The following is a 56,414-nucleotide window of genomic DNA, read 5'->3' as shown; positions in this document are numbered from 1 at the left end:
GCGGTTGCACCTCACGGCCGGTCATCTCGCCGACCGCGATCAGGTCACCGGTGGTCTCGGTCATCGCCACCAGGGCCACCACCAGCATGGACAGGATCGCGGAGAGCTGGAACGTGGGCGCCCCGAAGTGGAACGGCGTGCTGATGCCCAGCCAGTCGGCGTCCTTCACCCCGGCGAAGTCCGTGAACCCGAGCGGCACCGCCACCGCGAGCCCCACGACCATGCCGATCAGTACGGCGATCCGGCTGAGGAACGCCGGCGCGAACCGCTGTACGCCCACCACGACGAGCAGCACGAACGCCGCGAGAGCCAGGTTCCTCGGCTCCCCGAAGTCCTCGGCGCCCACACCGCCGGCCGCCCAGTTGCCGGCCACGGGGAGGAGGGAGAGGCCGATGATCAGGATGACGGTGCCCGTGACGAGCGGCGGGAAGAAGCGGAGGAGCCTGCCGAACACCGGGGCGAGCAGCATGATCGCCAGACCGGCCACGATCACCGAGCCGTAGATGGCGGGGAGTCCGCCGCCCTCCGTCCCGATCAGCACCATCGGGGAGACGGCCGCGAAGGTGCAGCCCTGCATGATCGGGAGCCGGACGCCGAAGCGCCAGACGCCGACGCACTGGATCAGGGTCGCGACACCGCACACGAGGAGGTCGGCGGTTATCAGATAGGCCAGGTCGGCGGGTGGCAGGCGCATGGCTCCGCCGACGATCAGGGGGACGGCGACCGCGCCCGCGTACATGGCCAGGACGTGTTGGAGGCCGAAGGCCAGCAGGTGGCGGGTGGGGGGTACTTCGTCCACGGGGTGGGTGGGGGTGAGGGAAGCCATGGGCGAGACCCTAGGGGACTTGAAAAGTTTGTTGATTTCAAGGGTGTTGCCTGTTGTGTTCGGAGCGCGGGCGTGTGTGGGGGGTGATCGCGCGGTTCCCCGCGCCCCTCACGGGGCGTTCCCGTGCGCGGCGGTCAGCAGGGACCGCCAGTCGGGGAGTTTCACCACGCCTCGGCCGAGGGAGGCGCCCAAGGCCGCCTCGGCTCGCTCTATCGCCTGCCAGCCCGGCCACTCGATCGGCGTGCGTCCCTCCGCCCGCAGCGCGCCCACCGGATCGGCCGGCACGCTCCTGGCCGAGAGCGCCGACGCGTCCTCCAGCAGTGACGTCGCCGTCTCCTTCGCGCAGGGGCGGTTGGTGCCGATCACCCCGGTCGGGCCGCGCTTGATCCAGCCGGCCACGTACTCGCCGGGGGAGGGGACACCGTCGCGCAGGACGCGGCCCGCGAGGTGCGGGATCGTGCCGTGGGCCGGGTCGAAGGGGAGGCCGTCCAGGGGGACACCCAGGTAGCCGACCGAGCGCAGGACGAGTTGGGCCTCGATCTCCTCGAAGCGGCCGGTGCCGGTCAGACCGCCGCGGCCGTCGGGTGCGGTGCGCTCCAGGCGTACACCGCGGACCCGGTCGCCGTCGGCGAGGAGTTCGACCGGGCGGAGGAAGAAGCGCAGCCGGATGCGATGGCGTGCGGCCGGTCCGGGCGCGGTGGCCCAGCCGCGCAGCACCTCCACGTTGCGGCGCCGCGCGGCGGGGAGGGACGACGGGTCGACGTAGGCCGGATCGAGTTCCAACTCTTCGTGTTTCACGGTCACTTGGGTGTCCGGGAGGGTGCTCAGCTCACGCAGCTCCTTGGTGGTGAAGCGGGCCTGCGAGGGGCCCCGGCGGCCCACCATGTGGACATGGGTGACCGCGCTGGCGGCGAGGGAGGTCAGGGCGGCCTGGGGCATGTCGGTGGGGCTCAGCTCCGTCGCGCCGCGCGCCAGCATCCGGGTGACGTCCACCGCGACGTTGCCGACGCCGATGACCACGGCGGTCCGCGCCCCGGCGAGGAAGCCGCCCGCCGGCGCGTCCGGGTGCGCGCTGTACCAGGCGACGAACTCGGTCGCCGACCAGCTGCCGCGCAGCTCCTCGCCCGGGATGCCGAGCCGTCTGTCACCGGCGGCGCCCACGCAGTACACCACCGCGTGGTACAGCTCCCGCAGCCGCGCGGTCGGCACCCCGTCCGGGCCCACCCGCACCCCGCCGAGGAACCGCACCCGCTCGTGCTCCAGCACGGCCCGCAGACTGTTCTGCAGCGACTTGATCTTCTCGTGGTCCGGCGCCACCCCGTAGCGCACCAGCCCGTACGGGCAGGGAAGCCGGTCCAGCACGTCGACGAGCACGTCCGGGTCCAGCTGGACGAGGCTCTGGGCGGTGTAGCACCCGCTCGGCCCCGAACCGACGACGGCGACACGCAGCACGGCGGACTCCTTGCGTGAGGAGATCGCTGATGCCTCAAGGATCCCACCGCCGGGCCGACCGGGGGAGGAGTGGGGAGGGGAGGGGTCCGGACGCGGGGGAGGGGCCGTGGGGCGGGGCAGGGGGCGAGGGGTCGGGTGCTGCGCCGTCGGGGTGCCGTGCGCCCTCGGGCTGCGTGGCTGTGCGCAGTGAATGTGATCATGCGCTTACGTTGCGTGTGTGCTGGAAACATCCTCTCTTAATCTTTCCGACCGCCACTGGCAGGACGGCGCGGTGACCGTGCGGCCCGCGTGGGAGGTGCAGGAGCAGGGCGGCGCCACGGCCTGGTTCGACGCGCGGCTCTCCTTCCCGGACGGCGCCGAGGTCGAGGTGCTCGCCGTGGTCCGCGACGGCCGGCTGTCCCTGGAGGACGTCCGCGCCCAGCCGCCGCTGTCCCTGGACGACCTCGCGGAACTGGCCGACTGGATCGAGGTCCCGCTGTTCGAGGCATGCGGCACCACGCCCGAGATCCTTGAGGAGGAACTCCCCGGGTCCCCGTACGGCACCGGTCGCCGGGCCAGGCCCGCGTGGCCGCGCGGCGCGGAGGGGCGGCGACGGGTCGCCGAGGAGTACCTCGCGGCGCAGCGGTCCGGCTACGACCCGGTGCTCGCCGTGATGTGCGCGACCGGCCACAGCCGCCGCAAGTCCCTCCGTCTCATCGCCGGCGCGCGCGACGAGGGCCTCCTCGGCCCCCGCCACGCGCGCCGCTGAACCCGTAAGGACGGGGCGGCCGGCTAGTCCGTCAGATCGCGCATCCGGCTGATCTCGGTCGCCTGCTGGGCGATCACGTCGTCGGCCATCTCCTCGACCAGGATGTTGTTGCCCTGGGCCTTCACATCCGTGGCCATGGTGATCGCCCCCTCGTGATGAGTGATCATCAGCTTGAGGAAGAGGGCGTCGAACTTCTTCCCGTCGAGCGCGGCGAGTTCCTTCAGCTGGGCCTCGGTCGCCAGGCCGGGCATCGCCTCGTGGTCGTGCGAAGTCTCGCGCCCGTTACCGTCGTTGGCCTTCAGCCAGCCCTCCATGGCCGCGATCTCGGGCTTCTGGGCGGCCGAGATGCGCTCGGCGATCCGCTTCACCTGGGTCGACTTCGCGCGGTCGGGGGCGAGTTCGGTCATCTCCAGGGCCTGGGTGTGATGCACGATCATCATGCGGGCGTAGTCGTAGTCCGCGGAATTCGGAGTGTCGTCCTCCGCCCGCTGTTTCTCGACTTCCTGCGGCGGGAGGGTTTGAGCCGCCTCACCGGGTTTTCCGGGGGCGATCACCGCGGGTCCGCTCGACCGGGCGGAACCACCGTCGGGGGCCGCCTCCGACCCCGAGTCGCAGCCCGCGAGGGCGAGCAGAACGGCCGTCAGCGAGGCCGTGACCAGCGACGCGCGGGATGTGCGGCGGACGAGCACAGTGACCTCCTGGGACACGGCAACAGGCTTACACCTCGTGAGTGTTGACGAACGTTCCTAACATGCTTTCGCGCGCCGGTGATCAAGTTTGTTCGTTACAAGTACATTGCCGTCTATTGATCTGTGCATGATGAAGACGATACTTCGTGAGGTGCACGAACCGTTCAACTGCGAACGGCCATACGGGAGGACACAGTGACCCTGTTGAACAACCTAAGGACGCGGCGCAGACGTCTGGGTGTCGCCGCGACCGCGGCCGGACTGCTGGCCGCGCTGCTCACCGCCGGACCGGCGGCAGCGACGCCCGACCCCGGGGACTCGCCCGCCGTGCGGGAGAAGGTCTCCAAGAGCGACGCGGCCGAGGCGCGGGCGGCGATCGCCGCCGGCGAGATACCCGGCCAGGACGAGATCGTCCACTCCGCCAACATCCAGCATCTGACCAACATCCCGAAGGAGGCGCTGCCCGGCACCAACTCGGACCTCGCCTTCCAGGGCAAGTACGCCTACGCCGGAAACTACGACGGCTTCCGGGTCTTCGACATCAGCGACCCGAAGTCCCCGAAGACCGTCGCCCAGGTGCTCTGCCCGGGTTCGCAGAACGACATCTCCGTCTCCGGCGACCTGCTCTTCCTGTCCACGGACTCCTCGCGCAGCGACAACTCCTGCAACAGCACCACGCAGCCCGCGACCGAGAAGTCGTCGTGGGAGGGCATGAAGATCTTCGACATCAGCGACCCGAGGTCCCCGAAGTACGTCGCCGCCGTGGAGACCGCCTGCGGCTCGCACACCCACACGCTGGTGCCCGACGGCAAGAACGTCTACGTCTACGTCTCCTCGTACTCGCCGGCTGCGGCGTTCCCCGACTGCCAGCCCCCGCACGACGGCATCTCGGTCATCAAGGTGTCCCGCAAGCACCCGGAGCGGGCCAAGGTGGTGGGCTTCCCGGTCCTGTTCCCCGGTGAGGGCCCCGACGGCGGCGGCAACCCGGGTTCGCCCACGAACCCCGGTGTCTCCAAGACCACGGGCTGCCACGACATCACGGTGCTGCCGTCCAAGGACCTGGCCGCCGGCGCGTGCATGGGTGACGGCATCCTGTTCTCCATCAAGAACCCGAAGAAGCCGAAGGTCATCGACCGGGTCCAGGACAACGTGAACTTCGCGTTCTGGCACTCGGCCACCTTCAACCAGGACGCCAACAAGGTCGTCTTCACCGACGAGTTGGGCGGCGGCGGCGCGGCCACCTGCAACGCGGCGATCGGGCCGGACCGCGGGGCCGACGGCATCTACGAGATCGTCGGCAAGGGCGACAAGCGCAAGCTCGTCTTCAAGAGCTACTACAAGATCCCCCGCCACCAGGCGGACACCGAGAACTGCGTCGCCCACAACGGCTCGCTGATCCCGGTGGAGGGCAAGGACATCATGGTCCAGGCGTGGTACCAGGGCGGTGTCTCCGTCTGGGACTTCACCGACTCCTCGCAGCCCGAGGAGATCGCCTACTTCGAGCGCGGTCCGATCTCCACCTCCACCCTCGTCGGCGGCGGTTCGTGGTCGGCGTACTACTACAACGGCTACATCTACTCGAACGACCTGGTGAAGGGCTTCGACGTCCTGAAGATCGACGATCCGCGGACGGACCCCGCCAAGCGGGTCCAGCTGGATGAGCTCAACGTGCAGACACAGCCGGACTACTTCGACCGGTAGCAGCACCGCGACCGCTCTCGGTCATCCGTCCCGCCGGGCCCTTCGGGGACCGGCGGGACACCGGCCGCCGCGCTCTGCGTCGACCGGAGCCGTGCGGGGCCATCCTGGCAACTCCCCCTGGACCGGCGGTCGGCGAACTATACTCGGCGCTTCTGGGCGGCGACCTCATGTCCGCCCGCCCGGCCGTTGTTCGTCCCGGGCCGCACGGGGGACGGTCCGGGACGGACGTCCAGCGGTGCCGAACACCCGATCGCCGAACGGCACTCGAACCTCCGGCCGGCCGACCCGCCGCACGAGAGGGCGACCGAAGGCGTCTCGGCCCACCGGTTCCAGCGCTTCCACGGCCCCGTCGGGGCGGTTCGGCGGCCCGGTCCCGCGCCGGTCAAGTGCGTGCCGGGCCGCGCCACTTCTCGTACGTCAGCACCGCCAGCGCGATCGTCAGACCGCCCAGCAGCCAGCCGGCCAGCACATCCGACGCCCAGTGCACGCCCAGCCAGATCCGGGTCAGGCCGACGCCCACGACGGAGACGGCGGCCACCGCCAGCGCCGTCCGCAGGAGGACGCCGCCGACGCCGTACCGGCGCATGAGCCAGATCAGCAGACCCAGGACGACCGTGGCCGTCATGGCGTGGCCCGACGGGTACGCGGCGTAGTGCGCGGAGTCGACGGGGTCGGGCCACGCGGGGCGCTCCCGGCCGACGGCCGCCTTCAGGCCCTGCTGCACGGCCGTGCCCACCGCGCAGGTGATCCCCAGCCAGAGGGCGAGCCACCACTCCCGGTGGCGCCACACCAGCCAGACCGCGGCGCCCGCCGCCAGCAGACGCATCGTCACCGGGTCCCAGACCCAGTCCGTCAGGACGCGGAACACCTGGGTGAGGCCCGGATCGTCGACGGCCCATCTGTGCGTGGTGTTCGCGATGCCCTCGTCCAGGGACATGAGCGGCCCCCAGGAGAGCGCGACCAGGACGAGGAGCAGGACGGAGGGCGCCGCGCAGGCCGCGGCGGCGGGGACGGTGCGGGTGGTCGACGGCCGATGGGGCGGCGTGTCGACGGTGGGGGTGTGCATACAGCGATCCTGGCCGACTCCCGGGGTCCCGGGCCAACGCCGGGGCGTGAGATCACTGTCACGCGCCGCGACCGGAGCAAAGCCGTCCAGTCGTGCGTTGTTCTTGGGCTTCCCTTTGTCTTCCCTTTGCCATATCGCGACTCTCTGCCATGTCATGACCTCCCGAGTGCCCGTAAAGCGGGGACGAAAGCCACCAACACGGGCACCGCCGGTACGAGGGCGGCGCACGCGGTCAGCCGCAGCCGGCGCGCCGGAGTGAGGCGTTCCGGGGGAGCGAGCAGCCGGTGGACCCGCTGCGGCACATGGTCCTCGGGGGTCGGACAGGGCCCGAACACTCCCCGGTCCTCGTTGAGGCCGACGAGCGCGAGGGCGATGGTGAGGCGGCCGTGGCGGCGGGAGGCCGTGTCGTCGGCGGCGAGTTCGACCAGCCGGTGCATCTCGTCGCGGAACGCGGCGAACACCGGCACCCGGGGGAACCCGCCCGCGAGCGCCGCCGCGCAGTGCAGCAGCCAGTGGTGCCGCGCCCGCGCGTGCCCCTGCTCGTGCGCGACCACCGCGTCCACCTGCCGCCCCTTCAGCCGGCGCAACGCGGCCGTGGTGATGACCAGCCGGGGCGTGGGACCGGGCAGCCACCAGGCGTCCGGCCGCTCGCCCTCCACCACCACCAGCCGGTCGCCGTCCGGCTCCTCACCGGGCAACAGCGGGGCGCGCAGCAGCAGTTCCGCGTGCCGCCGACGGTGCTGGCGCCGGGCGCGGACGATCTCGCGGACCAGCATCGCCCCCGTCCACAGCCCACCGCAGGCGAGCGTCACGGCCGTGGCCATGGCCCAGGAGCCCCCGCCGCCCAGCGCGTACGCCTCCACGACCCCGTCGGGCGCCGGCGCGAACACCCGCCCGCGCACCACCGTCCAGGCCGCCGCCGCGCTCAGCGCCATCGACAGCGCACAGCACAGCAGCACGGCCGCCACCACGCACTGCCACACCCACAACGCGACCACCGGTTCACGGTCCGGCCAGTCGGCGCGCGCCAGCAGCCGCGGGGCGACGACGGCGGTCAGGGCGCCGAGCAGCAACAACGCCGCGGGGACCATCATGGGGTGCAGCCTATGAGCGTGCCGGTGCGCGGCGACACGGGCCGCACCACCGAAGTGACACAGACCACGATCGATCGGGTACGGCGGCGCCCGCGCGGCCCTCCGGTCGTCCCCGCCGCTCAGACCGTCAGCAGCATCGCGAACATCCCGATGCCCATGGACAGCCGGCAGGCCCGCGCCAGCTCCGGCCGGTCGCCCCAGCCGACCGCCGGGGCCGCCGCGCCACCCGCCCCCGCCGGTACGGGTATGAGCCGGACGCCCGCCCACAGCACGTACCCGGCGAAGTACAGCAACAGCACCCCCGTCACCAGGGGCGGCCCCGCGCCGCCGTGTCGCCCTCCCGGCGAGGCGACCATCACCGCGGCCATGTAGACCATCGCCAGCGCGCCCACCAGGTGGTGCAGATGGTGCGCGCCCGCGCGCGCCGACCACAGGGCGCGTACGGCCGCGGCCCCGAACACCGCCGCGTACGCGAGCCAGGCCCAGCGCGGCGGAGCCACGGTCGCGGCGGGCACGGCCATCGCGGCCATGCCGAACCCCATCAGCGCCTCCCCGCCCGCGGCGAGACGCTGCTCCTCCACGGCGCTGCGCATCCGCAGCAGGCAGTAGCCCCCGGTCACCGCGCACAGCGCGACCAGCAGCCAGCCGGCCGAAACCGGTCCGTGCACCGCGCACCTCCATCGGATGGCCGGATGGTCGGGTGGTTGGACAGTCGGTCAGGGCATGCCCGGACCCGAAGGCGCGCATACGAGCGCAGGGGTGTACGCGGGGGAGCGCGCGGGAGTGCGGGAGAGTGGAACGGAGACGGGTGCCACAGTGCGGCGATATGGTTCACGGGTAAAACACCCGCTAAGGTTACGGTCATGCCCAGCGTCCGACCTCCCCGTGCCCACCGGCTTCCGCTCGCCGCCGCCCTCCGGCTGAACCGCCCCTCCGAGATCTGGTTCAAGCCCGCACTCAGCGTGGTCGTCGCGACCGCCCCGCCGAACCTGACGCTGCTGGCCCTCGGCCGACTCGACCTGGCGATGTACACGATGGCCGGTTCCCTGTGCGCGCTCTACGCCCACCACCGCCCGTACGCCGCCCGCGCCCGCACCCTCGCCCGGGTGGTGCTCGGCATGCTCGCCGGTCTCGCGGTGGCCCTGGTCACCGCCGCCCTGACCACGAACGCGGTGGTCCTGGTCACCGTCGGCGCGCTGCTGGCCGCCGGACAGAAGGCGCTCTGCGACGCGAGCCGGATCGGGCCGCCCGCCCACGTCATCTTCACCTTCGTCACCTCGGCGGCCCTCTTCCTGCCCCAGACCCCCGCCGAGGTCCCCGGCCATCTCGCCGCCTGCGCCGTCGCGGGCGCCTGGGCGTGGCTCGTCTGCATGGCCCCCGGCCTGCTGCGCCCGTACGGCCCGGAGCGCCGCGCCACCGCGCAGGCGCTGCACGCGGTCGCCGCCCATGTCGAGGCGCCCGAGCGGCCCGGGTCCCGCACGGCCGCCGTGACCGCCGTGCACACCGCCTGGCAGACCCTGCTCACCGCCGGCGCCCGCACCGAGCCCCGGCGCGCCGTCGAAGCGCTCCTGGTCCGCGCCGACGTCGCCCTCGCCGCGCCCGCCGACGCCGACCCGGGCCGACTGCGCGCCCTGGCCCGGGACCTGCGCGGCGCCCGGCCCCTCGCACACGCCGCCGTCCCGGCCGAAAGTGCCGACGCGATGCCCGACGCGAAGCGCGAACCCACGGTCGGGCGAACCCCGTTGTGGAGCAGACTCGGCCCGCTCACCCCCCTCGCCGTCCGCACCGCCGTCGGCTGCGCCCTCGCCGGATACGCCTCCCTCGCGATCGGTGTCGGCCGCCCCTACTGGGCCCTCGTCACCGCAGCCTCCCTCTACCAGGCCAACCTGACCCTCACCTGGAGCCGGGGCGTCCAGCGCGTCGTCGGCAACCTCGCCGGAGTGCTGGCCTTCGCCGCCCTGGTCCCGCTCGCCCACCTCGGCCCGGCCGCGCTCGTCCTGTGCTGTCTCGCCCTGAGCTTCGGAGCCGAGGCACTGATCAGCCGCAACTACTGGCTCGGCACCATCTGCGTCACCCCCATGGCCCTCCTCGTCACCGAGTTCGTCCGCTTCGGGAACGCCGGCGAGCTGATCACCGACCGGCTCCTGGACACCCTCGTCGGCGCCCTGGCCGGCTTCCTCGCGGCGCTCGCGATCACCAACCGGCGGGCCGGGGACCGCGTCGCACACGCCCTCACCGCCGTCGAACGCGCCCGCGCGCACGCGGTCCGCACGGCCGCCGATCCGCACGCCGCGCCCGGCGCGCTCCCCGCCGCCCGCCGCGCCCTCACCGGGGCCCTCGTGGAACTGCGCTCCGTCACCGACACCGCGAGCGGCGAATGGTGGCAACGCGCCTGGCCGTCGGAGCGGGTGACACACGCCGAGCAGGCCGGACACCGTACGCTCGCGGCGACGGTACGACAGCACGGGTTCCAGGCATCGGAGGGCGCACAGGCATGACGGCAGGCAACGGGCGGGCAGCGGGGAGCGGCGCGGCGCTGGGGGACACGGTCGCCAAGGTGGTGCGCCAGTGGCAGACGGTGCACCCCGGTATCGACACCGCTCCGATGGAGATCATCGGCCGGGTCAACCGGTGCGCCGCGCTCCTCCAACAGGCCGAGGACGCGCCCCTGCGCCGCGCCGGTCTCACCCGCCCCGAGTTCGACGTCCTCGGCACCCTGCGCCGTACCGGCCACGAGCTGACCCCCAGCGAGATCGCCCGCGAGACCTTCGCCTCCGGCGCCGCCGTCACCAAACGCCTGAAGCTCCTCACCGAACGCGAACTGGTCGAGCGCCGCGGCGACGACCGGGACCGCCGCGTCGCCCACGTCCGCCTCACCGACGCCGGCCGCGAACTCGTCGACAGCGTCATGCCGGAGCAACTCGCCTACGAGGAGGCCGTCCTCTCCGGCGTCGACACCGACGACCGCCGCGAACTCGCCGTCCTGCTCGGCGAGTTGCTCATCCAACTGGAAGGTCGCCTGGGCCTGCCCCGCGCCTAGGACCTGCCGTCACCTTCCCGTCGTCGCCCGGAGGGCGGCCCCGCGGCGTCGTGGGGGTACCTCCCGGTCGAGCGAAGCCGCGAGTGGGGGAGCGTGCCGGGCGTCGCGGGGCAGACGGGAATGTGACGACAGGCCCTAGCGGGCCGTCCGGCGCGGGTCGCGGATGTCGTCCCAGTGGGGCCCGTACACGTTGCGGCGGATGACGGGCTCGCGCAGGAAGTCGTGCGGGAAGCCCAGCGCGGGCGCGCTCACCTCGTCGAGCCGGGCGACCGCGTCCGCGTCGAGGGTCACGTCCACGCTCGCCAGGTTGTCCGCGAGCTGACGGGGGCCGGTGGCGCCGACGATCGGCACGACGTTGCCGGGGCGACCGAGCAGCCAGGCGAGCGCCACCTGTGCCGGGAGCAGGCCGCTCCGCTCGGCGATCTCCAGCACGGCGTCGATCACGGCGTCCCTGCGGGGGTCCGCGTCCGCGCCGCCCGCCCCGAGCCGCCCCGACTCGCCCCGCCGGTACTTGCCGGTCAGCTTCCCGGCCGCCAGCGGCCCCCACGCGAACACGGCCATCCCGAACCCCCGTGCCTGCGGCAGCAGTTCACGCTCCGGGGTGCGCTCCAGCAGGTTGTAGCGCAGCTGCGAGCCCGCGAACGCCGTCCAACCCCGCAGCTCCGCCAGGGTGTTGGCCTGCGCGATCTCCCAGGCCGGCCAGTCCGACACCCCGACGTACAGCACCTTCCCGGACCGTACGAGGTCGTCGAGCGCCCGCATCACCTCGTCGACCGGGGTGAACTCGTCCCGCGCGTGCACCCACAGCACATCGAGCCGGTCGGTGCGCAACCGCCGCAGACTCGCCTCCACCGATCCGACGAGGTTCTTGCGGTGGTTGCCCGCCGAGTTCACGTCGTCGTCGCGTGTGACACAGGTGTACTTGCTGGCCAGTACGAAGCGGTCGCGGCGGCCGTCGAGGAGTTCGCCGACGATGGTCTCCGAGGCGCCCTCGGAGTAGTTGTTCGCCGTGTCGACGAAGTTCCCGCCCGCGTCGGCATAGGCGTCCAGGAGGGGCCCGCTCGTGTCGAGATCCACGGCCCCCCAGCCGAACGTCATGGCCCCGAAGGCCAGTTCGCTCACCCGCAGACCGGTCCTGCCGAACAGTGTGTAGCGCACGTCGCATTCCCTCCGAGCGGTTGGTGGGGACGACGCTAGGAGTTGGAGGGCACTCCAACGCGAACGCGGGACACGGCACGGGCATCCGCGCGCGGGCCGCCGTCAGCCCCGTCGGTCCACGGCGCCCGCCGAGTACACGCCGAACATGGCCCCTTGGGGGTCCCGCAGCACCGCGATCCGTGGCCCTTCCGCCACCGTGGTGGGCTCCATGAGGAGGCTGCCGCCCGCCCCGGCGGCGACGCGGGCGGAGTCGTCGACGTCCGCCACGGCGAAGTACGGCAGCCAGTGCGAGGGCACCTCGGGCGGGAACTTGTCGTCCATCGTGATCATGCCGCCGAAGTCGGCGCCGCCGAGACCCCACCGCGTGTAGTGCCCGCCGGCGCTCACACTCCAGCCGAACACCGTCGTGTAGAAGGACTTGGCGCGCTCCGGCGCACGGGTCAGCAGCTCGACCCAGCTCAGCGCGCCGGGCGCGTTGAACAGTCCGGCGCCGGGGAAGGACCGCGCCTGCCACAGCTGGAAGGCGGCGCCGCCCGGGTCGAACGCCACCGCGAACCGTCCGATGTCGAAGACGTCCATGGGCTCCAGCACGACGGTCCCGCCCGCCGCCCGTACCGCCTCGGCCGCCGCGTCGGCGTCGGTCACGGCGAACGACACGTTCCAGGCCACCGGCTGCGACTCCTGGTACAGCGGCGCGAGGGCGGCGACCGCCGCGTCACCGAGGTGCGCGACGGTGTAGCCGCCGGCCTCCTGGCGCGGATCGGTCTGCGGACGCCAGCCGAACAGCTCGGTGTAGAACCGCCCGGCCGCCACCGGGTCACTGGTCCCCAGCTCGGTCCAGCAGGGCCCACCGGTCACCGGCTCGTCGAGCTCCATGGCGTTCCTCCCGGGACGGGCAGCCCCCTTCCAGCACGCTATGCCTGCGCCCCGGCCCCGGCCACCGGGGTTCGACGCGCCGGGCGCCCACGGCCGCCGCGAGGAGCCGCCGGGGCCGTCAGATGCCCGGCCGGTAGCGCAGTGGATGGTCCGCCGGGATCTCCACCAGCACGATCTCCGTGCCGTCGGGATCGGCGATCCACATCTCGATCAGCCCCCACGGCTCCCGCACCGGGGGCCGCCGCACCTCCACCCCGGCCGCCACCAACTCCTCGTGCGCCGCCGTCACGTCCGCGACCTGGAGCCAGAGCTTCAGCGCGGGCGACGGCGGTGTCTCCGAGCGGCCCGCGACCTCCAGGAAGCCGCCGCCGAGGAAGTACACGACACCCCGGTGGTCGCCCGTACCGAACTCGCGGTACACGGGGAGCCCGAGTCGCTCGCCGTAGAAGACGCGGGAGCGCTCGGGGTCGGTGGGGCGGAGGAGGGTGCGGCTGCTGAGTACGTGGATCATGCGGTCGAGGGTAGGCGCTGCGCCTGCGGTTACCCTCGTGCGTGTTCCGGCCGACCACGGGCCGACCACGAGCCGTCAGGAGCGCACCCCATGGACACCGCCGCCACCACCGGCCTGACCTTCCGCCATGCCACCGACGCCGATGTGGACGCCCTCGTCGCGCTGATCGAGTCGGCGTACCGCGGGGAGTCCAGCCGGGCCGGGTGGACCACGGAGGCGGACATCCTCGAAGGGCAGCGCACCGACCCCGAGGGCGTCCTCCAGGTCATCAAGTCGCCGGACGGCCGGCTGCTCACCGTCGAGCGGGACGGCGCGGTCGTCGCCTGCTGCCAGCTCGAACACCGCGGCGATCACGCCTACTTCGGGATGTTCGCGGTGAGCCCGGCCCTCCAGGGCGGCGGCCTCGGCAAGGTGATCATCGCCGAGGCGGAGCGGCTCGCGCGCGAGACCTGGGGCGCCACGGAGATGCGCATGACCGTGATCTCCGTACGGGACGACCTCATCGCCTGGTACGAGCGGCGCGGCTACCGCCGTACGGGACGGACGACCCCGTTCCCGTACGGCGACGAGCGCTTCGGCATCCCGCGGCGCGCGGACCTGGAGTTCGAGCTGCTGATCAAGGAACTCGTCTGAGCCCGGTGCCGTGACGCCGTGTCCTAGGCCGTGAAGCGGCCCGTGCGCTTGATGTCCGGGTAGTCGGTGGTCGCGCCGTCCAGCTGGAGGGCGCGGACCAGGCGCAGATGGTCCTGGGTGTTGACCACCCAGCCGATGATCCGCAGGTTGGCCTTGCGGGCCTTCTCCACGACCTCCAGGGTCAGCCGCCGGATGTTGAGCACCAGGGTGGCGGCGCCCACCGCCACCGCGCGGTCCACGACGTCGGGGCCGTAGCGGCTGGCGACCAGCGCGGTGCGTACGCCCGGCACGAGGCGGGCGATCTCGGCGACCGCCTCGTCGTGGAAGGACAGCACCTCGACCCGTGCCACCAGGTCGCGCCGGTGCAGGACCTCGGCGAGGGCGCGGGCCGCCGCCGTGTCCTTGATCTCGGCCTGGAGCGGTGCCCGTACCGCGTCCAGGACCTCCTCGAAGGTGGGGATCCGCTCACCGCGGCCCGCGTCCAGGGCGCGCAGCTCGGCGAGGGTCTTGTCGGCGATCGGGCCCGTGCCGTCCGTCGTCCGGTCCACGTCCGCGTCGTGCATGACGACGAGCGCGCCGTCCTTGCTCAGATGCAGATCGAGTTCGATGACGTCGAGGCCCGCGCGATCGGCGGCCACGAAGGAACGGAGGGTGTTCTCGGGTTCGACACCCATGACTCCGCGATGACCGATGGTGAGGAAGTTCAAGGTTGACTCGCTTCCGTCGACGGCGGCTCGGCCCGCGTGACCGGGGGAGGGGCGGCACGCGGCTGGGGCGCAGCGTAGTCCTCCCGCCGTGCGATGCATCCGCATGTGCACGAGCCCTTTCGGGTCGTGTCACGCCGTGCGGGGCCCTGCCACGTCGCAGAACAGGACCGTTTCCGCACCTGTCCCGCACCGATCGGGCCGTCCCCGGGTCATCCCTGAGTGGGCGAGTCCGGCGCGCGTTGACCCCGCCGGCCTCCGCGCGGAGAGCGCGACGCACGAACTGTGATTCTTGACGCGTGTGACAGGAGATTCAGCGGTTAGGGGCCGGGGATGACGGGAAGATTTCCGGCTGGATCGCTCATGATCGGCCTTGCGGTGGGGAACCCTCGCTACGTACGGTGTCTATACGAAAGTTTATCCCGTGGAGGATGGGTCATGACGGAAATTCTTGCGCAGGCGAGTGCGGAGGGCGGCGTTCCTTCGGTCTCCAGGGTGGTGGAGCATCCGGCCTGGCCCGTGCTCAAGGATGCCGTGGAGCGGATCCGGCCCTGGCAGTCCAAGGACGGCTCGATCGACTTCGACGCCGAGCACACCCCCGACCGGGCCGCCGCCGAGCGGGCCGTACGGGGTGTCGTCGACGCCGTCGAGGCGCTGTCCCCGCTGCTGCCGCACGACGCCGCCTACCACGAGGCCCTCGTCAAGGACCTGCGGAGCTGGGCCGACGACGGTTTCGCGGTGCCCGACTTCCTGGACTCGCTGCTGGCCTTCCAGCCTGCCGCGAGCCGCGCGGACGGACTTCAGCACCTGGTCGTCTTCCCGATGTACACGCAGAACGGCAACCCGGACCGCAATCTCGAAGCGGTCGTGCTGCGCATGGTCTGGCCCGACTGGCTGGCCGAGCTGGAGCGCACCCGTTACGACAACCCGCTGTTCTGCGGCATCACCTTCGAGGACTTCACCGCCGGTTACGACACCAACTCGGCCGTGCTCTTCCCGGAGACCATCGCGGTGCGCGAGGCCCCGGCCCGGTTCTCCTGGGGCGGCATCTTCTGCGACCGGGAGGCCGCGCGCTTCCGCCGGGTCACCGACGCCGCCGTCGACGTCCTCGGCCTGGAACTGCCCGAGGACGTCGCCGCGATGGTCCACGACCAGAAGCGCTGCGAGGAGGCCTTCGTCCTGTGGGACATGGTCCACGACCGCACCCACAGTCACGGCGACCTGCCCTTCGACCCCTTCATGATCAAGCAGCGCCAGCCGTTCTGGATGTACGGCCTGGAAGAGCTGCGCTGCGACCTCACCGCCTTCAAGGAGGCCGTGAAGCTGGAGGCCGACGGCGTCCCGCAGGCCCGTGACGTGCAGTACGCGGTCCTGTTCGACCGTATGTTCCGCTTCCCCGTCACCGGTGAGCGCGTGCGCAACTACGACGGTCTCGGCGGACAGCTCCTCTTCGCCTATCTGCACAAGCACGACGTCGTCCGCTGGACCGACAACAAGCTGCACATCGACTGGCAGCGCGCCCCGCAGGTCACCAACCAGCTCTGCGCCGACATCGAGCAGCTGTACCGCGACGGCATCGACCGCCCGAAACTCGTCCACTGGTTCGCCGGGTACGAGCTGGTCGCGACCTATCTCTCCCCGCACCCCGGCTCCCGCTGGGCCAAGGGTCCGGACGCCCTGGATCTGACGCGGCCGCCGCGGAAACTCGTCGACGACGTGCTTCCGGACGAGTTTCCGCTCAGCATGTTCTATGAGGCGCTCGCCAAGAAGCTGAAGACCGTGATCGCCTCCACCAAGGGCATCACCGCCGCGGACGCCGAGCGGGCCGCCGCGTGAGCGCCCCCGTCCAGGACGTCACAGTCGCTGCTCAGGAGGCGAAGAGCATGCAGAACGGCAACGGTGCACTGAGCGGCGCGGTGGTCGCGGTGGCGGGCGCGGGCGGACCCGCCGGCCGGGCGGCCCTGCTGCGGCTGGCCGAGGCGGGCGCGATCGTCGTCGGCTCCGACAACGACCCCGAGCGGCTCTCCGAGGCCGTCGACGCGGCCCGCTACGCGCACGGCGGCGCCACTGTCGTCGGCGACACGGTCGATCTGCTGGACCTCCAGTCCACCCGGGACTGGGCCGTCCGCATCGAGAAGGACTTCGGGCGGGTGGACGGCCTGGTCCATCTCGTCGGCGGCTGGCGCGGCAGCGAGACCTTCACCCGGACCAGCCTCGACGACTGGGACTTCCTGGAGATGCTGCTGATCCGCACCGTGCAGCACACCTCCCTCGCCTTCCACGAGGCCCTCCAGCGCAGCGAGCGCGGCCGGTACGTCCTGATCAGCGCGGCCGGCGCCAGCAGGCCCACCGCCGGGAACGCCGCCTACGCCGCCGCCAAGGCCGCCGCCGAGGCGTGGACGCTCGCCACCGCCGACTACTTCCGCAAGGCCGGAGGGACGGACGGGCCGTCCTCCGCGGCTGCGATCCTGGTGGTGAAGGCACTGGTGCACGACGCGATGCGCGCCGACCGCCCCAACGCGAAGTTCGCGGGCTTCACGGACGTCGAAGAACTGGCCGAGGCCATCGTCGGCGTCTGGGACAGGTCCGCCGCCGAAGTGAACGGAAACCGTCTGTGGCTGACCGACAAGCCGTGAACCCTCCGAAGACCGACGCACGACGCCATCACGACCCGGAGATCCGCGGCTTCGCCAGCGACAACTACGCCGGCGTCCACCCCGAGGTGCTCGCCGCCCTGGCCCTGGCCAACGGCGGGCACCAGGTCGCGTACGGCGAGGACGAGTACACCGAGAACCTCCAGCGGATCGTCCGCGGCCACTTCGGCGCGACCGCCGAGGCGTTCCCCGTCTTCAACGGCACCGGCGCCAACGTCGTCGCGCTCCAGGCGGTCACCGACCGCTGGGGCGCGGTGATCTGCGCCGAGAGCGCGCACATCCACGTCGACGAGGGCGGCGCGCCGGAGCGCATGGGCGGCCTCAAGCTGCTCACCGTGCCCACACCCGACGGCAAGCTCACCCCCGAACTGATCGACCGGCAGGCGTACGGCTGGGACGACGAGCACCGGGCGATGCCGCAGGTCGTCTCGATCACCCAGAGCACCGAACTCGGCACCCTCTACACGCCCGAGGAGATCCGCGCGATCTGCGAGCACGCCCACGCGCACGGCATGAGGGTGCATCTGGACGGCTCCCGGATAGCCAACGCCGCCGCCTCCCTGGACGTCCCGATGCGGACCTTCACCAACGCGGTTGGTGTCGACCTGCTCTCCCTGGGCGGCACCAAGAACGGCGCGATGTTCGGCGAGGCGGTCGTCGTGATCAACCAGGACGCGGTCCGGCACATGAGGCATCTGCGCAAGCTGTCCATGCAGCTCGCCTCCAAGATGCGTTTCGTGTCGGTGCAGTTGGAGGCCCTGCTGGCGAAGGACCTCTGGCTGCGCAACGCCCGGCACGCCAACGAGATGGCCCAGCGGCTCGCCGAGGGCGTCCGCGCGGTCCACGGCGTGGAGATCCTCCACCCCGTGCGGGCCAACGCCGTCTTCGCCCGCCTCCCGCACGACGTGAGCGAACGCCTCCAGAAGCGCCACCGCTTCTACTTCTGGGACGAGGCGGCCGGCGACGTCCGCTGGATGTGCTCCTTCGACACGACCGAGGAGGACGTGGACGGGTTCGTGGCGGCCCTCAAGGAGGAGATGGCCCGCTGAGGCCACCCTAGCCGGAGCGTGCATAGATATACGGTCACCCGAAAAGTCATTGACTCTCGGGTGATCGTTTTTCTATGCTCTCCAGGCATGGAGCTGATCCAGCAAAACCCTGACCTGTCCGCCTATTTGGCCGCCGACGAGGTCATAGACCATCACCATCCACGCGTACGGAAGACGGCGGCGCAGCTGGCCAAGGGTGTGGCGGACTCGTATGGCTATGCGAGAGCGGCCTTCGAGTACATCCGCGACGGCATCACACACTCCCAGGACGTCGGTGATCCGCGCGTCACCTGGCGCGCCTCCGACGTCCTCGAACAGGGCACCGGCATCTGCTACGCCAAGGCCCACGCCCTGGCCGCCCTGCTGCGCGCCGAGGACATCCCGACCGCCCTGTGCTACCAGCGCTTCGACGTGGTGCACGGCCTGGTCGCCGTCCGCTTCCGCGGCGCCTGGCACCGCCAGGACCCCCGGGGCAACAAGGCGGGGGTCGACGCGCGGTTCTCACTGGACGGCGAGCGCCTGGCCTTCGTACCCGACCCGGCGGCGGGCGAGGCGGACGACCCGACGCTCCACGCCGCGCCGCACCCCGCCGTGCTCGCCGCCCTCCGGGCGGCCCCGGACCGGGCACATCTCTGGCGGACGCTCCCCGTGGCGCTCTAGGGCCGGGCCCCGGCGCCGGGTCAGCGGGCCTCGGCCTCGCGGACCTGTTCCGGGGTCGGGGCCGTGCCGCCGAGGTGGGCGGGCATCCACCAGGTGTCGTCCGGCCCCTTGGGGCGGACCGGGTAGGCGCGCTGGGCGGCCTCCAGCAACTCCTGGACGCGCTCGCGGAGCTGACGGGTGAGGGCGCCCGCGTACTTGTCCTTGGAGGCCTCTATCGCCTCGCCCACCCGGATGGTGATCGGGATGTGGCTGCGCTTGAAGTTGCGCGGGTGGCCCTTGGTCCACAGCCGCTGGGTGCCCCACACGGCCATCGGGATCAGCGGGACGCCCGCCTCCTGCGCCAGCCGCGCGGCACCCGACTTGAAGCTCTTCAGCGTGAACGACTGCGAGATCGTGGCCTCGGGGAAGACCCCGATGATCTCGCCGGAACGCAGCGAGTCCAGCGCGTGCGCGTAGGCCGCCTCGCCCTGCTTGCGGTCCACCGGGATGTGCCGCATGTTGCGCATCAGCGGACCGGAGATCTTGTGCCGGAACACCGACTCCTTGGCCATGAAACGCACCAGGCGCTTCTGCGGCAGCGCCGCCAGACCGTCGAAGATGAAGTCCAGGTAGCCGATGTGATTGCTCACCAGCACCGCGCCGCCCGAGCGCGGGATGTTCTCCGACCCCTTGCAGTCGATCTTCAGGTCCCAGACCTTGAACAGGGTTTGGGCGAGACCGACGGCGGGACGGTAGACAAGCTCTGCCATGGGCGGAGTGGACCCTTCTCTCTGCCTGGGAAGGGGTCTCCCGGCGGGAAGTTACGCAGCCGTAGGTTTACGGCATCTCGCAGATCGTGCCCCAAGAACGCACGAGTAGCCAGTCTTGGCGCGGGCCGGGGGCGAGATTCTCGTCACGTCGGACACGCGATCGACCAAGCGGAAGTTCATCCGACCGTCACTTCGTACGGACCGCCACCCGCCGCACGAGCAAGTACATCTCGCACCCCAGGCAGTACCCGAACACCGCGTTCAGGAAGGCCGCCGCGAGCGCCGCCCCGGTCGCCGCGAGCCCCAACGCCTCGGGCCCCACCGTGAAACCGACCAGGCCCACCACCGCGAAGACCAGCCCGACGGCCTGCGCGAACCTCGGCGGCTCCGGCGCCTCGAACGCGGTCGGCGCGCCGAGCCGCGGCCGGACCAGCGTGCGGAAGAACCAGCCGTACGGCGAACGCCCCACCCCGCCCGCCGCGCCCAGCGCGAACGCGAGCGTCTGCCAGGCCAGCAGCCAGGCGCTGCCGGTGATCAGCACGACCGCCAGTACCACGGTCGTCACGGCCGCCCCGAAGCGCGGCCCCCTCACATCGATGTCCATGCGTCAAGCATTCCGCAGGCCAATCTCCGAGGGGAGCCGGGAATCTTTGCAGTCTCGTGAACGCTGACGCACGCTGTGACCGGACTTGTGGTGTGTGGACTGGTGCTCGCGCTGGCGAGCGTCTACGGAGTGCTGCATCGGCGGCGGAGCGGGAGGGTCAGGGTGCGCGGGCGGGACGGCGACAAGCGGGTCGAGGCGGCGGAGTTGGGGACGTTGGGGGAGGGGCTCGGTGAACGGGCCACGCTCGTCCAGTTCTCCAGCGCCTTCTGCGCCCCCTGCCGGGCGACCCGCAGGGTGCTCGCCGAAGTGGCCGGAATGGTTCCCGGCGTCACCCATGTCGAGATCGACGCCGAGGACCATCTCGACCTCGTGCGCCGGCTCGACATCCTCAAGACGCCGACCGTGCTCGTGCTCGACGCGGACGGCCGGATCGTGCGCAGGGCAACCGGACAGCCGCGCAAGGCGGATGTGATCGCGGCGCTCGGCGAGGCCGTGTGAAGCCCCGCGCGCGCGTGAAGCCGCATATCGGAACGCACTTGACTGTACGCCCCACCTATCGTCAGCCTGACCGGATGCCCCGAGAACTCCTTCTCTTCGAGCGTGATGCCATCTCGACGGCGGTCCTGGTACGCACGGCCAGTTCGTTCTGTCCGGCCTTCTGAGCCCCAACGGAACAGCCCGTCGACTCCAGCAGAAGGACAACTCCATGACGGCCACCCCCGGCCTCGGTTCGCCCCAGCTCGCCTCCCCCGACCTCCTGCGCTCCGTCTTCCGGCACCACGCCGCCGGTGTGGCCGTGATCACCGCGCGGAACGGCACCGGCCCGGTCGGCTTCACCGCCACCTCGCTCAGCTCCGTCTCCGCCGAACCCCCGCTGCTCTCGTTCGGCATCGGCACCGGCGCCTCCAGCTGGCCGGTGATCTCCGAGGCCGAGCACATCGGCGTCCACATACTCGGCGAGCACCAGCGGGAGCTGGCGGCCACCTTCGCCCGCAGCGGCGCCGACCGGTTCGGGGCGCCCACCGGATGGCGTAGCGGTCCGGAGGGAGTTCCCGTCCTCGACGACGTGCTCGCCTGGCTGGTCTGCCGGGTGGTGGCACGTGTTCCGGCCGGGGAACACCGGATCGTTCTCGCCGAGGTGGTCGTCGGCGACCCCTCGGGCGCCGGCCGGCCGCTGCTGTACCACCAGGGCCGCTTCAACGGTCTGCGAGACTGATTCCCGCACGATTACGCAGGGTTGCCTAACTCACAGTTCAAAGCGCTTGCTTAGCGGGCATCGAGTGCGGGAACGTAGGCGTGTCGTACTGGCGAGTAATATTTCGGCCGGAGCGCAGGTCGCCCCGATCGGGATCGGCCGCTTCAGGCGCCTATGCTGCCAGTGAAGAAGGCAGCCCGGAAATGACGATGCAGTAGGAGAGCCGGCGTGAGCTTGAGGATCGTTGTCACTGTGAAGTACGTGCCCGACGCCACTGGCGACCGGCACTTCGCCGATGACCTGACCGTCGACCGTGACGACGTGGACGGTCTGCTCTCCGAGCTGGACGAGTACGCGGTGGAGCAGGCGCTGCAGATCGCCGACGAGGCCGACGACGCCGAGATCACCGTGCTGACCGTGGGCCCGGAGGACGCCAAGGACGCGCTGCGCAAGGCGCTGTCGATGGGCGCCGACAAGGCGATCCACGTCGAGGACGACGACCTGCACGGCACCGACGCCATCGGCACCTCGCTGGTGCTGGCCAAGGCGATCGAGAAGGCCGGCTACGACCTGGTGATCTCCGGCATGGCGTCCACGGACGGCACCGGCGGCATCGTCCCGGCGCTGGTCGCCGAGCGTCTGGGTGTCCCGCAGGTGACCCTGCTCTCCGAGGTCTCCGTCGAGGACGGCACGGTGAAGGGCCGCCGTGACGGCGACGCCGCGAGCGAGCAGCTGGAGGCCTCCCTCCCGGCGGTCGTGTCGGTCACCGACCAGTCGGGCGAGGCGCGGTACCCGTCCTTCAAGGGCATCATGGCGGCGAAGAAGAAGCCGGTTCAGTCCTGGGACCTCTCCGACCTCGACATCGAGGCCGAGGAAGTCGGTCTGGAGGGCGCCTGGACGGCCGTCGACTCCGCGGCCGAGCGCCCGGCGCGCACCGCCGGCACGATCGTCAAGGACGAGGGCGAGGGCGGCAAGCAGCTCGCCGAGTTCCTCGCGGGCCAGAAGTTCATCTAGGCCCGACTCCCTCACCGCCCTTCAGACTTCGCAATCCGCAGGAGCATTCCCATGGCTGAAGTTCTCGTCTACGTCGACCACGTGGACGGTGCCGTCCGCAAGCCCACCCTGGAGCTGCTGACCCTGGCCCGCCGCATCGGCGAGCCCGTCGCCGTCGCGCTGGGCAACGGCGCCGCCGACACCGCCGCCGCGCTCGCCGAGCACGGCGCGGTCAAGGTCCTCACCCACGACGCCGCCGAGTACGCCGACTACCTGGTCGTCCCCAAGGTCGACGCGCTGCAGGCCGCGTACGAGGCCGTGTCCCCGGCCGCCGTGCTGGTCCCGTCCTCCGCCGAGGGCAAGGAGATCGCCGCGCGTCTCGCGGTGCGCATCGGCTCCGGCATCATCACCGACGCCATCGACCTGGAGGCCGGCGACGAGGGCCCCCTCGCCACGCAGTCGGTGTTCGCCGCCTCCTTCACCACCAAGTCCCGTGTCTCCAAGGGCACCCCGGTCATCACGGTCAAGCCCAACTCGGCCGCCGTGGAGGCCGCCCCGGCCGCCGGTACGGTCGAGGCCCTGAACGTCACCTTCTCCGACAAGGCCACCGGCACCAAGGTCACCGGCCGCACCCCGCGCGAGTCCACCGGCCGCCCGGAGCTGACTGAGGCCGCGATCGTGGTCTCCGGCGGCCGTGGCGTCAACGGCACCGAGAACTTCGCGCTCATCGAGGCCCTCGCCGACTCCCTCGGCGCGGCCGTCGGCGCCTCCCGCGCCGCGGTGGACGCCGGCTGGTACCCGCACACCAACCAGGTCGGCCAGACCGGCAAGTCCGTCTCGCCGCAGCTCTACATCGCCAACGGCATCTCCGGCGCCATCCAGCACCGCGCCGGTATGCAGACCTCGAAGACCATCGTGGCCGTCAACAAGGACGCCGAGGCCCCGATCTTCGACCTCGTCGACTACGGCGTGGTCGGCGACCTCTTCGACGTCGTCCCGCAGCTCACCGAGGAGATCAACACCCGCAAGGGCTGAGCCTCCTGAAGTGCCGCACCTCCCACGAGGCCCCCACGACCGTCCCGTACGGTCGTGGGGGCCTCGGCTCATCCCAGGGTCAACGAGGCCTGCACCGGCAGATGGTCGCTCGGGTACATCCCGTCGACGGAGAAGGTGTTCATCGCCGCCCAGTGCGTGGTCACCCCGGGCGAGGTCAGGATCCAGTCGATGCGTCTGCCGCCGGGCTTGAGCGCCCGGTAGCCGTGGTACGTCCCGTACGCCTGGGTGCGCGAGGCCGCCGCGTCCCAGGCGTCCACGAGCCCGTTGTCCAGCATCAGGTCGTACACGCGGTTGTCGTGGGCCGCCGCGTTGAAGTCGCCGGTGACGATCACCGGCGCCGACCGGTCCCACCCGGCGATCGTCTCGCCGATCAGCCCGGCGGAGCGCTCCCGGGCGTACTGGCTGACGCTGTCCAGATGGGTGTTGAGGACATAGAACTCCCGTCCCCCGTCGGCCAGATCGGCGAACTTCACCCAGGTCACCATGCGCAGCCAGTCCGCGTCCCAGGTGTTGGAGGCGATCGCGTACGGGGTGTCGGACAGCCAGAAGTGATCGAACTCGATCGGGTCGAGTCTGCGGGTGTCGTAGAAGATCGCCATGAACTCGTCCTTGCTGCCGCCCCCTCGGCCCGTGCCGATCCAGTCGTAGTGGCCGCCGAGATCCTTCTCGATCATGCGCAGTTGCTGGTACAGCCCCTCCTGGGTGCCGATGACATGCGGTCGCTCGCGGCGCAGCAGCTCTCGCATCACCGGACGGCGCACGGACCAGCGCTGTGTCTTGTCGACGACGGTCGCGAAGCGCACGTTGAACGTCATCACGTTCAGGGCGCCCGCGTACTCGCCGGCGGACGCCGGCTGCGACGAGCCCGCCGTGGTCAGCAGCGGCACGGCGATGGCGGCGGCCGCCGCGGACCTCAGTCCTTGGCGACGCGTCACTCCGACCTCTTTCGGCACGCGATCTCCTCCCCTGGGGAGTCAGGATGAACCTTGCCCAGTGAATACGGAAGAAGCGGCCGGTTCAGCAGTGACCAGCGGGAAAGCATGGGGAATCCCACTTCGGGACAGTGTTGACCCGGACGGAGGGCCAAGGTTAGCTTCGTCATACGGATTCTTGATTCCGCAGTGCGGAAAATGGAGGGTGTGGAATGGGGCAGGGCCGGCAGGAGAACGTGGCGACGAGTCTCGCGGGCGCCGTAAGCGAGGAGATCAGCGCCTCCCTCGCCCCCGTCGACGCGGAACTGGCCCGCCGCTACCCGGGCGACCCGGGCACCCGCCAACCCGTGCACACCGTCTACGTCCCCGGTGACGTCTTCGCCGCCGACACCCTCCGCTCCTGGGGCGACCGGGCCCTCGCCGCCCTCGACGAGCACGCCCCCGACGCCGGCTCGTTCGCCGCCGTCCTCGGCCTCGGCGACGACCTCGCCGGACCCGTGTACGACCGTGTCCGGGCCAAGCTGGAGCGCGAGCCGATCGAGGACCTCCGCGTCGACTTCGAGGACGGCTACGGGGCGCGCCCCGACGCCGAGGAGGACGAGGCCGCCGCCCGCGCCGCCCGGCTGATCGCCGAGGCGTACGCCAAGGGCACGGCCGCCCCGTACATGGGCATCCGCATGAAGTGCATGGAGGCGCCGGTGCGCGACCGGGGCATCCGCACCCTCGACATCTTCCTCACCGGCCTGCTGGAGGCCGGCGGACTGCCCGACGGGCTGGTCCTGACCCTGCCCAAGGTGACGTACGCCGAGCAGGTCACCGCCATGGTCCGGCTCCTGGAGGCCTTCGAGAAGGCGCGCGGCCTCACACCCGGCCGGATCGGCTTCGAGATCCAGATCGAGACCAGCCAGTCCATCCTGGCCACCGACGGGACCGCCACCGTCGCCCGGATGATCGGCGCCGCCGAGGGCCGTGCCACCGGGCTGCACTACGGCACCTTCGACTACAGCGCCTGCCTCGGTGTCTCCGCCGCCCACCAGGCCAGCGACCACCCGGCCGCCGACCACGCCAAGGCGGTCATGCAGGTCGCGGCGGCAGGCACCGGCGTACGCGTCTCGGACGGCTCGACGAACGTCCTGCCCGTCGGCCCCACCGAGCGGGTCCACGACGCCTGGCGCCTGCACTACGGGCTCACCCGCCGCGCCCTCGCCCGCGCCTACTACCAGGGCTGGGACATGCACCCCGGCCACATCCCCACCCGCTACGCGGCCGTCTTCGCCTTCTACCGCGAGGGCTACGAACAGGCCGCCGCCCGCCTCGCCCGGTACGCGAGCCGCGTCGACGGTGACGTCATGGACGAGCCCGCCACCGCCAAGGCCCTCAGCGGCTATCTGCTGCGCGGCCTGGACTGCGGCGCCCTCGACATCGACGAGGTCTCCCGGGCGACCGGCCTGACCCGCACCGACCTGGAGGGCTTCGCGTCCCCGCGACGGGCGGATCTGACGATTTCCGCCCAGTAGGGACCAACGAGACGCGGTCCGTCGGCGGCACAAGTAGCGGTCCTGTGACAGCCGTTGCCGCCGGTCCGAAGCGTCCCCGACCACGGCTTAGGCTGTACGCGATTCATCGGTGTGTCACAGGAACGAGGCGCGGGTGTCTTCGGGGGCGAACGGACAGGCGGACGGTGTCGGGCGGGTTCTCGCCGGGCGGTACCGGGTCGTGGAGCAGCTCGGGCGTGGCGGCATGGGTGTCGTCTGGCGAGCTGTGGACGAGGTGCTCCACCGTGAGGTCGCCCTCAAGGAGCTGCGGACCTATACGGACGCGGGAGCGCCCGAACTGGCCGATCTGGGGCTGCGGATGCAGCGCGAGGCGCGGGCCGCCGCCCGGGTCCGGCACCCCGGGGTCGTCGCCGTGCACGACGTGGCCGAGGTCGACGGACGCCCACTGATCGTCATGGAGCTGGTGGACGGGCCGTCCCTGGACGATGTCCTGAGCGACCGGGGTCCGCTCGACCCGCGCGAGGCCGCCGCCATCGGTGCCAAGGTGATGGGCGCCCTCGCCGCCGCCCACCGTGTCGGCGTGCTCCACCGTGACGTCAAGCCCGGCAACATCCTCCTGGACCGCTCGGGCCGCGTCGTCCTCACCGACTTCGGCATCGCCACCATGGAGAACCCGGGCGACGGCTCCGCGACCCACCTCACCCGCAGCGGTGAACTCGTCGGCTCCCTCGACTATCTGGCCCCCGAGCGCGCCCAGGGCAACGATCCCGGCCCCGCCTCCGACGTCTGGGCACTCGGCGCCACCCTGTACGCGGCCGTCGAGGGCTCGTCCCCGTTCCGGCGTACGTCCACCTGGTCCACGCTCACCGCGATCGTGAGCGACGCGCTGCCCGAGCCCCGGCGGGCGGGCCCCCTCGGGCCGGTCCTCCAGCAGCTGATGGACAAGCGCCCGGAGCACCGCCCGGACGCCGACCGGGCCCGCGCACTGCTGGAGGCCGTGGCCGCCGGGAGCGCGCTCGACTCCCCGACGACGGGCATGGGCGCCGGCCCGGCACCCATGCCGAGGGCGGAGACCGAGCGGAGCGTTCCCTCGGTGCCGCCGGGCTTCGGACCGGCGACGGCGGGTGCGGGGCTCGGCGGCACGACCGATGGGATGGGTGCTGGTTCTGGTGCTGGGCTCGGCTCTACCGGCCCGACCCCCGGATTCGGGCCGCCGCAGCCGCCGGTACCCGCGCCCATACCCGCCTCGGGCGCCGCCACGACCGTGTCCTCGACCGGCGGTGGCCGTCCCCGCAAGGGCCGTGCCCTGCTCGCCGCCGTGGCCGTCACCGTCGTGCTCGCCACCACGGGTGTCACGGTCGCGCTGCTCGACGCGAACGACGACACGGGGACGGGCGCCCAGTCCTCGGCCGACGGAGCGAGCAGCGGCACGCCCTCCCCGGGCCGCAGTCGAGGCACGGTCGACATCTCCGACGGCTCCGACACAGAGGAGAAGGGAAAGGAGAAGGACGACAAGACCTCCCCTGGCCCCAGCGGGGGGAGCGAGAAGGACGGCGAGGGGAAGGACACCGACGACGCGTCCGCCTCCCCGTCGGGGGACACGGACGGCGGTACCACCACCGGCGGTGGTACCGGGGGCGCGGACACCTCGGGCGGGGCCACGACGGGCGGGACGACCGGCGGCGCGACCGAGGAGGCCCCGGTCTGCCACTCCATCGGCGGCGGCAAGTACAACTGCACCGTCTGGACCACCGCCAAGTCCTACACCGCCTCCGGCACCGAGGTCGGCGTCCTCAACCAGGGCACCAACTACTTCTACTGCCAGGAGAACCTGGGCCGCCGTGAGACCTCCGGCCAGTGGACCAACGTCTGGTGGGCCAAGACCGACGACGACAGCGGCAACACGAACGTCTACGTCAGCGTCGTCTATGTGCAGGGCGGCGACAACGACGCCCCGGTACCCGGACTCCCGGCCTGCTGAGGCCGGGGTCGCGGCCGCCCGGCCCTGGGCCGTGTTTCAGGTAGCGGGTGAGTCCTGGGCGGAGAGTTCTTCGGCCAGTTCCATGCAGCGCAGACGGGCCGGGGAGAAGTCGTACGGCATCTTCCCGGTGGCTTCGAACGCGCTCATGGAGCCGGCCTCCCGCCTGTCGGCGCTGAGGTCGGCCCCGTCCTCGTCCTCGCCGTCCTCGTCATCGGCGGTGGCAGGGCGCAGAGTTTCCCAGGCGTCGAAGAGGGCGTCGTCGTCCTTCCCGAGGCCGGACTCCTCGATGACTGTCTGTAGGGCGCTTTCGAAGGCGTGCCGCTCGACAGCCACTTGGACCACCCGTGGATCATCGACGGCGACGCTGTCGTCGAGTGCCTCCTCGGCGTCGTCGATGCGGTCGGAATCCTCCCGCAGAGTGGGATGCGTGGCCAGGGCGACGAAGCGGGTGGCCTGGACGGCCGCGCCGAGCGCGCCGAAGATCCGCTCGGTGACCAGCAGACTGTCCAGGTCCGCCTGGCGCAGGGAGCCCTCGGGCAGGCTCTTGAGGCGTTCGGTGACGAAGCCGGAGAGCAGGCCCATGCGGCTGCCCTCGGTGCGCATCCGCCGTACGGCGGTCCGCTGCCGCCGCAATTCCGCCTCCTGCTCGGCGAGGGTCTCCTCCAACCGCTCCAGGGTGCCCGCGATACCGTCCCCGCTGTCCGCACCGGCGGAGGCCGTGCCGGTGGTGAAGGCGTCACGGATGTCGTCCAGGGCGATCCCGGCGTCGGCCATTCTGCGAATCCACAGCAGGCGGATCAGGTCCTCGTACCCGTAGCGGCGGCGGTCGTCGCCGCCCCGCTCAGGCTCGGGGAGCAGGCCGATCTCGTGGTAGTGGCCAATCGCCCGTGGCGTGGTGCCGGCGAAGGCCGCCGCGTCACCGATCTTGACCTGGCGGGGTGCCAGGAAGGACGAATGCATGAGCAAGGACCTGTTCTGAAGGGATCGGGACGTAGGTCCACCGGACCACATGCCGTTACGGAAGGTGCAACCCCCTGCACACCGCTCCGCGCCAATGGCTAGTACTGCAACCGCATCTGGCGTGACGGATGGTCGGCGGTCTCGTTGGTATGACTGTGTGCTGATGCGCTGACGGTTGAGCAGGTCGAGTCGTGGTCCGAGGGGGTGGCCGGGCTCCATGCCCGGTTCGCCCACCGTTTCGGCAGGTCGGAGCCCCGCGAGCGGGCGCTGGACTACCTGAACGGACTCGTCGCGCCGCTGGAGAAGAAGAACGGGTGGACGCTGTCCGAGCAGGTCGGGCAGCTCCGCCCGGACGGCGTCCAGCGCCTGCTCAACCACTCCGACTGGGACGAGAACGCGGTCCGCGACGATGTGCGCGACTTCGTCGTGGAGACCATCGGAGCCAAGAACGCGGTCCTGATCTGCGACGACACCGGTTTCCTGAAGAAGGGCACCAAGTCCGCCGGAGTCCAGCGGCAGTACACAGGTACCGCCGGCCGCACGGAGAACTGCCAGATCGGGACCTTCCTGGCCTACGCCTCCGCCAGGGGGCGGGCATTGATCGACCGTGAGCTCTACATCCCCGTTTCCTGGACGGATGACCGTGAGCGCTGCCGCGCAGCCGGGATCGACGACGAGATCCCCTTCGCGACCAAGAATGAGCACTGCAAGTGGATGCTGCAACGTGCCGTCGACGCAGGCATCCCGTTCGCGTGGGTCACCGCTGACGAGGCATACGGGCAGGTCAAGCACCTGCGGGTATGGCTGGAGGAACGCAGGATCGCGCACGTACTGGCCACCAAGGTCAACGACACCGTGACCACGGCGGACGGCGGCGACGCCAGGGTGGACCAGTTGGTCGCCGCCCTGCCCAGGCAAGCGTGGAAGCGGGTTTCCGGGGGCCAGGGCGCGCACGGCGAACGGATCTACGACTGGGCCCGCGTCGCCATCCGCCCGTACTGGGAGAACGGCTTCGGGCACTGGGTTCTGGCCCGCCGCAGCATCAGCGACCCCACCGAGATCGCCTACTACGTCTGCTACGGATCGGTGGCCTCCCGGCTGAAAGACCTGGTCAAGGTAGCCGCCGCGAGGTGGGCGGTGGAGGAGTGCTTCCAGACCGCCAAGGGCGAGTGCGGCCTGGACCACTACCAGGTGAGGCTCTACCGGGCCTGGTACCGCCACATCACCCTGGCCATGGCCGCCCTCGCCTACCTGACCGCCGTCCGCGCCGCAGAAGCCGCAAAAGGGGCGGAGCGGACGACGAGCAAGACCTCATACCCCTCAGCGTCCCGGAGATCCGCCGACTGATCGGCCACATCATCGTCACGCCCCGCCACCACAGCAACGACCATCATCTGCACTGGTCACGCTTCCGACGACGCAGCCAGGCCCGTGCCCGCCGCTCCCACTACAAACGCCGAGGCCACAACCCGCAGATGCGGTTGCAGTACTAGGCCCGTGGATGCGGCCGTACGTACTGTTCCAGGCCCGACACCGTCGTCCACTTGTGTTCGGCGAACAACTCCCTGCCCCGGAGGCACAGTTCGCGGTTGCCGCGGGCGCGGGCGGCGAACTCGTCGGGGGTGGTGCCGAACAGGGTGCGCAACTCGGGGGACGCGGTGAGGAGTTCGGTGATCAGCGGGCGCTGCCGGCCCGGGTGGGGGCGTGGGCCGGGGCCGCCGTCGCGCAGGACGCCCCACCGGTTGACGTAGATCCAGGCGTGGTCGAGGAGTTCGCCCGACTCCAGCTCGACCGGGAAGTCGGTGCCGGGCAGCGCGGCCCGCTGGAAGTTGCCGGTCGGTGAGTCGACGCCCTCGCTGGCGTCGACCACGGCGAGCTGCGCCTCGTCGAGCCAGGTCAGGAACAACTCGGCGGTGGAGCCGGGGGAGTGGAACGGTGACGCGGACAGATAGCCGAGCAGGCTGACGTGTGCGGAGACGCCGATCCCGATGTCCGTGACCCTGGCTTTGACCAGAGGGATCCGGCACTCGACGCCGTGCTCCGCCATCTTGTGGACGAGCTGCGCGGGGCAGGCGTTGGAGCCGACCGAGAGGACCGGCACGCGGTCCTCGAAGACGAGCCTGTCCAACGGCAGCAGCCGGTTGCCGTCCAGCAGCGCCGACTCGGCGGGCCAGGCGCCCGGATAGCTCAGCGGGTCCTCGCGCGGCGCCACGGCGAGGCCCAGCGCTTCGAGCGTACGGGGGTCGGGGGCGTCCAAGGGTCAGTCCGCGGGCGGGAGTTCGCCCGAGCCGCGGGCGATCAGCCGGGTCGGCAGTTCGATGCGCTCGGGGGTGACGAGGGAGCCGTCCAGCTGCTGGAAGAGGCGTTCGGCGGCGGTGCGGCCCAGCTTCGCGGGGTCCTGGGCGACGACCGTGATGCCGGGGCGGAGCAGATCGGCCAGCTCGAAGTCGTCGAAGCCGACCAGGGCGACCGGCCGGGGGTGCTCGGCGAGGACACGGACGACCGTGACCGTCACCCGGTTGTTGCCCGCGAAGATCGCCGTGACGGGGGCCGGGCCGGACAGCATGTCCTCGGCCGCCCTGCGGACCCGCTCGGGATCGGTGACGCCCAGGGACATCCACGCGTCCTCGACGTCCGTGCCCGCGTCCTCCATGGCCGCCCGGTAGCCGCGCAGCCGCTCGGCGGCGGTGTGGATACGGGGCATGTCGCCGATGAAGCCGATCCTGCGGTGGCCGTGGGCGATGAGGTGCGCGACGCCGTCACGGGCCCCGCCGAAGCTGTCCGACAGCACGGCGTCGGCGTCGATCCGCCCGGCCGGGCGGTCCACGAACACCGTGGCGACACCCGCCCTGATCTCGGGCTCCAGATACCGGTGGTCGTCACCGGCCGGAATGATCACCAGCCCGTCCACGCGGCGGGCGCACAGGGCGAGCGCCAACTCCTGCTCGCGGTCCGGGTCCTCCGCGCTGGACCCGTTGATCAGCAGTGAGCCATGGGCGCGGGACACCTCCTCCACCGCCCGGCTGAGGGGGCCGTAGAACGGGTCGGCGAGGTCCTCCAGGACCAGGCCGATGGTGGCCGTACTGCCCTTGCGCAGCACGCGGGCGCTGTCGTTGCGCCGGAAGCCGAGTGCCTCGATCGCCTCCTGGACGCGGCGCTCGGTGTCCGGGGTGACGCCCGGTTCGCCGTTCACCACCCGGGAGACCGTCTTCAGACCCACCCCGGCCCGTGCCGCGACGTCCTTCATCGTGGGACGGTTGCCGTAGCGGTTCTCGGGGCGGCGGGCGATGCCGTTGGCGCTCTCGGGCACTGTGCGCTGTCCTGTCCTGTCCTGTCGTCCACGGGGAGTGATCGGCCGTGTCCCGTGGCGGAAAATGTGCGGCTGTTGAGGATGTGGCGTCGAGCATAGAGCCTGGACAACGTTGTCACAGCCGGGGGAGACTGTCTATCGCATTCTCTGGCCGGCGCCCCCCACCAGGCGAGCGTCGTGCTGCCGGTTTTCCGGCCGGAGATCCGGGTGCCGCTGTGTTTCGGGCGCCCGGTAGGAGACTCGCAGCGGGAGAACTGACACTGATGCAGACCGACCTCGTGGCCGCGCTCGACATCGGCGGCACCAAGATCGCCGGGGCGCTGGTGGACGGCCACGGCCGGATCCTGGTGCGCGCCCAGCGCCCGACGCCCGCACAGCAGGACGGCGAGACCGTCATGCGGGCCGTGGAGGAGGTGTTCGGCGAGCTGGGCGGGGACCCGCGGTGGGGCGGGGCCACGGCCGTCGGGATCGGCAGCGCGGGTCCGGTGGACGCCTCCGCGGGCACGGTGAGCCCGGTGAACATCCATGGCTGGCGCGGTTTCCCGCTCGTCGAGCGGGTCCGGGCGGTGACCGGCGGGCTGCCCGTCGAGCTGATCGGCGACGGTGTGGCGATCACGGCGGCCGAGCACTGGCAGGGCGCGGCGCGCGGCCACGACAACGCGCTGTGCATGGTCGTGTCGACGGGCGTCGGCGGCGGCCTCGTCCTCGGCGGGAAACTGCACGCGGGCCCCACCGGGAACGCCGGCCACATCGGTCACATCAGCGTCGACCTCGACGGCGACGCCTGCCCGTGCGGTGCGCGCGGCTGTGTCGAGCGCATCGCCAGCGGGCCCAACATCGCCCGGCGCGCCCTGGAGAACGGCTGGCTGCCCGGCCCCGACGGGGACACCTCCGCCGCGGCGGTCGCCGCCGCCGCGCAGGCCGGTGACCCGGTCGCGGTGGCCTCCTTCGAGCGGGCCGCGCAGGCCCTCGCCGCCGGGATCGCCGCCACCGCCACCCTTGTGGAGATCGACATCGCGGTCATCGGCGGCGGCGTCGCGAACGCCGGTGACGTCCTCTTCGCCCCTCTCCGCGCCGCCCTCAAGAACTACGCCACGCTCTCCTTCGTCCAGGATCTGACCATCGCCCCCGCCGTGATGGGCACGGACGCGGGCCTGGTGGGAGCCGCCGCGGCGGCGCTGGCGGGGCGCGCGAGCACGCCGGCCGAGGGAGGCTGACCGACGCCGAGCCGGGCGACGTCCCGGGTGCCCGGGAAGCGTCGGAAATCGGGGCGTGACCCCGTGCCCCGTTCCGCAGTTGAGCGGGGCATGAAGAAGCGCAGCATGCTCGCCATCGCCTCCCTCGCCACCGGTTTCGTCGTCGCGGCCATCACGCCGTCGCACGGTCTCGACGCCTCGGACGCGCTCGGGAAGACGGACGGACTGAGCAAACTGGACGTCGAGGGCACGCTCGGCAAGGTCGGCAAGACGGTCTCCAGCGACAGCCTGGCGGTCGACGAGGACGCCCTGGGGGGCCAGGCGGACCAGGAGGGCAAGGGCGGCAAGGAAGGCTGACGGCCTGGTGGCGGGTGGCGGACCGGCCGCCCGCCTCCTCTCGCACCACGGGCGGCGGGTCCCCACACGGTGGGGGCCCGCCGCCCGTGTGCTCCGGCTCCCCGTCTTTCGGCTCCTCAGCAGCGGCTGGTTTCCGTGGCGGAGTGGAGGGCAAGCCTCAGGGGGTCAACAGAAGAGGGGGAACCGTGATCGTCTGGATCAACGGTGCGTTCGGTGCGGGGAAGACCACCACCGCACGGGAACTGATCGAACTGATCCCGAACAGCACGCTCTTCGACCCCGAGGTCATCGGCGGCGCACTGACACACATGCTGCCGGCCAAACGCCTCGCCGAGGTCGGCGACTTCCAGGACCTGCCGAGCTGGCGACGGCTCGTGGTCGACACCGCCGCCGCACTGCTCGCCGAGCTGGGCGGCACCCTCGTGGTCCCCATGACCCTGCTCCGCCAGGAGTACCGCGACGAGATCTTCGGCGGCCTGGCCTCCCGCCGCATACCCGTACGGCATCTGCTCCTGGCCCCGGCCGAAACGATACTGCGAGAGCGAATAGCGGGGCGGGAGATTCCGCCCGACCTCCCCGACGGCGAGATGCGGCTGCGTCAATGGGCGTACGACCACATCGCGCCCTACCGCGCCGCGCTGAGCGGCTGGCTCACCACCGATGCCCATCTCGTCGACACGGGCGCCCTCACCCCGTACGAGACCGCGCGGCGCATCGCCGACGCCGTGGCCGCCGACGACGTACCCGTGTGCGACATCGTGCAGACCCCCGAGCCGACCGCCGAGACGGTCGCCGCGGGGGTTCTGCTGTTCGACGAGGAGGACCGGGTGCTGCTCGTCGACCCGACCTACAAGGCGGGTTGGGAGTTTCCCGGCGGCGTGGTGGAGGCCGGGGAGGCGCCGGCGCGGGCGGGCGTGCGTGAGGTGTTCGAGGAGACCGGGATACGGCTGGAGGAGGTGCCCCGGCTGCTGGTGGTGGACTGGGAGGCGCCCGCGCGGCCTCGGTACGGCGGGTTGCGGCTGCTCTTCGACGGGGGGCGGATCGACACGGGTGGGGCGCAGCGGCCCGTGCTGCCCGGGACGGAGCTGCGGGAGTGGCGGTTCGTGACGGAGGAGGAGGCGGCGGATCTGTTGCCGCCGGTGCGGTACGAGCGGTTGCGGTGGGCGCTGCGGGCGCGGGAGCGGGGCGCCGCGCTGTACTTGGAGGCCGGGGTGCCGGTGTAGGGGGACTGTTCGCGTTGCCGCCGTTCGGGGTGGGTAGTCGGGCGTCTGCGGGTGGATCGTGGTTGCTCGCGAAGTTCCCCGCACCTCTCAAAGCGGGGCGCGGTACTGCGGCGGCGTTGAAAAGCTCGGTCAGTTCGTCGCGTAGTTCTGGAGGAACAGTGCCTCTGTCACCGACATGCGTTCCAACTCCTCCGGGGAGACGCTCTCGTTGGCCGCGTGGATCTGGGCCTCGGGTTCGCTGAGGCCGATGAGGAGGATCTCGGCGTCGGGGTAGAGGGCGGCGAGGGCGTTGCAGAGGGGGATGGAGCCGCCGTGGCCCGCGTAACTCATCTCCTGGCCCGGGTAGGCGACGGCCATGGCCGCGGCCATCGCCTCGTAGGCCGGGCTGGAGGTGTCGGCGCGGAACGGCTGGCCGTGGCCGATCAGTTCGCAGCTCACCCGGGCGCCCCACGGGGTGTGCGCGACCAGATGGGATTCGAGCAGCTTGATCGCCTGCTGGACGTCCGCGCCCGGCGGGACGCGCAGACCGACCAGGGCGCGGGCGCCGGCCTGGATCGACGGGGTCGCGCCGACCACGGGCGGGGCGTCGATGCCGAGCACGGTGGCGGCCGGGCGGGCCCAGATGCGGTCGGCGACCGTGCCCGAGCCGACCAGTTCCACGCCGTCGAGCACTTTGGCGTCCTCGCGGAACTGCTCGTCGGCGTACTGGAGTCCGTCCCAGGTGCCGTCGCCGGGGAGGCCGTCGACGGTCGTCGTGCCGTCCTCGGCGCGCAGCGAGTCGAGGACCCGGATCAGCGCGGCCAGCGCGTCCGGGGCCGCGCCGCCGAACTGGCCCGAGTGCAGATTGCCTTCGAGGGCGTCGACCCGCACACGCATGAGGACCATGCCGCGCAGGGAGGAGGTCACCGTCGGCAGGCCCACACGGAAGTTGCCCGCGTCGCCGATGACGACGGTGTCGGCGGCGAGCAGTTCGGGGTGCGCCTCGGCGTACCGCTGGAGGCCGCCCGTGCCCATCTCCTCGGAGCCCTCGGCGATCACCTTGATGTGGACGGGGACACCGCCGTTCGCCTTCAACGCCCGCAGCGCCAGCAGATGCATGAGCACACCGCCCTTGCAGTCGGCGGCGCCGCGCCCGTACCAGCGGCCGTCCCGCTCGGTCAGCTCGAACGGCGGTGACACCCAGGCCGCCTCGTCCAGCGGCGGCTGCACGTCGTAGTGGGCGTACAGGAGCACGGTCTTCGCGCCCTCGGGGCCCGGGAGGTGGCCGTACACGGACTGGGTGCCGTCGGGGGTGTCGAGCAGGGCCACGTCCTCGAAGCCCTCGGCGCGCAGCGCGTCGGCGACCCAGTTCGCGGCGCCCTCGCTCTCGCTCCTCGGGAACTGGTCGAAGTCCGCCACCGACCTGAAGGCCACCAGTTCGGTCAGCTCTTCCTTCGCCCGGGGAAGCAGTGAGGCGACGGTCTCGGCGACCGGGTTCGACGGCATGGGCACGCTCCTGGTGGGTGCGACGTTGTCCTTCTGGGTGGGTGGCCGCGTACGCCCTCGCCCGGTGTGTCGGTGTAGGGCGCACGCGCTGCCGATCCTCCCACAGCGGTCCCCGGCGTCACCCGCCGTAGGATGCGTGGGACAGGTGCGGCAGGCGGCTGGATCGGGAGCAGTAGACCATCGTGAGCAGCGAGAACTCTTCGGCGGACGACGTGCAGCGGGTGTGGGACGTCGTCGTGGTGGGCGCGGGCCCCGCGGGGGCTTCGGCCGCCTACGCGGCGGCGGTCGCGGGACGCGGCGTCCTGATGCTGGAGAAGGCGGAACTGCCGCGGTACAAGACGTGCGGCGGCGGCATCATCGGCCCCTCCCGCGACTCGTTGCCGCCCGGCTTCGAACTGCCCCTCAAGGACCGGGTGCACGCGGTCACGTTCTCGCTGGACGGCCGTTACGCCCGCACGCGCAAGTCGAAACAGATGCTGTTCGGGCTGATCAACCGGCCCGAGTTCGACCAGCAGCTCGTCGAGCACGCCCAGAAGGCGGGCGCCGAACTGCGGACGGGTGTCACGGTCGTCCGGGTCGAGCAGCACGGCTCGGCCGTGCCCGACCGGCGCACGGTCGCCGTCGTCCTGCAGAGCGGTGAGACGCTCCTCGCGCGGGCCGTCGTGGGCGCGGACGGCAGCGCCAGCCGGATAGGGGCCCATGTCGGGGTGAAGCTCGACCAGGTCGACCTCGGTCTGGAGGCGGAGATCCCGGTTCCGGAGACCGTCGCCGAGGACTGGAAGGGCCGGGTCCTCATCGACTGGGGCCCGATGCCCGGCAGTTACGGATGGGTGTTCCCCAAGGGCGACACCCTGACCGTGGGTGTGATCTCCGCGCGCGGTGAAGGCGCCGCCACCAAGCGGTACTTGGAGGACTTCATCGGACGGCTCGGCCTCGCCGGTTTCGAACCGAGCGTCTCCTCCGGGCACTTGACGCGCTGCCGGGCCGACGACTCGCCGCTGTCGCGGGGGCGGGTGCTGGTCTGCGGTGACGCGGCGGGGCTCCTCGAACCGTGGACGCGGGAGGGCATCTCCTTCGCGCTGCGGTCGGGGCGGCTCGCGGGGGAGTGGGCGGTGCGGATCGCCGAGGCGCACGACGCGGTGGACACCCGCCGCCAGGCCCTCAACTACGCGTTCGCCGTGAAGGCGGGGCTCGGTGTCGAGATGAGCGTCGGCAAGCGGCTGCTGGTCGCCTTCGAGCGGCGGCCCGGTCTCTTCCACGCGGCGCTCACCGGGTTCCGGCCCGCCTGGCGGGCCTTCGTCGACATCACCCGCGGGTCGACCTCGCTGGGCGAGATCGTCCGCAGCCACCCGATCGCCCAGCGCGCGCTGACCGCCTTCGACAAGTAGGAACCGGAGGGCGCCGTGGCGCCCTGCCCGCCGGCACCCCGCCGACACCCCGCAGGGTCACCGCTGAACGGTGATCCGGAAGACGGGGTGCTTCGGCGCGGCGGCGAGCAGCTCCTCGTCGGTGGAGTCGGCGTTCACGTCGCCGAAGAACCGGCCCACCTCCCAGCCCCACTTCTTGAGGTAGGTGCGCAGCACGACGGGCTTCTCCTCGTCGGGCAGCTCGACCGCGGTGAACTCCTGCGTCCGGCGCCCGACCTGGAGCCGTCCGCCGCCGGCCGCCCGCATGTTGCGCACCCACTCGGAGTGGCCGCGCGCCGACACGAGATAGGGGCCGCCCTCGTACGGCAACGGGTTGACCGGCAGCCGACGCCACTCGCCGCTCTTGCGGCCGCGCACGGACAGCTCGGCCGTACCGAGGAGGCTGACGCCGTGGCGGGCGAGCCGGCCGATGAAGCCGTTGAGCGCGCGGTCGAAGGGGTTGGCCTTGATGTAGTGGGGCGACGACGACATGGGGTTCCTCCCGTTGGCCGGTGGAGCGGCGCTTCTCCTGGCGATCCGTTCGGAGAGCACTGCTCTCGTTCGAGAACAGTGTGTACGAGATCGGTGCTCCATGGCAAGAGCAGTGCTCTCGTTTGTGTGCGGTGCTCTGCTTCTGTGGCAGACTCCCTCGTATGAGCACAGCACGAGGGGCCCGCGCCCGCGCCCGGATCGAGGTCACCGCCGCCATCAAGGACGAGGCGCGCGGACAGCTCGCCGCCGAGGGTGCCGCCAAACTCTCCCTGCGGGCCGTGGCGCGGGAACTCGGCATGGTCTCCTCCGCGCTGTACCGGTACTTCCCCAGCCGCGACGACCTGCTGACCGCCCTGATCATCGACGCCTACGACTCCCTCGGCGAGGCCGCCGAGGCAGCGCGGGCCGGGGCCGCCGCGGCGAGTCCGGCGGGACAGTGGGTCGCGGTCTGCGAGGCGGTACGGACCTGGGCGCTGGCCCGGCCGCACGAGTACGCGCTGATCTACGGCTCGCCCGTGCCCGGGTACACCGCGCCCGACACGACGGTGCCGGCCGCGGCCCGGGTCGGGCGGGTGCTCATCGGGATCATCGGGGACGCCCACCGGGCCGACGGGACGGCGCGGCCCGAGCTGCCGGACGGGCTGCTGCCCGAGGCGCGCCGGATGGCCGGGGACTTCGCGCCCGAGCTGCCCCCGGAGGCGGCCCCGGGGCTGGTCGCGGCGTGGGCGCAGCTGTTCGGACTGGTCGGCTTCGAGGTGTTCGGGCAGTTCCACAGGGTGGTCGAGGAACGCGAGAGGTTCTTCCGGTACGCGGCGGAGGGGCTCGCCCGCCAGGTGGGGCTCCAGGGCGTACTTCGCGGGGAGTAGACGTGATCCCCTCGCTCGGGTGACGTCCCGCCCGGTGGGCGGCGTCTAGCGTGGCCGGTATGGCAGAGCAGGAGGCGCGGGCGGACGGCCCGTCTGCGTGGGGCGGTCCCCCGGTGTGGGGCGGACCGTCGGCGTGGGGCGGGCCGCCGTGGCGGCGGCGGCACGGTGGCGGCCCTCCGTGGTGGAACCGGCCGGACGGTGACGAGCCGCGCTCCCGCCTGCCCTGGCGCTCCACGCTGCTGCTCACCGTCTTCGTGCTGGTCGGCTCGAACGCGGCGGCCGGGTTCCAGACCGACGAACGCGCCGCGCTCGACCCCTTCGCGCGAGTCCTGCTGCTCGTGGGCGCCCTCCAGCTGCTGTGGCGGTGGCGGTATCCCGTCGCCGTCGCCTTCGGGACGGCCACGACCGCCATGGTGTACCTGGGGGCCGGATACCCGTACGGGCCGGTGTTCCTCACGGTCGCCGTCGGCTGCTTCAACGCGATCGTCGCCGGGCACCGCAGGGCCGCCTGGACGGCGATGGGGGCGCTGTGGGCGGGACACGTGCTGGTGGCGCACTGGCTGTACCGGTGGCTGCCGCCGGGCGGGGACGACGCCGCGAGCTGGGGGCAGGAGGTCGCCGTCGTCACCTGGGGCGTGGCCATCGTCGCGCTCTCGGAACTGGCCCGGACCCGGCGGGAGCAGTGGGCGCGGGAGCGGGCCGAGCGCGCGCAGGCCGCCCGGCGGCGGGCCGACGAGGAACGGCTGCGGATCGCCCGCGAACTCCACGACGTCCTCGCCCACAGCATCTCGGTGATCAACGTCCAGGCGGGCGTCGGCCTCGCCCTCCTCGACTCCGACCCCGAACAGGCGCGCACCGCGCTCACCACCATCAAGGCCGCCAGCAAGGAGGCGCTGGGCGAGGTCCGCCAGGTCCTGGACACCCTCCGCACCCCCGGCGACGCCCCGCGCACGCCCGCCCCGGGCCTCGACCGCCTCCCCGAACTCGTCGAGCAGGCGGCCAGCGCGGGCCTGACCGTCGAGATCGAGGGCGAGGCCCCGCCCCGGCTGCCACCCGGCGCCGATCTCGCCGCCTTCCGTATCGTCCAGGAGGCCCTCACCAACGTCGTACGGCACTCGGGATCGCGGCACGCGCGCGTGCGCCTCGGTCACGGGGGCGGTGAGCTGCGGCTGCGGATCGACGACGACGGGCCCGCGACCGGCGACGACGCGGGCGGTGGCGGCAACGGACTCGTCGGGATGCGGGAGCGGGCCGCCGCGCTCGGTGGCACGATCGAGGCGGGACCGCGCGCCGACGGGGGGTTCCGGGTGCTCGCCGTACTGCCGGTACGGGCGTCCCGCGAGGTCGAGGAGGACCGGTGATCCGCGTACTGCTGGCCGACGACCAGGCCCTGGTGCGGGCGGGGTTCAAGGCGCTGCTCGACGCACAGCCCGACATCGAGGTCGCCGGGGAGGCCGCCGACGGCGAGGACGCGCTGCGCCGGGTGCGTGAACTGCGCCCGGACGTCGTCCTGATGGACATCCGGATGCCACGGCTCGACGGGCTCGCCGCCACCCGGCGGATCACCGGCGACACCGGGCTCGACGGGGTCAGGGTCGTCATGCTGACCACCTTCGAACTCGACGAGTACGTCTTCGAGGCGATCCGTGCCGGTGCCTCCGGCTTCCTGGTGAAGGACACCGAACCGGAGGAACTGGTGCGCGCGGTACGGGCGGTGGTCGAGGGCGACGCGCTGCTGTCGCCCGGGGTGACCCGGCGGCTGATCTCCGAGTTCGCGGCCCGCTCCAAGGAGCCCTCGGCCCTCGCCTCGCTCTCCGGACTCACCGAGCGGGAACGGGAGGTGATGGCCCTCGTCGGTATCGGCCTCACCAACGACGAGATCGCCCGCAGGCTCGTCGTCAGCCCGCTCACCGCCAAGACGCATGTGAGCCGCACGATGGTGAAGCTGGGCGCCCGGGACCGCGCCCAACTCGTCGTGCTGGCCTACGAGTCGGGCTTGGTACGGCCGGGCTGGCTGGGCTGAGCCGAGTCCGGCCCGTCGGCCCGGTCCGCCCGGTCCGCCCGGTCGGCTCCCGCGAGGTCCTGTCGGGCAGGGCGGCCGGCGCGGCGGAAGCGGGTCAGCACGATCGAGACGACCACGATGAACACCACCACCGTCAGCGACGCGCCAAGGTGGCGGAGCATGTCCGGGCGGCTCCGCAGGGAGCCGACGACGTCCGGCAGGAACTCGGTCACCCCGAAGTAGGCCACGCCCGCCAGCACCGCCCCCGCGAAGAGCGCGAAGCCGATCTCCGTGGTCATCGCGTCCCGTTCGGCCTGCGTCCGTCTCCCCATGGGCCGAGTGTGAGGGCGGCGGGCGCCCCCGACAAGGCCGCGGGCGCGCCGACTGATACCGGATCAGCCGACGCCCGAGGTCTCCCGCCACAGCTCCGCGAGCGCGGTGTCGCCCGTGACGGCGGGGAGCGGAAGACGGTTCCACAGGGACAGATACAGCCGGGGCGCCGGCCCCGAGATCTCGCAGTCGGCGTCCCCCGCCGCCGCGGCGTCCACGCGCTCGGCCGCCGGCGGCTCCGACGACAGCCGTACGGTCCACACGGCGTTCGTGTCGGTGGCCCGCACCCGCAGGACGCGCGGGGTCTCGGTGCGCACCCGGCTCCGGGAGCGGGCGTGGAAGCCGAGCAGGAGTTCGTCGATGCCGTCGACGGCGAAGTCCACGGTGCGCTCCCCGGGTTCGCCGGGTTCGCCGGGTTCACCCAGTGCGCCGCCGGGCGCGGACTCCGCGTCGGCGCGGTGCACGGCCGTCTCGTGGGCCTGGCGGCGGGCCCAGAAGGCGAGCGGGGAGGGGGCGGGCAGGAAGCTCCAGCAGTCCAGGTCGGCGGGGGCGGCGCGCAAGGTGTCCACCAGCCGTCGGTGCCCGTCCTCGAACCAGGTCAGCAGGGCCTCCCCGGCCAGGTCCGGCCCGTCCGGCAGGGGGCGGGGCGAGGGATGCCCCTCGGCCACGAAGGCCGTGGCCCAGCGGTGCACGGCCCCCGTGTGCCGTACCAGGTCCCGTACCCGCCACTCCGGGCACGTCGGCACCTCGGCGTCCGTACCGGCTTTCCGGGCGGCCGTGGCGAGCAGTCGGCCTTCCTCGTCCAGGGCTCTGATGTGCTCGGCAGTCTCCATGGGGCGAGTCTGCCGGACGGGGCAGGCCCGGGGCGCCCCGTCCGAGCCGGGACGGGCGCCCCGGTTCACCCGCGGGCGGTCCGGCGCCTCACGGAGTCGCCCGGATCCGGCCGACATGGCGTGATCCCGCTCCCGATTCCTCGTGCGCCAGCCATTCGGCGACGCTGTGCGCGATCGGCTGGCCGGTGTCCATCTCCACGAACCCGAACTGGCCGGACTGGTTGCACTCCAGGAACCACCAGATCCCGTCCGCGTCCTCCGCGAAGTCGAAGGCCCCGTAGGACAGTTCGGCGTCGCGGAGATAGGCGCGCACGGCCGTGGCGGTGCGGGCCGGGACGTCGACCGGCTGCCAGGGCGCGGTGGACGGGGCGAAACGGACGTCCACCTCGTCGGGGTGCGCGTCCGGGGCGACCGCCTTGCGGGCGGCCAGCATGCGGTCGCCGACGGCGGTCAGCCGGATGTCGGCGGTCTTGGCGATCCGGCGCTGCAACAGGGTCGGGCCGAACGCGACGGCGGTGAAGTCGGTGCCGGGCGCGACACGGCTGGTCGGGACCGTCCGGGCGGGCTCCTGCGGATGGGTGCCGGAGACCGGCTTCACCACCAGGTCCGGGAATCGCTCGGCGAAGTCGCGGGCGGCCTGCGGGAACGTGGTGATCAGGGTGGCCGGGACGGGGAGCCCGCAGCGCTGGGCGTGCCGGAGCTGCCACGGCTTGTGGCGGGCCCGCCGGGCCGCGTCCGGGTCGTTCATCCAGCGGGCGCCCGTGCCGCGCAGCATGCCGTACAGGGCCTGCGAGGACTCCTCGGTCAGCCACGGGGAGGGCTCGGCGACCCCGCTGGCCGGTACCCCCGGCCGGCGCAGCCAGATCGACCGCAGCCCGCTCATGCTCACCAGGCGCCCCCCGGCGGACAGATGCCCGCGGAAGGAGCCGTGCACGTACTCACCGGAGAGCGCCACACCGCCGGGCAGGTCGGCGGGGTCGAGTCGGACCACCGGGACGCCGGTCCCGTTCAGCCGTGCCACCACCAGGTCCGCCGTCACATCCTGTTCACAGGTGAGGATCAGCACCGTCATCGTCGCCGGTCCGTGTTCAGTCGTCGAAATGGGTCTTCGAACCCGCGGTGGACGTAGTCGCCCCCAATTCCCGCATAAGACCCTGGTCGTGAGCGGCTATCCGCCCATCGGCGAGCACGTTCAACTGCAGCCCGGAGTCGTAGGTGTACGGAGCGCTGAACTCCAACTGCTCAGCGGCGCGAGCGTAGTTGAGCACGAACAGTCGCATCGTTTCTCCTTGTTCGGGACCATCCGGAAAAGCGGATGGTGACGCTCCGGCCGCCCTCTGTTCGGCCGGGTCGCAGGGCCTCCAGGGAGTTATACGAATCGAACGACTGAATGGTTGCCTCATGTTCTCGGAGGGCTGACTCAGGGCCTGCTTCATGCACCGCGAGGTGTCACGGGGCAACGGTGAGTGGTCATTTCGCGGTCGAGTGACGGGTGGCGAACGCGATGACGGAGGCAAAGGCGGTGAGTACCGCGACGCTTGTGAGCGCGACGGGCAGGGAGAACCATTCGGCCATGAAACCGATCGCGGGCGAGCCGAGCAGCATGCCCAGATAGCCGAGCGTGGAGGCGGTGGCCACCCCGCCGGGCCCGGCCGGCGCGCCCGCCCGTTCGATGGCCACGGGGAAGATGTTGGCGAGGCCGAGACCGGTGACCGCGAAGCCGAGCAGGGTCGCCCACACCGAGGGGGCGAGGGAGCCCAGCAGCATCCCGGCCGTCGCGGTCGCGCCGCCGGCCACCAGCACCGCGGTCCTGCCCAGCCGTTCGATCAGGGTCGTCCCGGTGAGCCGGCCGATCGTCATGGCGAGCGCGAAACACGTGTAACCGATCGCCGCGGCACCGGGCGAGGTGTCCAGGTCCGCCTCCAGATGCAGGGCGCCCCAGTCGGCCAGCGCCCCTTCGCCGTACGCCGTGCATCCGGCGATGACGCCGAGGACGACCATCAGGCCGCGCGTACGGCCGTCCAGGCGGCGGGTGGCGGGCCGCGCGGTGCCGCTCTCCGCCGCGCCCGGCTCGGGGATGCCGGCCGGGGGCGCCGGGGGTCCGTGCCGCAGGAGGGTGGGGGCGGCCAGGGCGGTCACCAGGAGGCCGACGAGGGTGATGCCGAGCAGATGGCGGGTGGGCGAGAGGGAGCCCGCGACCAGGCTGCCGAGGCCCGCCCCGACCATGCCGCCCAGGCTGAAAGCGGCGTGGAAGCTGGACATGATCGGCCGCCCCAGCGCGGCCACCAGGTCCACGGCGGCGCTGTTGAAGGCGACGTTGATGCCGCCGAAGGCCGCCCCGAAGAGCAGCAGGACCGCGCCCAGCGCGAGTGCCTCCAGGGCGCCGGAGCGGATCCTCGGGCCGGTCGCGGGCCGCCGTCGCCACCGCCGCAGTACGGGGACGGCGGCGCAGCCGATGGCCCTGAACACGGCGACCGCGCGGCGCCGCACGTCCGCGTCGGGGTCTCCCAGCGACGGGACCAGCAGGTCGAGGAAGCCGGCCGAGGACTCGCCGCCGCGCTGGAAGGCGGAGAGCGCGGTGACCCGTACCGACGCGTGCGGATGCTTCAACAGCGGGCCGTAGACGCCCGGTTCGGCCACCGCCAGCCCCGCCGGTGTCCACTGGGCCCGCCTGACGGCTTCGGGCGGGCCGGCCCGCGCGACCGCCTCCACCAGGGGAAGGAGCGCGGGCTCCCCGATGCGGGTCGGCACGTCCGCCGGGACCGTCCAGTCGACGGGGGACTCCATGTCGCCGAGCACGTCCAGCACCGCCGCGACCACGGCCTCACCCCGCGCCACCAGGGCGTCGCGGGCCCGCACGGGTGTCGTCCCAGGAGCCGGAGAGTTCTTCGGTCAGCCGCGCCGTCAGCGGCACCTTGTCCATGGGGTCCATGGGCGGGCACATTAACCGGGGGCACTGACATGACCGCCGCCCCAGCCGCCCCAGCCGCCCCAGCTGCCGGGGCGTGGGGGCCCGGGGGCTCGGGGCCGCCGTCGCGGTGGCCGGGCGCGCGCACGGTTCTCATGCGCGTACAACTAATGCTCTTGACATCTTCCCGGGCGGACGGCGTAGGTTGAGGTGATCCCTACCGGACAGGTGGAGGCCCTGATGCGCGTACGTGACGCGGCACCGTGTGGTGCCGGCGCGGGTGCGCGGCTGATCATCCGGCGGCATGTGGACTACTGCCGCACCGCCTCCGCCGTCTGTCCTTCCGCACGCGTCTGACCCCCGTCGGCCCCCTCGGGCCGGCCGTCTCGTCGTGCCCTCGGAAGGAACTCCATGTCCGGCCCCGCTCTGCGCCTCGCCGTCGAACTCGACGGCGACGGTGCCCATCCCGCGGCCTGGCGCCGCGCCGCCCACGCCCCCGACCATCTGCTGACCCCGCGCCGGGTGGCCCGAGTCGCCGCCGCCGCGGAGAACGCCGGGTTCACCCTGCTCACCCTGGACGACGGTGTGCTGCCGCCCGGCGCCGCGCCCGACACGGTCGGCCGGATCGGCGCGGTGGAGCGGGCCGCGTTCATCGCCGCGTCGACGAGCGTCGTCGGTGTCGCGCCGGTCGTGCCCCTCACCTACGCCGAACCGTTCCATGTCTCCAGCCAGTTGGCCTCCCTCGACCACATCTCCGTCGGCCGCGCCGGATGGGTGGTCGGCGAGGAGACACGGCCCGAGGCGGCACGCGCCTGGGGGCGCCCCCTCGTCGACGGGGCCGCCGCCCGCGCCGGCGAGTCGCGCGACGGCGTCGAGGCGGTGCGGGCGCTGTGGGACTCCTGGGAGGACGACGCCGTCATCCGTTCCGTGGCCACCAGCCGCTATCTCGACCGTGACCGGCTGCACTACGTCGACTTCACCGGTGACACCTTCACGGTGAAGGGCCCGGCGATCGTGCCGCGTCCCCCGCAGGGGCAGGTCGTCGTCCTCGGCCACCCCGACCTGGTGCCCGCCGGGCAACTCGACGTCGCGCTCGTCACGGGCCGCGACCTCGTCGCCGTCGCCACGGCCTCCGCAGGCGCCGGGACACCCCGCACCTTCGCCGAGGTCGAGGTCGCCCTCGACACCGCGCACGCCACGGCCGAGGAACGCGTCGGCGACCTCGAACAGCACGCGCCCTGGGCCGACCGGGGACGGCTGCGCCACATCGGCTCCGCCGCCGGGCTGGCCGCGCTGCTGGAGCGGCTGCGGGGAGTGGTGGACGGCGTACGCCTGCATCCGCTCGTCCTCGACGAGGACCTTCCTGAGCTGTCCCGGCTGGTGCTGCCGCACCTCTTCGAACGGCGGCACGCGGTCCGTCCGCTGCCCGGCGCCTCGCTGCGCACCCAGCTGGACCTGGAACGGCCCGCCAACCGGTACGCCGTCGCGGCGGCCCGTTCCGGGGAGGAGACCCGATGACCCGCACCGATCCCCTCGATGTCCCCCGCCCGGACGCGCGGCTGCACTTCGGTGTCTTCTTCCAGGGCGTCAACCACTGGACCATCTGGTCCGATCCGGCCAGCGGCAGCCAGATCGACCCCGCCAGCTTCCGGCAGGTGGCGCGGACCGCCGAACGGGGCCTGTTCGACGCGTTCTTCCTGGGGGAGGGGCTGCGGCTGCGCGAGGTCGACGGGAGGATCCACGATCTCGATGTCGCCGGACGCCCCGACGCCCTCACCCAACTCGCCGCCCTGGCCGCCGTCACCGACCGGATCGGCCTGGTCTCCACCTCCAACACCACCTACAACGAGGCCCCCGACCTCGCCCGCCGCCTCTCCGGCCTCGACCTGCTCTCCGAGGGCCGCGCCGGCTGGAACGTGGTGACCACCGACAACGCCTGGACCGGGGAGAACTTCCGGCGCGGCGGCTACCTCGACCACGCCGACCGCTACACACGCGCCGAGGAGTTCCTCACCGTGGCCCGCGCCCTCTGGGACGGCTGGAAGGACGGCGCCACCTCCGGATCGCCGGGTGCCTCCACGTGGGCGGCGCCCGGAGCGGTACGGCAAGTCCGGCACCAGGGGCGGCAGTTCGACGTCGACCTCGCGCCCACGCTGCCGCGCAGCGCCCAGGGCCACCCGGTGATCTTCCAGGCCGGTGACTCGGCCGAGGGCCGGGACTTCGCCGCCCGCAACGCCGACGTCATCTTCTCCGCGCACGGCAACGAGTTCGACGACGCGCTGGCGTTCGCCGAGGACGTCCGGGGGCGTCTGGTGGCCGCCGGGCGGCCCGAGGACGACCTGCGCATCCTCCCCGGCACCGAGATCATCATCGGGGCGACCGAGGAGGAGGCCCTGGAGAAGAAGCGCTGGATCCGGCTTCAACAGGTCACCCCCGCGACGGCGTTGGGCATCGCCGGGCTGCTGTGGAACCGGGACTTCTCCGACCGGGACGCCGACGGGCCGCTGCCGAAGGAGGACCCGGTCGTCGCCGAGAACGACGGTTCCTTCGGTGCGCGGCGCATCGCCGATCCGCGCAAGGTGGTCGCCGAGTGGCGGGAGAAGGCCGAGGCGGGCGGCTGGTCGCTCCGCGAGACCGTCATCGCGCTCGGTCCGCAGCGCGGTCACGTCGGCACCCCGGCCGGCCTCGCCGACCGGTTCGCCCACTGGGTACGGCACGGCGCGGTCGACGGCTTCAACGTCACCCCGTACCTCATCCCCGACGGCCTCGACGACATCGTCGACCTCCTCGTCCCCGAACTCCAGGAACGCGGCGTCTATCGCACGGAATACACAGGAACGACTCTCCGGGACCACCTGAATCTCCGAGAACCGCTCACGCATCGGTCTTCTGCGGACCACCGCTCGGAAATTACTCGATAACGATCCGGGCAATCTCACGTGAATGCTCGTGGGATTGTCCGGATCCGGTAAATCCAGCCCGGCATTCGACACCATTTCCGCCGAGGCCCGGCAGTGCCCTGCCGAATGGCCCTTGTCTCCTTGTCTCCTTGTCTCCTTGTCTCCTTGTCTCCTTGTCCCCTTGTCCCCTTGTCTCTTGTCCTTTGTCCCTTGTCCGGCAATTCCTCGACCCAGGGGGACAAGGGCGATCCAGAGGGCCCTGGGGTCCTCGTCGAGGCCGTAGACCCGGCCGTCCGGGCCGCGGAAGTGGCGGTGGGCGTAGCCGGTCTCCAGCCGATTTACCTCACCGAGTAATTCGGCTCCGGCGGCGGCCAGTTCGGCGGAGGCGGCCTCGATGTCGGGGACGCGGAAGCCGAACACGACGCCGTCGTTGAAGCCGTACGGCGGGACGCCGCCCTCCGCGTACCCCTCCAGGATGCCGCCGTTGTCCCCCGGGAACATCGCGAAGCCCGGGAACTCGACCGTCGCGGTGAGTCCGAGGACGTCCGTGAGGAAGGCCACGGTCCGGTCGAAGTCGTCGGCGGAGGTGACGAACGCGTTCCAGATGATGCCCTGTGTCCGCATGCGCGCGTTCTCCTCGTTCGTTCGGGTCGGCTCGGTCGTCAGAAGGCGCCGGGGGTGCGGCCGAGGCTGTTGTCCGGGTCGGCGGGGAACCTCGCGGACGGACCAGGTCCAGGTGGCGATGGCGTGTTCCTGCGTGGACTCGGAGTTCAGCCGGCTCATGAACAGCTTGGCGCCCGCCTTGTGCGGGGCCTTCCCGATGACGGCGCCGCGCTGGGCCCAGGAGTTGAAGCGCTCGGTGGCGGAGAAGACCTGGGTGCCGTGGAGCCGGGGACGCCACGGATCAGCTTGTTCTTGTAGGAGAAGGCTCCGTAGAGCAAGCACGGTCGGTGCACGAAAGGCACGCGGTCTCGACGCTGCACCTTGTGATTGAAGCTTCAAACGGACGTCGTTAGAGTGAGACCATGCCCACCACGCCGCGCTGGCTCGACTCCGAGGAACAAAGGGCCTGGCTGGCCTACATCGATTTCTCGACCCTGCTCAGCGACTACCTCAACCGCCAGTTGCGCCGTGACGCGGGGATGACGCACGCCGACTACGCCCTGCTGGCCCATCTCTCGTCCGCTCCCGACCGGGCGCTGGGCATGTCCGAGCTGGCCCGTCGGCTGAAGATCACCCGCAGCCGTCTCACCCACGCGGTCAACCGTCTCGGTGAGGCCGGACTCGTGGACCGCCGGGAGGACCCCGCCGACGGCCGGGGCCAGCTGGCCGTCCTCACGGGCGAGGGGCAGGGGCTGCTGGACCGCGCGGCCCCCGGCCATGTGGAAGCCGTACGCCGTGTGGTCTTCGACGCCCTCACCCCCGAGCAGGTGCGCCAGCTGGCCGAGATCGGCGAGGCGATCGGCGACGCCCTCGTCCGCGCGGAGGGCACCCCGGCGGACCCGGCGGTCCTGCCCTGGCGGCGTCGCTAGGCCCTGTCGTCACATTCCCGTCTGCCTCGCGGTGCCATGCACGCTCCCCCACTCTCGGCTTCGCTCGACCGGGAGGTACCCCTCACGACGCCGGGAGGCCGCCCTGCGGGCGACGAAGGGACTTCCGAAACACGCCCTAGGCCGACGGGCGCGGCGGAAGGGCCGCCCCTCGCCGCATGTGACTGCTCGGCGTGGAACGGCCCTTCGCCCTGCGCGAGTCGGTCCGTCGCCTCAGTCGGCCGCCCGGAACGTGCGCAGGCGCAGGGAGTTGCCGACGACGAAGACCGAGGAGAAGGCCATGGTCGCCCCGGCGATCATCGGGTTGAGGAGGCCGGCCGCAGCGAGCGGAAGCGCGGCCACGTTGTAGGCGAAGGCCCAGAACAGGTTGGACCGGATGGTGCCGAGGGTCCGGCGGGCCAGGCGGATGGCGTCGGCCGCCGCGCGAAGGTCGCCCCGGACCAGGGTCAGATCGCTCGCCTCGATCGCGGCGTCGGTGCCCGTGCCCATGGCCAGCCCCAGATCGGCCCGCGCGAGCGCCGCCGCGTCGTTGACACCGTCACCGACCATCGCGACCGAACGGCCCTCGCCCTGGAGCCGCTCGACGACGTCGACCTTGTCCTGCGGCAGCACCTCCGCGATCACGTCCTCGGCCGCGATCCCGACCTCGCGGGCGACGGACTCGGCCACGGCCCGGTTGTCGCCGGTCAGCAGGATCGGGGTGAGGCCGAGCGCCCGCAGCCGGGTGATCGCCTCCGCGCTGGTCTCCTTCACCGCGTCCGCGACTTCGAGCACCGCGCGGACGTCTCCGTCCCAGGCGACCGCGACAGCCGTACGGCCGGACGCCTCGGCCCCGGCCCGTGCCCGTGCCAGGTCCTCCGGCAGCTCCATGGCCCAGTCGGCGAGGAGCCGTTCACGGCCGACGAGGACCGCGTGGCCGTCGACGATCCCCCGCACACCGAGACCGGGTACGTTCGCGAAGTCCTCCGGCACGGGCAGCGCGCCGAGCCGCGCCGCCGCGCCCTCGGCGACGGCACGGGCGACCGGATGCTCGGAGGCGTGCTCCAACGCGCCCGCCAGACGCAGCACTTCGGCCTCGTCGACGCCGTCCGCGGGGTGCACGGCCAGCAGGGTCATCCGGCCGGTGGTCACGGTCCCGGTCTTGTCGAGGACGACGGTGTCGACCCGGCGTGTCGACTCCAGCACCTCCGGGCCCTTGATCAGGATGCCCAGTTGGGCGCCGCGCCCGGTGCCCACCAGCAGCGCGGTCGGCGTGGCGAGCCCCAGGGCGCAGGGGCAGGCGATGATCAGTACGGCGACGGCGGCGGTGAACGCGGCCGTGGGTCCGGCGCCGTTGCCCAGCCAGAAACCGAGGGTGCCCAGGGCGAGGGCGAGCACGATCGGCACGAAGACGGCGGAGATCCGGTCGGCGAGCCGCTGGGCGGCGGCCTTCCCGTTCTGCGCGTCCTCCACCAGCCGCGCCATCCGGGCCAGTTGGGTGTCGGCGCCGATCCGGCCGGCCTCGACGACCAGCCGCCCGCCCGCGTTCACGGTGGCACCGGTGACGGGGTCGCCGGCCACCACCTCCACGGGCACGGACTCGCCGGTGAGCAGGGACGCGTCCACGGCGGACGAGCCCTCGACGACCGTCCCGTCGGTGGCGATCTTCTCGCCTGGGCGTACCAGGAAGCGGTCGCCGACCTTCAACTCGGCGACCGGGAGCGTCCGTTCGCCACCCTCCGGGGTGAGCACGGTGACGTCCTTCGCGCCCAGCTCCAGCAGCGCCCGCAGCGCCGCGCCCGCCTTCCGCTTGGCGCGGGCCTCGAAGTAGCGCCCGGCGAGGATGAAGGCGGTCACCCCGGCCGCCGCCTCCAGATAGATGCTCCCGGCGCCGTCACCCCGGACGATCGTCAGCTCGAAGGGGTGTGTCATGCCCGGTGTGCCCGCCGTGCCGAGGAACAGCGCCCACAGCGACCAGCCGAACGCGGCCAGGGTGCCGAGGGAGATCAGGGTGTCCATGGTCGCGGCACCGTGCCGGGCGTTCGTCCACGCGGCCCGGTGGAAGGGCCACCCGGCGTACGTCACCACGGGCGCGGCCAGCGTCAGGGACAGCCACTGCCAGTACTCGAACTGCAACGCCGGGATCATGGCCATCGCGACGACCGGGACGGCCAGGACCACCGCCGTGATCAGCCGCTGCCGCAGCGGCAGCAGTTCGTCGTCCTCGGCGGCCCCGTCCGTGTCGTCGGGCTCCGCCCGCGCGGGTGGCGCGGGCTCCCGTGCCGTGTAGCCGGTCGCCTCGACGGTGGCGATCAGATCCCCCACCGAGACGTCGTCCGCGTAACTGACCTTCGCCTTCTCGGTGGCGTAGTTGACCGTGGCCGTGACGCCGTCCATACGGTTCAGCTTCTTCTCGATCCGGGCCGCGCAGGAGGCACAGGTCATCCCGCCGATGGCGAGTTCCACCTCGGCGGCGGCGGTCCCGGTCCCGGTGATGGTCATGGCTGCTCCTCGTACCTCGTGGGCGGCGGCGCGGACGGTCGTATACCCGGTGGGGGTATCTTTGGGGCCCTGCCTCCCTGTATACCCCCAGTGGGTATCTGCGGCAAGTCACTCACGCCGCTTGACTCTATACCCCCTAGGGGTATCGTGAGCTGAGTGGAGGCCCCGAAATCCCGAGGAGACGGCCATGAACACCGGACTGAGGATCACCGCGTTCGCCGCCGCGCTGGCCGCGACGTTCGGCGCCGCGTACGGCGTGGGCAAGGGCGTCGAACCCGTGGTCTCGGACACCGAGGCCCCGGCGGTGAGCGCGCCCCATGACGCCCACGGCGAGGACGAGGAGTCACCGGATCCCGGGGGAGGGGGGGAGGGCGGACAGGCCTCGGCCCCGGCCGGTGGACTGCAGATCTCGGAGGGCGGCTACACCCTCGACCTGCGGACCCCGGACGTCACCGCCGGGCACCGCGGCGACCTGCGGTTCGTCATCCGGGACGAGGACGGCCGTGCCGTCACCGCGTTCCAGCGCGAGCACGACAAGGAACTCCACCTCATCCTCGCCTCACGCGACCTGGTCACCTTCCGCCATCTGCACCCCGTGCGCGCCGCCGACGGCACCTGGAGCACCCCCGTCGACCTGCCCAGGGCGGGCGACTACCGCGTCTTCGCCGACTTCACCCCGGCCGGGAAGAACGCCGAGAACCTCACCCTGGGGGCCGACCTCGCGGCGGCGGGCACGTACAAGCCGGCGAAGTTCCCGGCGCCGGCCGACACCACCGAGGTCAACGGCTACGAGGTCGAGCTGGACGGAAGCCTGCGCGCGGGCGCCGGGAGCGAGCTGAAGCTGAAGGTCTCCCGCGACGGCAGGCCCGTCACCGACCTCCAGCCCTACCTGGGCGCCTACGGCCACCTGGTCGCCCTGCGCTCCGGCGACCTCGCCTATCTGCACGTGCACCCGAACGGCGAGCCCGGCGACGGGAAGACCCGCCCCGGCCCCGCCATCTCCTTCACGGCCACGGCACCCAGCGACGGCACCTACCGCCTCTTCCTCGACTTCAAGCACGAGGGCAAGGTGCACACGGCGGCGTTCACGGTCCGCGCGGGAGAAGCGGCGGAGCCGGGACAACCGGAGGACCACTCACACTGACCGCCGTACGGCACCCCCGGGCGCGGCGGCCACCACCGGCGGCCGTCGCTCACCCACCCGCGTCGCCCGCTCGAACGCGTGCCCGGCCCGCAGCACCGACCAGTCCCGCCGGTGCGGCCCCACGATCTGCAACCCGACCGGCAGCCCCTCCGGGGTGAACCCGGCCGGCACGGACAGGGCCGGGCACCCCGTGACGGAGATCAGATACGCCGACCGCATCCAGTCGAGATAGGTCTCCATCGGGGTGCCGTCGACGACCGTCGGATACGCCAGGCCGATGTCGAAGGGCGCGACCTGGCTGACCGGCAGCAACAGCAGGTCGTACCGTTCGAAGAACTCACGGACCCGGTGGAAGAGCGCGCCGTGCAGCGCCTGCGCCCGCCCCAGGTCGGGGCCGCCCAGCCTGCGGCCCTCCTCGATGTTCCAGATCACGTCCGGGGCGAGCCGGTCGCGGTGGTCGTCCAGCAGCGGCCCGTACGACAGCTCCACCTGCCAGGCGCGCTGGGCGAGGAACACCTCGTCCGCGCCCCTCAGGTCCGGGCAGGCCTCCTCGACCTCGCAGCCCAGCGCGGCGAACACCTCGGGCGCCGGGCGCAGCGCCTCCCGTACCTCCGGGTCGACGGGCACCCGCCCACCGAGATCCGGGGACCAGGCGACCCGCAACCCCCGTAGATCGCCGTCGAGTTGCCAGGCGAAGGTGGAGCCGGGCGTCTGCAGGGAACGCGGATCGCGGGGGTCGGGACCGGCGAGCACGGACAGGGTCAGGGCGACGTCCGCCACGGTCCGGGCCATCGGCCCCTTCACCGACAGCTGGCCCCAGGGCGCCTTGTCCGGCCAGGACGGCACCCGGCCGGGCGAGGGCCGCAGCCCCACGACGTTGTTGAAGGAGGCGGGATTGCGCAGCGAGCCCCCGGTGTCGCTGCCGTCGGCGATCGGCTGCATCCCGCAGGCGAGCGCCGCCCCCGCCCCGCCGCTGCTGCCGCCCGCGCTGCGGGAGAGGTCGTACGGATTGCGCGTCGCCCCGAACACGGGGTTGACGGTGTGCGAACCCAGGCCCAGTTCGGGGACGTTGGTCTTGCCGAGCGTGATCGCGCCCGCCTTCCGCAGCCGCTCCACCACCAGATGGTTCTGGTCGGGGACCCGGTCGGCGAAGATCGGTGAGCCGGACGTCGTACGGATGCCCGCGGTGTCGTGCAGATCCTTGTGCGCGACGGGCAGCCCGTGCAGCGGGCCGACCGGCTCTCCGGCCGCCATCCGGTCGTCCGCCTCCGCCGCCTGCTCCAGCGCCCGGTCGGCCACCAGCGTCACGATCGCGTTCACCGCCGGATCGACCCGCTCGATCCGCTCCAGATGCGCGGTCGCCGAGCAGGCCGGGCAGATCGTCGGCGGTGGCGAGCGTGGCCACCGCCAGGACGGCCATGCCGAGGAACTTGGCGAGCAGGAAGACGCTCATCACCCGCTCGAACACCGTGTACCGGCCGACGTATACGATCGCCGCCGCCACCAGCGCGATCACCAGGGCGACCGGCCGGACCGGCAGCACGGGAAACAGCGTCGACAGGGCCAGGGACGCCACCGAGCTGAGCGCCGCCCCGTACAGCAGCCCGATCACCAGGACGAACAGCAGGAAGGCCGCCGGGAGCCAGCGGGCCGCCGACTTCAGGCTCGCGATCACGGTCTGCCCGGTGGCCAGGTACAGTCGGCCCACCGCCTCGGTGAGCGCGTACTTGAGGACGACACCGATGACGATCGCCCACATCAGCGCCATCCCGTACCCGGCGGCGCCCGCCAGCGACGTCACCATGTCGCCGGCGCCCACACTGGCGGCGGCCAGCACCAGCCCGGGGCCCAGGAGCGCCGATCGGCCCCGCCGACCGCAGGCGGGCCGGAGCGGCACCCGCGGAGAGAAGTCGGCGGCCGGGGAACGTGGGGGACCGCCGGGGGGCAGCGTCACGTCAACCATCTCCGTACGTCGGGGAGTCACGGGAGTCATGGGTTCGTGCGGCGGGTGCGGGTGCGGGTGCGGGTGCGTGGGGGATGGGCCCGCACGGCGGGGAGACCGTGCGGGACCACGCCATTCCACTTCACGGCAGGCTGGGCCACGGCGACGGAAGGGAACAAGAAGCCCTGCGGAGTTGACGGAATCCGCCATAGGCTGGGGCCGATGGACGCACCGCAGACCGGACCCGTGACGGATTCGCTGGACCGGCGCATCATCAGCGCGCTGCAGATCGACGGCCGGGCCGCCTGGCACCGTATCGCGGCGGCCCTCGGCGAGCCCGAGCGCACCGTGGTCCGGCGCGGCACCCGTCTCGTGGAGGCCGGTCTCGTCCGGATCGGGGCGATGGCGATGCGCGGGCGCAGTGCCGTGGTCGGCGTCCGCTGCGCCCCCGGCCGGGCCCGGGTCACCGCCACCGCGCTGGCCCGCCGCCCCGACTGCGTCTTCGCCCACGTCCTCACCGGCACCCCGGACTGTCTCGCCGAACTGCGCTGGCCCCGCGACCGGTTGGCGGGCCTGGTGCTGGACGAACTCGCCGGTCTGCCGGGCGTGGTGGAGACCCACACCCTTCCCGTGCTGCGCCATGTCCGCACCATCCGGGAGTGGCACACGGGCCTGCTCACCGAGGCCGAGATCGCCGCGCTGAAGGGCTCGTCCCCCTCCGACACCGCGCCGCCACCGATCCCCGATCCGCTGCCGACCGGTGAGACCTCCCTCGAACTCTCCCGCGCCGACCGGCTGTTGCTGCACGCCCTCGCCGAGGACGGGCGCCGCACCTACGACGAACTCGCCCGCGTCTCGGGCGTGTCCGAGGCCACCGCGCGCCGCCGCCTCGGCACGTTACGGCGCGACGGCCGGGTCCGTATCCGCGCCGTGATCGAACCCGCGGTGCTGGGACTGCCGGTCGAGGCCGTCCTCTGGGTCCGTACACCCCCGGCGAAGGTCGACCCCGTGACGGCGGCCCTCGCCGAGTCCGCCCACGTCCGCTACACCAGCTTCGTCACCGGCGAACGCCAACTCCTCGTCCTCACCGCGTTCCCCGACGAGACCACCCTCCATGACTTCGTCACCCGCTCCCCGTGGCTCCACGACGTCACCTCGATCG

Annotated in this window: 53 protein-coding genes and 2 pseudogenes (2 of these 55 only partly in view); 28 read left to right on the top strand and 27 right to left on the bottom strand. The window is 72.2% G+C overall.

Annotation, left to right across the window (positions count from 1 at the left end; all coding sequences use genetic code 11):
* Together F9278_RS03710 and F9278_RS03705 are read right to left on the bottom strand one after the other, a co-directional pair.
* Positions 1-826, bottom strand: the 5' portion of a protein-coding gene (locus F9278_RS03710) for a nucleobase:cation symporter-2 family protein (protein ID WP_226966617.1). The gene continues 566 nt to the left of window position 1, outside the view; 826 of the gene's 1,392 nt are visible here — the first part of the coding sequence; its start codon is at positions 824-826; its stop codon lies beyond the left edge, outside the window.
* Between the two features lie 108 nt (positions 827-934).
* On the bottom strand, positions 935-2,278 hold the full coding sequence (locus F9278_RS03705) for an FAD-dependent oxidoreductase (RefSeq protein WP_152166976.1): 1,344 nt from the start codon (positions 2,276-2,278) through the stop codon (positions 935-937).
* A 271-nt stretch (positions 2,279-2,549) separates the two neighbouring features.
* Here F9278_RS03705 and F9278_RS03700 point away from each other — a divergent pair, with 271 nt between their 5' ends.
* Positions 2,550-3,026: a DUF6214 family protein gene (locus F9278_RS03700; RefSeq protein WP_152173676.1), complete on the top strand. Its 477-nt coding sequence runs from the start codon at positions 2,550-2,552 to the stop codon at positions 3,024-3,026.
* A gap of 23 nt (positions 3,027-3,049) precedes the next feature.
* On the opposite strand, the gene F9278_RS03695 is transcribed toward F9278_RS03700, so the two are convergent.
* A complete protein-coding gene (locus tag F9278_RS03695; protein WP_226966616.1) occupies positions 3,050-3,733 on the bottom strand; it encodes a DUF305 domain-containing protein in 684 nt (227 codons plus the stop codon).
* A gap of 177 nt (positions 3,734-3,910) precedes the next feature.
* Here F9278_RS03695 and F9278_RS03690 point away from each other — a divergent pair, with 177 nt between their 5' ends.
* Positions 3,911-5,416 (top strand): LVIVD repeat-containing protein, encoded by a 1,506-nt coding sequence (locus F9278_RS03690; RefSeq protein WP_152166975.1) that lies wholly within the window; start codon positions 3,911-3,913, stop codon positions 5,414-5,416.
* A gap of 382 nt (positions 5,417-5,798) precedes the next feature.
* Here F9278_RS03690 and F9278_RS03685 read toward each other — a convergent pair whose 3' ends face one another.
* From F9278_RS03685 to F9278_RS03675, 3 genes are all read right to left on the bottom strand, one after another.
* The gene (locus F9278_RS03685) at positions 5,799-6,482 is read right to left on the bottom strand and encodes a phosphatase PAP2 family protein (RefSeq protein ID WP_152166974.1); all 684 of its coding nucleotides are present in this window, start codon (positions 6,480-6,482) and stop codon (positions 5,799-5,801) included.
* Between the two features lie 152 nt (positions 6,483-6,634).
* Complete coding sequence (locus F9278_RS03680) at positions 6,635-7,576, bottom strand: M56 family metallopeptidase (RefSeq protein ID WP_152166973.1); 942 nt, start codon at positions 7,574-7,576, stop codon at positions 6,635-6,637.
* Positions 7,577-7,695: 119 nt separating this feature from the next.
* Complete coding sequence (locus F9278_RS03675; RefSeq protein WP_152166972.1) at positions 7,696-8,244, bottom strand: DUF5134 domain-containing protein; 549 nt, start codon at positions 8,242-8,244, stop codon at positions 7,696-7,698.
* Between the two features lie 195 nt (positions 8,245-8,439).
* Between F9278_RS03675 and F9278_RS03670 the strand changes: the two genes are divergently transcribed.
* Positions 8,440-10,074 (top strand): FUSC family protein, encoded by a 1,635-nt coding sequence (locus F9278_RS03670; RefSeq protein ID WP_152166971.1) that lies wholly within the window; start codon positions 8,440-8,442, stop codon positions 10,072-10,074.
* Positions 10,071-10,616, top strand: coding sequence for a MarR family winged helix-turn-helix transcriptional regulator (locus F9278_RS03665; RefSeq protein WP_152166970.1), 546 nt, complete (start codon positions 10,071-10,073; stop codon positions 10,614-10,616). Before F9278_RS03670 ends, F9278_RS03665 begins: the two co-directional genes overlap by 4 nt.
* Positions 10,617-10,751: 135 nt before the next feature.
* On the opposite strand, the gene F9278_RS03660 is transcribed toward F9278_RS03665, so the two are convergent.
* From F9278_RS03660 to F9278_RS03650, 3 genes are all read right to left on the bottom strand, one after another.
* On the bottom strand, positions 10,752-11,774 hold the full coding sequence (locus F9278_RS03660) for an aldo/keto reductase (RefSeq protein WP_152166969.1): 1,023 nt from the start codon (positions 11,772-11,774) through the stop codon (positions 10,752-10,754).
* 102 nt (positions 11,775-11,876) lie between these two features.
* Positions 11,877-12,650: a VOC family protein gene (locus F9278_RS03655; RefSeq protein WP_152166968.1), complete on the bottom strand. Its 774-nt coding sequence runs from the start codon at positions 12,648-12,650 to the stop codon at positions 11,877-11,879.
* A gap of 118 nt (positions 12,651-12,768) precedes the next feature.
* The gene (locus F9278_RS03650; RefSeq protein WP_152166967.1) at positions 12,769-13,161 is read right to left on the bottom strand and encodes a VOC family protein; all 393 of its coding nucleotides are present in this window, start codon (positions 13,159-13,161) and stop codon (positions 12,769-12,771) included.
* 90 nt (positions 13,162-13,251) lie between these two features.
* Here F9278_RS03650 and F9278_RS03645 point away from each other — a divergent pair, with 90 nt between their 5' ends.
* Positions 13,252-13,794 carry a GNAT family N-acetyltransferase gene (locus F9278_RS03645; protein ID WP_152166966.1) on the top strand — a complete coding sequence of 181 codons (543 nt, stop codon included), beginning with the start codon at positions 13,252-13,254 and terminating at the stop codon, positions 13,792-13,794.
* 23 nt (positions 13,795-13,817) lie between these two features.
* On the opposite strand, the gene F9278_RS03640 is transcribed toward F9278_RS03645, so the two are convergent.
* Positions 13,818-14,501 (bottom strand): glycerophosphodiester phosphodiesterase, encoded by a 684-nt coding sequence (locus F9278_RS03640; protein ID WP_152166965.1) that lies wholly within the window; start codon positions 14,499-14,501, stop codon positions 13,818-13,820.
* A gap of 435 nt (positions 14,502-14,936) precedes the next feature.
* Between F9278_RS03640 and F9278_RS03635 the strand changes: the two genes are divergently transcribed.
* The 4 genes from F9278_RS03635 (at position 14,937) to F9278_RS03620 (ending at position 18,861) form a co-directional block, all read left to right on the top strand.
* Positions 14,937-16,334 (top strand): DUF6421 family protein, encoded by a 1,398-nt coding sequence (locus F9278_RS03635; RefSeq protein ID WP_152166964.1) that lies wholly within the window; start codon positions 14,937-14,939, stop codon positions 16,332-16,334.
* 47 nt (positions 16,335-16,381) lie between these two features.
* A complete protein-coding gene (locus F9278_RS03630; RefSeq protein ID WP_152166963.1) occupies positions 16,382-17,134 on the top strand; it encodes an SDR family NAD(P)-dependent oxidoreductase in 753 nt (250 codons plus the stop codon).
* Positions 17,131-18,201: a threonine aldolase family protein gene (locus tag F9278_RS03625; protein ID WP_152166962.1), complete on the top strand. Its 1,071-nt coding sequence runs from the start codon at positions 17,131-17,133 to the stop codon at positions 18,199-18,201. The genes F9278_RS03630 and F9278_RS03625 overlap by 4 nt, the downstream gene beginning before the upstream one ends.
* 87 nt (positions 18,202-18,288) lie before the next feature.
* A complete protein-coding gene (locus tag F9278_RS03620) occupies positions 18,289-18,861 on the top strand; it encodes a transglutaminase domain-containing protein (RefSeq protein ID WP_193241356.1) in 573 nt (190 codons plus the stop codon).
* Positions 18,862-18,881: 20 nt separating this feature from the next.
* Here the strand turns inward: F9278_RS03620 and F9278_RS03615 are convergent, their stop codons facing one another.
* Together F9278_RS03615 and F9278_RS03610 are read right to left on the bottom strand one after the other, a co-directional pair.
* Positions 18,882-19,610: a lysophospholipid acyltransferase family protein gene (locus tag F9278_RS03615; protein WP_152166960.1), complete on the bottom strand. Its 729-nt coding sequence runs from the start codon at positions 19,608-19,610 to the stop codon at positions 18,882-18,884.
* Between the two features lie 187 nt (positions 19,611-19,797).
* Positions 19,798-20,214, bottom strand: coding sequence for a DUF4395 domain-containing protein (locus F9278_RS03610; RefSeq protein ID WP_152166959.1), 417 nt, complete (start codon positions 20,212-20,214; stop codon positions 19,798-19,800).
* A 75-nt stretch (positions 20,215-20,289) separates the two neighbouring features.
* Between F9278_RS03610 and F9278_RS03605 the strand changes: the two genes are divergently transcribed.
* The 4 genes from F9278_RS03605 to F9278_RS03590 all read left to right on the top strand — a co-directional run bounded on the left by F9278_RS03605 (position 20,290) and on the right by F9278_RS03590 (position 23,437).
* Positions 20,290-20,712, top strand: a complete 423-nt coding sequence (locus F9278_RS03605) for a thioredoxin family protein (RefSeq protein ID WP_152166958.1) — start codon at positions 20,290-20,292, stop codon at positions 20,710-20,712.
* Between the two features lie 208 nt (positions 20,713-20,920).
* Positions 20,921-21,430 carry a flavin reductase family protein gene (locus tag F9278_RS03600; protein WP_152166957.1) on the top strand — a complete coding sequence of 170 codons (510 nt, stop codon included), beginning with the start codon at positions 20,921-20,923 and terminating at the stop codon, positions 21,428-21,430.
* A 207-nt stretch (positions 21,431-21,637) separates the two neighbouring features.
* Positions 21,638-22,423 (top strand): electron transfer flavoprotein subunit beta/FixA family protein, encoded by a 786-nt coding sequence (locus tag F9278_RS03595; protein WP_152166956.1) that lies wholly within the window; start codon positions 21,638-21,640, stop codon positions 22,421-22,423.
* Positions 22,424-22,474: 51 nt separating this feature from the next.
* Positions 22,475-23,437 (top strand): electron transfer flavoprotein subunit alpha/FixB family protein, encoded by a 963-nt coding sequence (locus F9278_RS03590; protein WP_152166955.1) that lies wholly within the window; start codon positions 22,475-22,477, stop codon positions 23,435-23,437.
* A gap of 68 nt (positions 23,438-23,505) precedes the next feature.
* Here F9278_RS03590 and F9278_RS03585 read toward each other — a convergent pair whose 3' ends face one another.
* The gene (locus F9278_RS03585; protein WP_152166954.1) at positions 23,506-24,411 is read right to left on the bottom strand and encodes an endonuclease/exonuclease/phosphatase family protein; all 906 of its coding nucleotides are present in this window, start codon (positions 24,409-24,411) and stop codon (positions 23,506-23,508) included.
* Between the two features lie 191 nt (positions 24,412-24,602).
* On the opposite strand from F9278_RS03585, the gene F9278_RS03580 reads away from it, so the two are divergent.
* Both F9278_RS03580 and F9278_RS03575 read left to right on the top strand, forming a co-directional pair.
* A complete protein-coding gene (locus tag F9278_RS03580) occupies positions 24,603-25,907 on the top strand; it encodes a DUF6986 family protein (RefSeq protein WP_152166953.1) in 1,305 nt (434 codons plus the stop codon).
* Between the two features lie 133 nt (positions 25,908-26,040).
* Positions 26,041-27,867: a serine/threonine-protein kinase gene (locus F9278_RS03575; RefSeq protein ID WP_152166952.1), complete on the top strand. Its 1,827-nt coding sequence runs from the start codon at positions 26,041-26,043 to the stop codon at positions 27,865-27,867.
* A 36-nt stretch (positions 27,868-27,903) separates the two neighbouring features.
* Here F9278_RS03575 and F9278_RS03570 read toward each other — a convergent pair whose 3' ends face one another.
* Positions 27,904-28,827 (bottom strand): MerR family transcriptional regulator, encoded by a 924-nt coding sequence (locus F9278_RS03570; RefSeq protein WP_152166951.1) that lies wholly within the window; start codon positions 28,825-28,827, stop codon positions 27,904-27,906.
* A gap of 168 nt (positions 28,828-28,995) precedes the next feature.
* Between F9278_RS03570 and F9278_RS03565 the strand changes: the two genes are divergently transcribed.
* A complete protein-coding gene (locus F9278_RS03565; RefSeq protein ID WP_152166950.1) occupies positions 28,996-30,174 on the top strand; it encodes an IS701 family transposase in 1,179 nt (392 codons plus the stop codon).
* Positions 30,175-30,316: 142 nt separating this feature from the next.
* Here the strand turns inward: F9278_RS03565 and F9278_RS03560 are convergent, their stop codons facing one another.
* Positions 30,317-31,084 carry a hypothetical protein gene (locus F9278_RS03560; protein WP_152166949.1) on the bottom strand — a complete coding sequence of 256 codons (768 nt, stop codon included), beginning with the start codon at positions 31,082-31,084 and terminating at the stop codon, positions 30,317-30,319.
* A gap of 3 nt (positions 31,085-31,087) precedes the next feature.
* Positions 31,088-32,137 carry a LacI family DNA-binding transcriptional regulator gene (locus F9278_RS03555; RefSeq protein ID WP_152166948.1) on the bottom strand — a complete coding sequence of 350 codons (1,050 nt, stop codon included), beginning with the start codon at positions 32,135-32,137 and terminating at the stop codon, positions 31,088-31,090.
* Between the two features lie 263 nt (positions 32,138-32,400).
* On the opposite strand from F9278_RS03555, the gene F9278_RS03550 reads away from it, so the two are divergent.
* The 3 genes from F9278_RS03550 (at position 32,401) to F9278_RS48435 (ending at position 34,913) form a co-directional block, all read left to right on the top strand.
* A complete protein-coding gene (locus F9278_RS03550; protein ID WP_152166947.1) occupies positions 32,401-33,354 on the top strand; it encodes an ROK family protein in 954 nt (317 codons plus the stop codon).
* A 90-nt stretch (positions 33,355-33,444) separates the two neighbouring features.
* A complete protein-coding gene (locus tag F9278_RS03545) occupies positions 33,445-33,690 on the top strand; it encodes a hypothetical protein (protein WP_152166946.1) in 246 nt (81 codons plus the stop codon).
* A gap of 185 nt (positions 33,691-33,875) precedes the next feature.
* Positions 33,876-34,913 (top strand): NUDIX hydrolase, encoded by a 1,038-nt coding sequence (locus F9278_RS48435; RefSeq protein WP_152166945.1) that lies wholly within the window; start codon positions 33,876-33,878, stop codon positions 34,911-34,913.
* Positions 34,914-35,042: 129 nt separating this feature from the next.
* Here F9278_RS48435 and F9278_RS03535 read toward each other — a convergent pair whose 3' ends face one another.
* Positions 35,043-36,398: a dipeptidase gene (locus tag F9278_RS03535; protein ID WP_152166944.1), complete on the bottom strand. Its 1,356-nt coding sequence runs from the start codon at positions 36,396-36,398 to the stop codon at positions 35,043-35,045.
* A 182-nt stretch (positions 36,399-36,580) separates the two neighbouring features.
* On the opposite strand from F9278_RS03535, the gene F9278_RS03530 reads away from it, so the two are divergent.
* Positions 36,581-37,786: a geranylgeranyl reductase family protein gene (locus F9278_RS03530; RefSeq protein WP_152166943.1), complete on the top strand. Its 1,206-nt coding sequence runs from the start codon at positions 36,581-36,583 to the stop codon at positions 37,784-37,786.
* Between the two features lie 57 nt (positions 37,787-37,843).
* On the opposite strand, the gene F9278_RS03525 is transcribed toward F9278_RS03530, so the two are convergent.
* Entirely contained in the window at positions 37,844-38,296 is a 453-nt protein-coding gene (locus F9278_RS03525; RefSeq protein ID WP_152166942.1) for a nitroreductase family deazaflavin-dependent oxidoreductase, read from the bottom strand.
* Positions 38,297-38,457: 161 nt separating this feature from the next.
* Here F9278_RS03525 and F9278_RS03520 point away from each other — a divergent pair, with 161 nt between their 5' ends.
* From F9278_RS03520 to F9278_RS03510, 3 genes are read left to right on the top strand one after another with little or no spacing between them, the layout of a single operon-like run.
* Positions 38,458-39,162, top strand: a complete 705-nt coding sequence (locus F9278_RS03520) for a TetR/AcrR family transcriptional regulator (protein WP_152166941.1) — start codon at positions 38,458-38,460, stop codon at positions 39,160-39,162.
* 59 nt (positions 39,163-39,221) lie between these two features.
* Positions 39,222-40,523 (top strand): sensor histidine kinase, encoded by a 1,302-nt coding sequence (locus F9278_RS03515; protein WP_152166940.1) that lies wholly within the window; start codon positions 39,222-39,224, stop codon positions 40,521-40,523.
* Entirely contained in the window at positions 40,520-41,185 is a 666-nt protein-coding gene (locus F9278_RS03510; protein ID WP_152166939.1) for a response regulator, read from the top strand. The genes F9278_RS03515 and F9278_RS03510 overlap by 4 nt, the downstream gene beginning before the upstream one ends.
* On the opposite strand, the gene F9278_RS03505 is transcribed toward F9278_RS03510, so the two are convergent.
* From F9278_RS03505 to F9278_RS03485, 5 genes are all read right to left on the bottom strand, one after another.
* A complete protein-coding gene (locus tag F9278_RS03505) occupies positions 41,146-41,496 on the bottom strand; it encodes a DUF6332 family protein (RefSeq protein WP_152166938.1) in 351 nt (116 codons plus the stop codon). The two genes, F9278_RS03510 and F9278_RS03505, sit on opposite strands and share 40 nt — an antisense overlap.
* Before the next feature lie 63 nt (positions 41,497-41,559).
* On the bottom strand, positions 41,560-42,327 hold the full coding sequence (locus F9278_RS03500) for a maleylpyruvate isomerase family mycothiol-dependent enzyme (RefSeq protein ID WP_152166937.1): 768 nt from the start codon (positions 42,325-42,327) through the stop codon (positions 41,560-41,562).
* 88 nt (positions 42,328-42,415) lie between these two features.
* Positions 42,416-43,399 (bottom strand): ATP-grasp ribosomal peptide maturase, encoded by a 984-nt coding sequence (tgmB, locus tag F9278_RS03495; protein WP_152166936.1) that lies wholly within the window; start codon positions 43,397-43,399, stop codon positions 42,416-42,418.
* 16 nt (positions 43,400-43,415) lie between these two features.
* Complete coding sequence (gene tgmA / locus F9278_RS03490) at positions 43,416-43,607, bottom strand: putative ATP-grasp-modified RiPP (protein WP_013005676.1); 192 nt, start codon at positions 43,605-43,607, stop codon at positions 43,416-43,418.
* A gap of 190 nt (positions 43,608-43,797) precedes the next feature.
* The gene (locus F9278_RS03485; protein WP_193241354.1) at positions 43,798-45,186 is read right to left on the bottom strand and encodes an MFS transporter; all 1,389 of its coding nucleotides are present in this window, start codon (positions 45,184-45,186) and stop codon (positions 43,798-43,800) included.
* Between the two features lie 460 nt (positions 45,187-45,646).
* Between F9278_RS03485 and F9278_RS03480 the strand changes: the two genes are divergently transcribed.
* Both F9278_RS03480 and F9278_RS03475 read left to right on the top strand, forming a co-directional pair.
* On the top strand, positions 45,647-46,753 hold the full coding sequence (locus F9278_RS03480; RefSeq protein WP_152166935.1) for an LLM class flavin-dependent oxidoreductase: 1,107 nt from the start codon (positions 45,647-45,649) through the stop codon (positions 46,751-46,753).
* Entirely contained in the window at positions 46,750-48,156 is a 1,407-nt protein-coding gene (locus tag F9278_RS03475) for an NtaA/DmoA family FMN-dependent monooxygenase (protein WP_152166934.1), read from the top strand. Before F9278_RS03480 ends, F9278_RS03475 begins: the two co-directional genes overlap by 4 nt.
* 279 nt (positions 48,157-48,435) lie before the next feature.
* On the opposite strand, the pseudogene F9278_RS48635 reads toward F9278_RS03475, so the two are convergent.
* Positions 48,436-48,759, bottom strand: a pseudogene (locus tag F9278_RS48635) (VOC family protein); the annotation flags it as partial.
* Positions 48,760-49,160: 401 nt separating this feature from the next.
* Between F9278_RS48635 and F9278_RS03470 the strand changes: the two are divergent.
* Positions 49,161-49,667 (top strand): MarR family winged helix-turn-helix transcriptional regulator, encoded by a 507-nt coding sequence (locus tag F9278_RS03470; RefSeq protein WP_152166933.1) that lies wholly within the window; start codon positions 49,161-49,163, stop codon positions 49,665-49,667.
* Positions 49,668-49,898: 231 nt separating this feature from the next.
* Here F9278_RS03470 and F9278_RS03465 read toward each other — a convergent pair whose 3' ends face one another.
* Positions 49,899-52,166 (bottom strand): heavy metal translocating P-type ATPase, encoded by a 2,268-nt coding sequence (locus F9278_RS03465; protein WP_152166932.1) that lies wholly within the window; start codon positions 52,164-52,166, stop codon positions 49,899-49,901.
* Positions 52,167-52,353: 187 nt separating this feature from the next.
* Between F9278_RS03465 and F9278_RS03460 the strand changes: the two genes are divergently transcribed.
* Positions 52,354-53,310: a hypothetical protein gene (locus F9278_RS03460; protein ID WP_152166931.1), complete on the top strand. Its 957-nt coding sequence runs from the start codon at positions 52,354-52,356 to the stop codon at positions 53,308-53,310.
* On the opposite strand, the gene F9278_RS03455 is transcribed toward F9278_RS03460, so the two are convergent.
* Positions 53,302-54,660 (bottom strand): amidase, encoded by a 1,359-nt coding sequence (locus tag F9278_RS03455; RefSeq protein ID WP_404819001.1) that lies wholly within the window; start codon positions 54,658-54,660, stop codon positions 53,302-53,304. The two genes, F9278_RS03460 and F9278_RS03455, sit on opposite strands and share 9 nt — an antisense overlap.
* 52 nt (positions 54,661-54,712) lie before the next feature.
* A pseudogene (locus tag F9278_RS48630) lies at positions 54,713-55,273 on the bottom strand (Nramp family divalent metal transporter); the annotation flags it as partial.
* A 201-nt stretch (positions 55,274-55,474) separates the two neighbouring features.
* Between F9278_RS48630 and F9278_RS03445 the strand changes: the two are divergent.
* A protein-coding gene (locus tag F9278_RS03445; RefSeq protein ID WP_152166930.1) for an Lrp/AsnC family transcriptional regulator crosses the window boundary here: on the top strand, positions 55,475-56,414 show its 5' portion. 65 nt of this gene lie beyond the right edge of the window; the window shows 940 of its 1,005 coding nt (coding positions 1-940); it begins with the start codon at positions 55,475-55,477; the stop codon falls past the right edge of the window.

This window comes from Streptomyces phaeolivaceus (genome assembly GCF_009184865.1).
GTDB lineage: Bacteria > Actinomycetota > Actinomycetes > Streptomycetales > Streptomycetaceae > Streptomyces > Streptomyces phaeolivaceus.
This window is presented reverse-complemented; position numbering and strand designations above follow the sequence as displayed.

Excerpts from the sequence above, each read along its gene's own strand:
- F9278_RS03685 (WP_152166974.1), bottom strand. The coding sequence starts at position 6,482 with ATGCACACCCCCACCGTCGACACGCCGCCCCATCGGCCGTCGACCACC.
- F9278_RS03680 (WP_152166973.1), bottom strand. The coding sequence starts at position 7,576 with ATGATGGTCCCCGCGGCGTTGTTGCTGCTCGGCGCCCTGACCGCCGTC.
- F9278_RS03670 (WP_152166971.1), top strand. The coding sequence starts at position 8,440 with ATGCCCAGCGTCCGACCTCCCCGTGCCCACCGGCTTCCGCTCGCCGCC.
- F9278_RS03665 (WP_152166970.1), top strand. The coding sequence starts at position 10,071 with ATGACGGCAGGCAACGGGCGGGCAGCGGGGAGCGGCGCGGCGCTGGGG.
- F9278_RS03655 (WP_152166968.1), bottom strand. The coding sequence starts at position 12,650 with ATGGAGCTCGACGAGCCGGTGACCGGTGGGCCCTGCTGGACCGAGCTG.
- F9278_RS03650 (WP_152166967.1), bottom strand. The coding sequence starts at position 13,161 with ATGATCCACGTACTCAGCAGCCGCACCCTCCTCCGCCCCACCGACCCC.
- F9278_RS03645 (WP_152166966.1), top strand. The coding sequence starts at position 13,252 with ATGGACACCGCCGCCACCACCGGCCTGACCTTCCGCCATGCCACCGAC.
- F9278_RS03635 (WP_152166964.1), top strand. The coding sequence starts at position 14,937 with ATGACGGAAATTCTTGCGCAGGCGAGTGCGGAGGGCGGCGTTCCTTCG.
- F9278_RS03630 (WP_152166963.1), top strand. The coding sequence starts at position 16,382 with ATGCAGAACGGCAACGGTGCACTGAGCGGCGCGGTGGTCGCGGTGGCG.
- F9278_RS03620 (WP_193241356.1), top strand. The coding sequence starts at position 18,289 with ATGGAGCTGATCCAGCAAAACCCTGACCTGTCCGCCTATTTGGCCGCC.
- F9278_RS03615 (WP_152166960.1), bottom strand. The coding sequence starts at position 19,610 with ATGGCAGAGCTTGTCTACCGTCCCGCCGTCGGTCTCGCCCAAACCCTG.
- F9278_RS03610 (WP_152166959.1), bottom strand. The coding sequence starts at position 20,214 with ATGGACATCGATGTGAGGGGGCCGCGCTTCGGGGCGGCCGTGACGACC.
- F9278_RS03600 (WP_152166957.1), top strand. The coding sequence starts at position 20,921 with ATGACGGCCACCCCCGGCCTCGGTTCGCCCCAGCTCGCCTCCCCCGAC.
- F9278_RS03590 (WP_152166955.1), top strand. The coding sequence starts at position 22,475 with ATGGCTGAAGTTCTCGTCTACGTCGACCACGTGGACGGTGCCGTCCGC.
- F9278_RS03580 (WP_152166953.1), top strand. The coding sequence starts at position 24,603 with ATGGGGCAGGGCCGGCAGGAGAACGTGGCGACGAGTCTCGCGGGCGCC.
- F9278_RS03570 (WP_152166951.1), bottom strand. The coding sequence starts at position 28,827 with ATGCATTCGTCCTTCCTGGCACCCCGCCAGGTCAAGATCGGTGACGCG.
- F9278_RS03550 (WP_152166947.1), top strand. The coding sequence starts at position 32,401 with ATGCAGACCGACCTCGTGGCCGCGCTCGACATCGGCGGCACCAAGATC.
- F9278_RS03545 (WP_152166946.1), top strand. The coding sequence starts at position 33,445 with ATGAAGAAGCGCAGCATGCTCGCCATCGCCTCCCTCGCCACCGGTTTC.
- F9278_RS03535 (WP_152166944.1), bottom strand. The coding sequence starts at position 36,398 with ATGCCGTCGAACCCGGTCGCCGAGACCGTCGCCTCACTGCTTCCCCGG.
- F9278_RS03525 (WP_152166942.1), bottom strand. The coding sequence starts at position 38,296 with ATGTCGTCGTCGCCCCACTACATCAAGGCCAACCCCTTCGACCGCGCG.
- F9278_RS03520 (WP_152166941.1), top strand. The coding sequence starts at position 38,458 with ATGAGCACAGCACGAGGGGCCCGCGCCCGCGCCCGGATCGAGGTCACC.
- F9278_RS03515 (WP_152166940.1), top strand. The coding sequence starts at position 39,222 with ATGGCAGAGCAGGAGGCGCGGGCGGACGGCCCGTCTGCGTGGGGCGGT.
- F9278_RS03505 (WP_152166938.1), bottom strand. The coding sequence starts at position 41,496 with ATGGGGAGACGGACGCAGGCCGAACGGGACGCGATGACCACGGAGATC.
- F9278_RS03500 (WP_152166937.1), bottom strand. The coding sequence starts at position 42,327 with ATGGAGACTGCCGAGCACATCAGAGCCCTGGACGAGGAAGGCCGACTG.
- tgmB (WP_152166936.1), bottom strand. The coding sequence starts at position 43,399 with ATGACGGTGCTGATCCTCACCTGTGAACAGGATGTGACGGCGGACCTG.
- tgmA (WP_013005676.1), bottom strand. The coding sequence starts at position 43,607 with ATGCGACTGTTCGTGCTCAACTACGCTCGCGCCGCTGAGCAGTTGGAG.
- F9278_RS03480 (WP_152166935.1), top strand. The coding sequence starts at position 45,647 with ATGTCCGGCCCCGCTCTGCGCCTCGCCGTCGAACTCGACGGCGACGGT.
- F9278_RS03475 (WP_152166934.1), top strand. The coding sequence starts at position 46,750 with ATGACCCGCACCGATCCCCTCGATGTCCCCCGCCCGGACGCGCGGCTG.
- F9278_RS03470 (WP_152166933.1), top strand. The coding sequence starts at position 49,161 with ATGCCCACCACGCCGCGCTGGCTCGACTCCGAGGAACAAAGGGCCTGG.
- F9278_RS03465 (WP_152166932.1), bottom strand. The coding sequence starts at position 52,166 with ATGACCATCACCGGGACCGGGACCGCCGCCGCCGAGGTGGAACTCGCC.
- F9278_RS03460 (WP_152166931.1), top strand. The coding sequence starts at position 52,354 with ATGAACACCGGACTGAGGATCACCGCGTTCGCCGCCGCGCTGGCCGCG.